48 protein-coding genes and 6 pseudogenes (1 of these 54 running past the window's edge) are annotated in these 57,671 nt (G+C 60.0%); 14 read left to right on the top strand and 40 right to left on the bottom strand.

All coding sequences use genetic code 11. From position 1 onward, the window contains the following. From HU811_RS03565 to HU811_RS03530, 8 genes and pseudogenes are all read right to left on the bottom strand, one after another. Positions 1-838, bottom strand: the 5' portion of a protein-coding gene (locus HU811_RS03565; RefSeq protein WP_186653982.1) for an OprD family porin. 482 nt of this gene lie to the left of the window's left edge; 838 of the gene's 1,320 nt are visible here — the first part of the coding sequence; its start codon is at positions 836-838; the stop codon falls past the left edge of the window. A 178-nt stretch (positions 839-1,016) separates the two neighbouring features. Further along, complete coding sequence (locus HU811_RS03560; protein ID WP_186653981.1) at positions 1,017-1,847, bottom strand: phosphodiesterase; 831 nt, start codon at positions 1,845-1,847, stop codon at positions 1,017-1,019. Positions 1,848-1,872: 25 nt separating this feature from the next. Then, entirely contained in the window at positions 1,873-2,904 is a 1,032-nt protein-coding gene (locus tag HU811_RS03555; protein ID WP_186653980.1) for an ABC transporter ATP-binding protein, read from the bottom strand. Next, on the bottom strand, positions 2,901-3,695 hold the full coding sequence (locus HU811_RS03550) for an ABC transporter permease (protein ID WP_092398270.1): 795 nt from the start codon (positions 3,693-3,695) through the stop codon (positions 2,901-2,903). Before HU811_RS03550 ends, HU811_RS03555 begins: the two co-directional genes overlap by 4 nt. Beyond that, the gene (locus tag HU811_RS03545; RefSeq protein WP_186653994.1) at positions 3,692-4,513 is read right to left on the bottom strand and encodes an ABC transporter permease; all 822 of its coding nucleotides are present in this window, start codon (positions 4,511-4,513) and stop codon (positions 3,692-3,694) included. Before HU811_RS03545 ends, HU811_RS03550 begins: the two co-directional genes overlap by 4 nt. Positions 4,514-4,561: 48 nt before the next feature. After that, entirely contained in the window at positions 4,562-5,566 is a 1,005-nt protein-coding gene (locus HU811_RS03540) for an ABC transporter substrate-binding protein (RefSeq protein WP_186653979.1), read from the bottom strand. After that, positions 5,550-6,569, bottom strand: a complete 1,020-nt coding sequence (locus HU811_RS03535; protein WP_092453556.1) for a LacI family DNA-binding transcriptional regulator — start codon at positions 6,567-6,569, stop codon at positions 5,550-5,552. Before HU811_RS03535 ends, HU811_RS03540 begins: the two co-directional genes overlap by 17 nt. Before the next feature lie 130 nt (positions 6,570-6,699). Then, a pseudogene (locus tag HU811_RS03530) lies at positions 6,700-7,907 on the bottom strand (MFS transporter). A 152-nt stretch (positions 7,908-8,059) separates the two neighbouring features. On the opposite strand from HU811_RS03530, the gene HU811_RS03525 reads away from it, so the two are divergent. Continuing rightward, the gene (locus tag HU811_RS03525; RefSeq protein ID WP_186653978.1) at positions 8,060-8,941 is read left to right on the top strand and encodes a LysR family transcriptional regulator; all 882 of its coding nucleotides are present in this window, start codon (positions 8,060-8,062) and stop codon (positions 8,939-8,941) included. A 42-nt stretch (positions 8,942-8,983) separates the two neighbouring features. On the opposite strand, the gene HU811_RS03520 is transcribed toward HU811_RS03525, so the two are convergent. The 14 genes and pseudogenes from HU811_RS03520 to HU811_RS03455 all read right to left on the bottom strand — a co-directional run bounded on the left by HU811_RS03520 (position 8,984) and on the right by HU811_RS03455 (position 25,501). Then, on the bottom strand, positions 8,984-9,763 hold the full coding sequence (locus HU811_RS03520; RefSeq protein ID WP_186653977.1) for an SDR family NAD(P)-dependent oxidoreductase: 780 nt from the start codon (positions 9,761-9,763) through the stop codon (positions 8,984-8,986). Between the two features lie 75 nt (positions 9,764-9,838). Further along, positions 9,839-11,101, bottom strand: coding sequence for a TIGR02270 family protein (locus HU811_RS03515; RefSeq protein WP_186653976.1), 1,263 nt, complete (start codon positions 11,099-11,101; stop codon positions 9,839-9,841). Next, positions 11,101-11,817, bottom strand: coding sequence for a hypothetical protein (locus HU811_RS03510; protein WP_092398286.1), 717 nt, complete (start codon positions 11,815-11,817; stop codon positions 11,101-11,103). The genes HU811_RS03515 and HU811_RS03510 overlap by 1 nt, the downstream gene beginning before the upstream one ends. A gap of 560 nt (positions 11,818-12,377) precedes the next feature. Beyond that, positions 12,378-12,798, bottom strand: a pseudogene (locus tag HU811_RS03505) (DUF4150 domain-containing protein); the annotation flags it as partial. Further along, positions 12,798-13,838 (bottom strand): hypothetical protein, encoded by a 1,041-nt coding sequence (locus tag HU811_RS03500; RefSeq protein WP_186653973.1) that lies wholly within the window; start codon positions 13,836-13,838, stop codon positions 12,798-12,800. The pseudogene HU811_RS03505 and the gene HU811_RS03500, both read right to left, overlap by 1 nt. Continuing rightward, positions 13,835-14,947: a DUF2169 family type VI secretion system accessory protein gene (locus HU811_RS03495; protein ID WP_186653970.1), complete on the bottom strand. Its 1,113-nt coding sequence runs from the start codon at positions 14,945-14,947 to the stop codon at positions 13,835-13,837. The genes HU811_RS03500 and HU811_RS03495 overlap by 4 nt, the downstream gene beginning before the upstream one ends. 15 nt (positions 14,948-14,962) lie before the next feature. After that, positions 14,963-15,409 carry a DUF6484 domain-containing protein gene (locus HU811_RS03490; protein WP_092453568.1) on the bottom strand — a complete coding sequence of 149 codons (447 nt, stop codon included), beginning with the start codon at positions 15,407-15,409 and terminating at the stop codon, positions 14,963-14,965. Between the two features lie 18 nt (positions 15,410-15,427). Beyond that, positions 15,428-17,653 carry a type VI secretion system Vgr family protein gene (locus HU811_RS03485; protein WP_186653968.1) on the bottom strand — a complete coding sequence of 742 codons (2,226 nt, stop codon included), beginning with the start codon at positions 17,651-17,653 and terminating at the stop codon, positions 15,428-15,430. 297 nt (positions 17,654-17,950) lie between these two features. Continuing rightward, on the bottom strand, positions 17,951-21,046 hold the full coding sequence (locus tag HU811_RS03480; RefSeq protein WP_186653966.1) for an efflux RND transporter permease subunit: 3,096 nt from the start codon (positions 21,044-21,046) through the stop codon (positions 17,951-17,953). Further along, a complete protein-coding gene (locus HU811_RS03475; RefSeq protein WP_367616225.1) occupies positions 21,046-22,290 on the bottom strand; it encodes an efflux RND transporter periplasmic adaptor subunit in 1,245 nt (414 codons plus the stop codon). The genes HU811_RS03480 and HU811_RS03475 overlap by 1 nt, the downstream gene beginning before the upstream one ends. Positions 22,291-22,355: 65 nt before the next feature. Next, on the bottom strand, positions 22,356-23,594 hold the full coding sequence (locus tag HU811_RS03470; protein ID WP_225248375.1) for an alpha/beta fold hydrolase: 1,239 nt from the start codon (positions 23,592-23,594) through the stop codon (positions 22,356-22,358). A gap of 64 nt (positions 23,595-23,658) precedes the next feature. After that, positions 23,659-24,417: a molybdopterin cofactor-binding domain-containing protein gene (locus tag HU811_RS03465; RefSeq protein ID WP_186653964.1), complete on the bottom strand. Its 759-nt coding sequence runs from the start codon at positions 24,415-24,417 to the stop codon at positions 23,659-23,661. A gap of 260 nt (positions 24,418-24,677) precedes the next feature. After that, positions 24,678-24,821 (bottom strand): annotated as a pseudogene (locus HU811_RS03460) (two-component sensor histidine kinase); the annotation flags it as partial. A gap of 2 nt (positions 24,822-24,823) precedes the next feature. Continuing rightward, positions 24,824-25,501 carry a heavy metal response regulator transcription factor gene (locus HU811_RS03455; protein WP_186653962.1) on the bottom strand — a complete coding sequence of 226 codons (678 nt, stop codon included), beginning with the start codon at positions 25,499-25,501 and terminating at the stop codon, positions 24,824-24,826. Positions 25,502-25,708: 207 nt separating this feature from the next. On the opposite strand from HU811_RS03455, the gene HU811_RS03450 reads away from it, so the two are divergent. The 4 genes from HU811_RS03450 to HU811_RS03435 all read left to right on the top strand — a co-directional run bounded on the left by HU811_RS03450 (position 25,709) and on the right by HU811_RS03435 (position 29,182). Continuing rightward, positions 25,709-26,068 carry a co-regulatory protein PtrA N-terminal domain-containing protein gene (locus HU811_RS03450; RefSeq protein WP_186653959.1) on the top strand — a complete coding sequence of 120 codons (360 nt, stop codon included), beginning with the start codon at positions 25,709-25,711 and terminating at the stop codon, positions 26,066-26,068. Between the two features lie 84 nt (positions 26,069-26,152). Continuing rightward, complete coding sequence (locus tag HU811_RS03445) at positions 26,153-26,401, top strand: DUF2933 domain-containing protein (RefSeq protein ID WP_092398306.1); 249 nt, start codon at positions 26,153-26,155, stop codon at positions 26,399-26,401. A gap of 5 nt (positions 26,402-26,406) precedes the next feature. After that, complete coding sequence (locus HU811_RS03440; RefSeq protein WP_186653956.1) at positions 26,407-28,770, top strand: heavy metal translocating P-type ATPase; 2,364 nt, start codon at positions 26,407-26,409, stop codon at positions 28,768-28,770. Between the two features lie 205 nt (positions 28,771-28,975). After that, positions 28,976-29,182, top strand: coding sequence for a co-regulatory protein PtrA N-terminal domain-containing protein (locus tag HU811_RS03435; protein WP_092453580.1), 207 nt, complete (start codon positions 28,976-28,978; stop codon positions 29,180-29,182). A 643-nt stretch (positions 29,183-29,825) separates the two neighbouring features. Here the strand turns inward: HU811_RS03435 and HU811_RS03430 are convergent. The 11 genes and pseudogenes from HU811_RS03430 to HU811_RS03385 all read right to left on the bottom strand — a co-directional run. Beyond that, positions 29,826-29,933: pseudogene (locus HU811_RS03430) on the bottom strand (transposase domain-containing protein); the annotation flags it as partial. Further along, positions 29,932-30,129 (bottom strand): annotated as a pseudogene (locus HU811_RS03425) (IS66 family transposase); the annotation flags it as partial. The pseudogenes HU811_RS03425 and HU811_RS03430, both read right to left, overlap by 2 nt. Positions 30,130-30,190: 61 nt before the next feature. After that, positions 30,191-30,526, bottom strand: coding sequence for an IS66 family insertion sequence element accessory protein TnpB (gene tnpB / locus HU811_RS27340; RefSeq protein WP_186653953.1), 336 nt, complete (start codon positions 30,524-30,526; stop codon positions 30,191-30,193). After that, positions 30,523-30,855: an IS66-like element accessory protein TnpA gene (gene tnpA, locus HU811_RS03415; RefSeq protein ID WP_189673969.1), complete on the bottom strand. Its 333-nt coding sequence runs from the start codon at positions 30,853-30,855 to the stop codon at positions 30,523-30,525. Before tnpA ends, tnpB begins: the two co-directional genes overlap by 4 nt. Positions 30,856-31,058: 203 nt before the next feature. After that, the gene (locus tag HU811_RS03410) at positions 31,059-31,391 is read right to left on the bottom strand and encodes a DUF2790 domain-containing protein (RefSeq protein WP_186653949.1); all 333 of its coding nucleotides are present in this window, start codon (positions 31,389-31,391) and stop codon (positions 31,059-31,061) included. A gap of 146 nt (positions 31,392-31,537) precedes the next feature. Then, the gene (locus HU811_RS03405) at positions 31,538-34,687 is read right to left on the bottom strand and encodes an efflux RND transporter permease subunit (RefSeq protein ID WP_186653948.1); all 3,150 of its coding nucleotides are present in this window, start codon (positions 34,685-34,687) and stop codon (positions 31,538-31,540) included. Further along, positions 34,684-35,943, bottom strand: a complete 1,260-nt coding sequence (locus tag HU811_RS03400) for an efflux RND transporter periplasmic adaptor subunit (RefSeq protein ID WP_092398316.1) — start codon at positions 35,941-35,943, stop codon at positions 34,684-34,686. Before HU811_RS03400 ends, HU811_RS03405 begins: the two co-directional genes overlap by 4 nt. Then, a complete protein-coding gene (locus HU811_RS03395) occupies positions 35,940-37,202 on the bottom strand; it encodes a TolC family protein (RefSeq protein ID WP_186653947.1) in 1,263 nt (420 codons plus the stop codon). The genes HU811_RS03400 and HU811_RS03395 overlap by 4 nt, the downstream gene beginning before the upstream one ends. Before the next feature lie 651 nt (positions 37,203-37,853). Continuing rightward, the gene (locus tag HU811_RS03390; RefSeq protein WP_186653946.1) at positions 37,854-39,155 is read right to left on the bottom strand and encodes an OprD family porin; all 1,302 of its coding nucleotides are present in this window, start codon (positions 39,153-39,155) and stop codon (positions 37,854-37,856) included. A gap of 20 nt (positions 39,156-39,175) precedes the next feature. Next, positions 39,176-39,313 (bottom strand): annotated as a pseudogene (locus HU811_RS27335) (helix-turn-helix domain-containing protein); the annotation flags it as partial. Between the two features lie 329 nt (positions 39,314-39,642). Beyond that, positions 39,643-40,392, bottom strand: coding sequence for an SDR family NAD(P)-dependent oxidoreductase (locus HU811_RS03385; protein WP_092398324.1), 750 nt, complete (start codon positions 40,390-40,392; stop codon positions 39,643-39,645). A 98-nt stretch (positions 40,393-40,490) separates the two neighbouring features. On the opposite strand from HU811_RS03385, the gene HU811_RS03380 reads away from it, so the two are divergent. Beyond that, on the top strand, positions 40,491-40,850 hold the full coding sequence (locus tag HU811_RS03380; protein WP_186653945.1) for a winged helix-turn-helix transcriptional regulator: 360 nt from the start codon (positions 40,491-40,493) through the stop codon (positions 40,848-40,850). 58 nt (positions 40,851-40,908) lie between these two features. On the opposite strand, the gene HU811_RS03375 is transcribed toward HU811_RS03380, so the two are convergent. Next, on the bottom strand, positions 40,909-43,278 hold the full coding sequence (locus tag HU811_RS03375; RefSeq protein WP_186653944.1) for a TonB-dependent receptor: 2,370 nt from the start codon (positions 43,276-43,278) through the stop codon (positions 40,909-40,911). Positions 43,279-43,585: 307 nt separating this feature from the next. Here HU811_RS03375 and HU811_RS03370 point away from each other — a divergent pair, with 307 nt between their 5' ends. The 4 genes from HU811_RS03370 to phnE are packed head-to-tail and all read left to right on the top strand — an operon-like array spanning position 43,586 to position 46,816. Further along, positions 43,586-44,437 carry a putative selenate ABC transporter substrate-binding protein gene (locus tag HU811_RS03370; RefSeq protein ID WP_092453598.1) on the top strand — a complete coding sequence of 284 codons (852 nt, stop codon included), beginning with the start codon at positions 43,586-43,588 and terminating at the stop codon, positions 44,435-44,437. Next, positions 44,434-45,231, top strand: a complete 798-nt coding sequence (locus tag HU811_RS03365; RefSeq protein WP_186653942.1) for a phosphonate ABC transporter ATP-binding protein — start codon at positions 44,434-44,436, stop codon at positions 45,229-45,231. Before HU811_RS03370 ends, HU811_RS03365 begins: the two co-directional genes overlap by 4 nt. Further along, entirely contained in the window at positions 45,225-46,052 is an 828-nt protein-coding gene (locus HU811_RS03360) for a PhnE/PtxC family ABC transporter permease (protein ID WP_092398333.1), read from the top strand. The genes HU811_RS03365 and HU811_RS03360 overlap by 7 nt, the downstream gene beginning before the upstream one ends. Then, positions 46,049-46,816 (top strand): phosphonate ABC transporter, permease protein PhnE, encoded by a 768-nt coding sequence (gene phnE / locus HU811_RS03355; RefSeq protein WP_092398335.1) that lies wholly within the window; start codon positions 46,049-46,051, stop codon positions 46,814-46,816. Before HU811_RS03360 ends, phnE begins: the two co-directional genes overlap by 4 nt. A gap of 149 nt (positions 46,817-46,965) precedes the next feature. Here phnE and HU811_RS03350 read toward each other — a convergent pair whose 3' ends face one another. The 6 genes from HU811_RS03350 to HU811_RS03325 are packed head-to-tail and all read right to left on the bottom strand — an operon-like array spanning position 46,966 to position 52,528. Beyond that, complete coding sequence (locus HU811_RS03350; RefSeq protein WP_186653940.1) at positions 46,966-49,032, bottom strand: hypothetical protein; 2,067 nt, start codon at positions 49,030-49,032, stop codon at positions 46,966-46,968. Between the two features lie 16 nt (positions 49,033-49,048). Continuing rightward, complete coding sequence (locus HU811_RS03345) at positions 49,049-50,077, bottom strand: carboxypeptidase-like regulatory domain-containing protein (RefSeq protein WP_186653939.1); 1,029 nt, start codon at positions 50,075-50,077, stop codon at positions 49,049-49,051. Between the two features lie 22 nt (positions 50,078-50,099). Next, on the bottom strand, positions 50,100-50,510 hold the full coding sequence (locus HU811_RS03340; protein ID WP_186653938.1) for a hypothetical protein: 411 nt from the start codon (positions 50,508-50,510) through the stop codon (positions 50,100-50,102). An 11-nt stretch (positions 50,511-50,521) separates the two neighbouring features. Further along, positions 50,522-51,298 (bottom strand): GNAT family N-acetyltransferase, encoded by a 777-nt coding sequence (locus tag HU811_RS03335; RefSeq protein WP_186653937.1) that lies wholly within the window; start codon positions 51,296-51,298, stop codon positions 50,522-50,524. Between the two features lie 49 nt (positions 51,299-51,347). After that, positions 51,348-51,866: a DUF4123 domain-containing protein gene (locus HU811_RS03330; protein ID WP_177193349.1), complete on the bottom strand. Its 519-nt coding sequence runs from the start codon at positions 51,864-51,866 to the stop codon at positions 51,348-51,350. A gap of 23 nt (positions 51,867-51,889) precedes the next feature. Next, complete coding sequence (locus tag HU811_RS03325; RefSeq protein ID WP_186653936.1) at positions 51,890-52,528, bottom strand: hypothetical protein; 639 nt, start codon at positions 52,526-52,528, stop codon at positions 51,890-51,892. Positions 52,529-52,843: 315 nt separating this feature from the next. Between HU811_RS03325 and HU811_RS03320 the strand changes: the two genes are divergently transcribed. The 4 genes from HU811_RS03320 (at position 52,844) to HU811_RS03305 (ending at position 57,499) form a co-directional block, all read left to right on the top strand. Next, the gene (locus tag HU811_RS03320) at positions 52,844-54,223 is read left to right on the top strand and encodes a UDP-glucose dehydrogenase family protein (protein ID WP_186653934.1); all 1,380 of its coding nucleotides are present in this window, start codon (positions 52,844-52,846) and stop codon (positions 54,221-54,223) included. Between the two features lie 172 nt (positions 54,224-54,395). After that, on the top strand, positions 54,396-55,103 hold the full coding sequence (locus HU811_RS03315; protein ID WP_186653932.1) for an HPP family protein: 708 nt from the start codon (positions 54,396-54,398) through the stop codon (positions 55,101-55,103). A 134-nt stretch (positions 55,104-55,237) separates the two neighbouring features. Beyond that, on the top strand, positions 55,238-56,344 hold the full coding sequence (locus HU811_RS03310) for an enoyl-CoA hydratase/isomerase family protein (protein ID WP_186653929.1): 1,107 nt from the start codon (positions 55,238-55,240) through the stop codon (positions 56,342-56,344). 3 nt (positions 56,345-56,347) lie between these two features. Further along, the gene (locus HU811_RS03305) at positions 56,348-57,499 is read left to right on the top strand and encodes an acyl-CoA dehydrogenase family protein (protein WP_092398355.1); all 1,152 of its coding nucleotides are present in this window, start codon (positions 56,348-56,350) and stop codon (positions 57,497-57,499) included. Positions 57,500-57,671: the final 172 nt, after the last annotated feature.

Here is a 57,671-nt window from a genome sequence, read left to right as displayed (position 1 = left end):
TACCGTCCTTGGTGTAACCGCCCAGTTTGTAACCACTGGCGCGACCGGCGGCGCTGCTGTTCTTGCCGTCGGAGGTGGTCTTGAAGTAGCGCAAGTCGGTTTTCAGCGAGCCGTATTCGCCCAGCGGCAACACATGCAACAAACCGGCGAAGTGCTGCTGGTAATAGTCTTCGAGATTGGCGTAGTAATACTGCGCGGTCAGGTCCTTGGTCAGTTTGTAATCGCCACCGGCAAAGGTGAATTTATTGCTTTCCTGGCTGCCGCCCGCCACCGCCAGCCCGGCGCGGTCACTCGATGCACGCCCGGTGGCGTGTTCCAGTTGGCCGGCGGTGAACGTCAGGTTGTCGATTTCATTGCTGGTGACTTGGCCACCTTCGAACGTTTGTGGCAGCAGGCGGCCATCGTTGGACACCAGGATCGGCAGCTTCGGTTGCAAGGTGCCGTAGCGCAGTTCGGTCTTGGAGACGCGCATCTTCGCCGTTGCGCCGAGACGAGCCCATTGGTCGGCAGCCTTGTCACCGTCGTTGGGAAACATCGAGCTGCCCACATGGCGACCTGCGCCACTGTCGAGTTTCAAACCCAGCAGGCCGATGGCATCCAGACCAAACCCCACCGTGCCGTCGGTAAACCCGGACTGATAATTGAGCATGAAGGCCTGGCCCCATTCCTCAGTCTTCGAGGGCGCGGCGGAACCGTCACGGTTATCGTTGTTGAAGTAGAAATTGCGCAAGTTCAAGTTGGCCTTACTGTCGCTGAAAAAATCAGCAGACGCCAACGGACTCAGGACAATACTCACGCCGCCGGTTAATAAACTCAGTACGTTGAATAGCGTTTTCATCAGGACGAACTCCAGCGCGGAACCTCTGTTCCGGGCACAGTGAAAAGGCAGCAGGAAGCCCTCGGCCGATCAAATGATTGGCCGATGCGTTCAATAACTCGTTAGAAAATCTTCAATGAATAGAGTGGGGTAGGGATTAAATCTCCAAAGCAAGCCGTCAGTGAAAGTCCCTGGGTTATCAGTCGATCAATCCATGAGCGTCATAAAACGGATACGGTCCGGGATACTCGCCAAATACGCCGTTATGGGTCACCAGTGCCTGCCCCTGCCAGTGGTGCAGCAGATACCCCGGCGGTTCCAGATTGAAATGCGCGGGAGCGGTTGGCTGTAGATCCAGGACGATCTGATGCGAGGTGCCGGGGCACACGCAGCTCAGGCTGCCGCCGAAACGCCGTTGCATCGGCCGATGCAAATGCCCGCACAGCAAGCGCTCCACCTGCGGGTGTCGGGCGATGACCTGCTCCAGTGCCGCCGCGTTGATGAAGGGTTCACGGTCCATATGGCCAATACCGCTTACAAACGGCGGGTGATGCAGCACCAATAGCGTCGGCGCATAGGGGCGGCAGGCCAGTTGTTCATCGAGCCAGCGCAACTGGCTGTCCAGAAGCTGACCGCCATGGGCGCCGGGAATGGTGGTGTCCAGGCCGATAAGACGTAACGGATGCTCCTCCACCACCCAGTCCAGGGGGGCGTCAGCCCGTATCGGCAGGTAGCGGTGGTCGGCAAATGCCGCCCGCAAATGCTCGCGAGTGTCGTGGTTACCAGGCACCAGGTAGCAAGGCATGTGCAGGCGCGCCAGTTCAGGGTGCAGCGCGGCATATTCATCAGGGCGGCCGAAGTCCACCAGGTCGCCACTGACCACCACGATGTCGGGACGCGGCACCAGGGTGTTCAAATGATCAACCGCACGACGCAATGCTGCGAGGGTATCGACAACGCCGTAAGTCAGTTTTTGCCCGGCTTTAAGGTGCAGATCACTGATCTGCGCGATGAGAAACGGATGATTCAAAATAAGCCCTCTGAAAACACAAAGATCACGATGACAGGGTGAACAGCACTTGTGGCTCGACGGCCAGGGCAATCAGGGAACCGGGGGCGTGGATAGCGCTATCGGTGCTGTCCACCAGCAAAGGTTGAGCCGCCCCCACATCCACCAGCAGACGGCTTTGAGCCCCCTGGAAAAACTGGCCCACCAGACGCCCGTGCAGATGGCCTTCGCTGTCCATCACCCGCAAATGCTCGGGGCGGCAATAGACCGTGGCGGGCAGGTCGGCGCCATTCCATGGCAACTCACCGCCACTGACCTTCAAGCCATGGGGCGTGTGCTCGATCACCGAAAAAGCATTGAGATTGCCGACAAAACGAGCGACGAAAGCGTTGGCAGGCTGCTGATAGATGTCCCGCGGGCTGGCCAGTTGCGCGACGCGGCCGTGCTCCATGACCAGGATGCTATCTCCCAGCGCCATGGCTTCGCCCTGATCGTGGGTGACGAACACAGCGGTAATGCCCAGGCCGCGTAGCAACTGGGCCAACTCGCTGCGCAGGCGTTCACGTAACTGCGCATCCAGCGCCGCCAACGGCTCGTCGAGCAACAACACCCGGGGCCTGGGTGCCAGGGCGCGGGCGAGGGCGACCCGTTGGCGCTGGCCGCCGGACAATTCGTGAATACTGCGCTTGCCGTGATCCTGCAAGCCGACAAGTTCCAGCAACTCCGAACAGCGCTTGGTGCGCTCGGCGGGGGACACACCGCGAACTTTCAGGCCGTAAACAATGTTGCCGGCCACATCCAGGTTGGGAAACAGCGCATAGTTCTGGAACACCATGCCCACGTCGCGACGTTCGATGGGGAGGCGGGTGACGTCACTGTCGCCAAAAAATACCTGGCCCACGTCCGGACGCTCAAGGCCTGCGATCAGGCGCAGGGTGGTGGTCTTACCGCAACCGGACGGGCCGAGGATCGCCAGGGTTTCTCCAGCCTCAATGGTCAGGTCCAGGTCATGTACGGCAACGGTGCCGTCAGAGAACGCCTTGCGACAACCCTTCAGGCGAATAGTGGTTCCGCTCATCGATTTGCTCCACGAGAAAGGCGCGCGCTGATGGCCTGCAATGCAACAAGCAGCGGCACAATCATCAACAGGAATATAAGGGTGTAGGCGCTGGCGACTTCCAGTCTGGCCGAGGCATAGCTGTCGGCCAGGCCCACCGGCAAGGTTTTGGTCATCGGGGTGTGGAGCATCCAGGTCAGGTTGAACTCACCCAACGACAGGGTGACGACCATCAAGACCCCGGCGAGAATCCCCGCCCGACAGTTGGGCACCACCACGCTGAAGAAGCGCCGGATCGGCCCGGCGCCCAGGCTGGCGGCGGCTTCTTCCAGGACCGGCAGGTGCTGGCGTTGCATCACCGCCATCACCGGGCGCACCAGAAAGGGCAGGGTGAACAGCACATGGCCGACGAGAATGAATAACCAACTGCTGCGAAACCCGCCGAACTGACCATAGGTGAGCAGCAATGCCAAGGCACTGGCCAGGCCGGGCATCGCCACCGGCAACACCATCAGTTCCTCGAACGCGCGACTGAAGCGGTTGTTCATCCGTACCAATGCGTATGCCGCCGGCACCCCCACTACACAGACACACAGCGCACAGGCGACGGCCAACTGCAGGGACAGCCAGACCGTCGGCGAATACGCCTGCCAGACTTGCACCAGCCAGTCGAACGTCAGGCCGCTGGACAGCCCCTGGAAGTAATTTCGCGTTAGCCCGGCCAGCAGTGACATCACCACCGGCACCAACATGAATGCGCACACCAGCAGGGTAAACGCCAGTTGCCCGACAAACAGCGTTGAACGTCTCACAAGACTGTCCTCGAATCCTTGGCCAGTCGCCGGGCCAGCAACAAGACCGCCCAGGTCACCAGCCCCAACACCACCGACAGCGCAGCGGCCACGGCGAAATTGGCGTAGTTGGTAAACACGTTGTAGATCGCCACCGGCGTCACGTTGAGCCGGGTACCCAGGGTGAAGGCGGTACCGAACGCGCCCATGGAGGTGGCAAAGCAGATCGCCCCGCAGGAGACCAATGCCGGCGCCAGGCCGGGGACAATGACGTCACAGAGCACACGCCAATGATTGGCCCCCAGTGAACGAGCGGCCTCTTCCAGGCTGCGATCCAGGCTTTCACAAGCAGCCATCACCGTAAGGATCACCCGCGGAATCGAGAAGTACAGGTAGCCGATGCACAAGCCCATCAACGAGTAGGCGAAAATCCAGCGCTCACCCACCAGGGCCAGCCCCAGGGTGGCGAACAAGCCTCGGCGGCCGGCCAGCAGGATCACCAGGAAGCCAACGACCACGCCGGGAAATGCCAGCGGGAAGGTCAACAAAGCGACAAGTACCGAGCGGCCGAAGAAACGCTGGCGACTGAGAAAAAAACCACTGAAGCCGCCCACCAACAGCGCCGCGAGGGTCGTTGCCAGGGCCAGCAGGCAGGTCTGCGCCAGACTGCCCAGGTATTGCGCGCTGCTCAGCCCCTGCCAATAGCCGCTGTCGCTGCCATCGCGACTTTGCCCACCGAGCAAGACCAGGTGCGCCAGCGGCAACAACCAGAAGGCGAACAGCACCGCCGCCGCGGGCGCAAGCGCCCAGGCAGCGGTCGGCCGTAAGCGCGGCACCATGGCCCAGCCCGACAGTACGTTCCGGGCTTTTACTGCCGAGACGGTCACTTACTTGACCTCGCTCAGATAACGTGCGGAAAAGGCTTCCTGCGCCGCGGCCATCTGCTCGTAGTTGACCACGCCAGCCCGGGCGTAATCGCTGTCGGGCAGGAACTGCGCGGCGACGTCGGCCGGCATTTTCATTGCCCGCACCGGCCGCAGGTACGCCTTGGCCCAGAGCGCCTGGCCTTGCTCGGACAAAACAAAATCCAGGACCTTCTCGGCGTTGGCCCGATGGGGGGCGTTGTCGACAATGCTCATCACGTAAGGCACGCTGATGCTGCCTTCCTTGGGAATCACAAAGGCGACGTTGGCGTTGTCTTTGTAACGAGCCCGATAGGCGTTGAAGTCGTAGTCCACCAGAATCGGCAACTCACCGGACAGCACCCGCGCATAAGCCGTTTGCTTGGGCACGATCGGCGAGTTTTTCGCCAGTTTTTTGAAGTAGTCGATGGCGGGGGCGAAGTTATCCAGATTGCCGCCCATGGCCTGGTTGATCGCTACCGCCGAGACGTAACCGACAAAAGCACTGGACGGGTCAAGGTAGCCAATCATGCCTTTGTACTCAGGCTTGAGCAGGTCGGCCCAGCTTTGCGGCACGGGCAGGCCGCCCAGCGCATCGACGTTGACCATGATGCCCAGGGTGCCGGAGTGAATGGCAAACCAATGCCCCTCGGGATCCTTCAAACCCGCCGGGATCTGCTCCCAACCCTTGGGTTTGTACGTGCCGACCACCCCGGCTTTTTGCGCCTGCAAACCGAACGTCACGCCGTAATACACCACGTCCGCCACCGGTGCGGCCTTCTCGGCGACCAGTTGCGCCAATGACTGTCCGGAGTTCTTGTTGTCCAGCGGAACCTGCACGCCAGTGGTATCGGCAATCGCCTTGAGCTGCGTACCCCAGTCGGCCCATTCGGGTGGACAGTTGTAGCAAATCGCCGTTTCGCCGGCCTGGGCCAGGCTGGCCGCGCCGCATAACAGCAGTGTCGCCAGGGTTTTACGCAAGTGGATCATCAAGCGTCTCCTCGTAGGGTTGAGTGCTTTCGCCCGGCCGGATATGACAAGGCAGGCAATGGGAAACCGGGGTGGCGCCAGCAATCTGCGCCAACAATTGATCAATCACGGTGCAGGCCAGTGCCTCGATGGGCTGAACAACACTGCACAGCGTCGGGTGCATTTGGGTGCCGAGGGCGATGCCGTCAAAGCCGATGACCGAGAGTTGCCGGGGCACTTGCCAGCCGTTGCGGCGCAGTTCGGCGATCAAGCTGATGGCCAGCAAATCGTTGGAACAGACCAGTGCACTGAGCGCCTGGGGGCCATGCAATAACGGCTCGATGGCGGCGAAGTCAGCCTGGGTATGGGCGGGCATTTCAATCACCGGCAGGCTGGCGAGGGCGGCTCCACGCATTGCCTCGCAATAACCGGCATAACGCAGGCGAGCACGGTCGGACTGCAGGGCAGGGCCGGCGACCATGCCGATTCGAGTGTGTCCAGCCTCCAGCAGATAACGGGTGGCGAGCGCCATGCCTGCGCGGTTGTCCACCGACACCGCGCTGTAATCCGGATTACCCGGCTGGTGATAAGCCAGCACAAAGGGCGTGTCCTCACTGTCCAGGCTTTGCAGCACCCGGTTGCTCTCGGCGTCGGTCACCGTGAGGACCAGCCCATCGACGCGCTGGCGTAACAACTCCTCGACGACCGCGCTTTCGCGCTCGCTGTTGTAGTCGGTGGTTGCTAACAACAGGTTATATCCGTGGGCACGCGCAGCGCGCTCCATCGCCTGAAACTGCTCGGCGAACACCGGATTGAGCAGGTTGGGCACCACGACACCGATCAGCTTGGTCACTTGCAGGCGCAGTTGGCGACCAAGACGGTTAGGCCGGAAACCCAACTGGCGCGCTGCGGCGAAGACCTGTTCCCGGGTGGTCGGACGCACCACTTCAGGGGAGGCAAAGGCTCGCGCCGCAGTCGCCCGCGAAACCCCTGCCAGCCGTGCAACTTCTTTCAAATCAGTCATTGTCACTCACTTGAGATCGATCTCATTGGCGAGGACATTACTCAGGGTGTATGGCGTTTCGGCGACGCAATGATGACGATTTGATGTCAGTTGCAGAGGTCTTTCGTTGAGGATTATCCAGGGCGCATGCTCAACGCATGTTTGCGGTAAACCCGTACTGCCTGGCGGACCACACCACTGCCAACGTCAGCAGCAAGAGCGCGACCAGCACAGGCGCAAACGCAACGACACCCAGATGATCGAGCAGGATGCCCCCCACGATCCCGCCGCCGGCAATGGCGACGTTCCAGGCCGTGACCAGCATCGACTGGGCGAGATCCGCCGCGTCTCCGGCCGTTTTGGCGATTGCCGTTTGGAACAACGTCCCGGCCCCGCCAAAAGCGACTCCCCAGGCCGCCGCTGCGATGTAGATCGCAGCAGGGCTGTCGCTCATGGCGCCCAGTGTCAGGGCCGAGATGGCGAACAGTGCCGCGCTGGCAAGGGTCAATACCCGTAGATGCCGATCGATCAGCACGCCGACGACCCAGATGCCCAGCAACGAGGCGACCCCAAAGACCAGCAGCACCAGGTCGATCCGCTCGCCCAGGCCCGCCGCCATCAGGAACGGCGCGATATAGGTAAAGAGAATGTTGTGCGCCAAGACAAAGGCCAACACCACAAACAGCACCGAGCGAACGCCTGGCAGGGTGAAGACGTGGCGCAAGGCAACGCGTTTGTCGGTGGTTTGCCCGGGAAAGTCAGGCACTTTGAGTCTCACCCAGACCATCAAGGCGACGGCGAACAAACTCATGATGGCGAAGCTCATCCGCCACCCGATCAAATTACCGAGCAAGGTGCCGGCCGGTACGCCCAGGGATAACGCCAAGGGTGCGCCAACCATGGCAATCGCAATCGCCCGACCTTTCTGGCTCTCGGGCACCATGCGGGCGGCATAACCGGCCAACAAGGCCCAGAGCAGCCCGGCCGATACGCCACCCAGCAAGCGGGCAACGATCGTCAAGCCATAGTGGGACGAAAGCGTCGTGACCGTATTGGCAACGGCAAAACCGGCGATGGCCAGCAGCAACAGCGACCGGCGCCGCATGCCTTGGGTCGCGGCCGTCAAGGGAATGGCCGCCAGCAAGGAACCTATCGCATAGACCGTGACCAACTGGCCGGCGAGGGCTTCGGAGATCGCCAGCCCTTCGCTGATCTGTGAGAGAAGGCCGGCGGCAAGGCTTCGGTGAGAATGGTCACGAACGCCGCCAGCGCGAGGGCGAACAGTGATCCGATGGGGAGCGGCGCAGCGTGTTGAACGACCTCGGCATCGTCGTCGATATGGGTATTGGCAATCGTCATGTGTCACCTGCTTGGTGCGCTTCTGACCCGCCGGATAGCGGCGTCAAGCGCAGATTGATAGGTGTCCACTACGGTAAGTGTCGCTCTCTAGCGAGACAAGAATGCTAGAGTGCGCAACACATCGGAAAAAATGTCCGCAATGGGAGCCTGGCGTGGAATCACTGAGCGGGATTGATTTTTTTGTTCGCGCGGCCGAAACCCGCAGCTTTTCAGAGGCGGGCAGGGCGCTAGGCATTTCGTCTTCGGCGGTGGGCAAAAGCGTGGCCCGGCTCGAGGAAAGGCTGGGGGTGCGGCTGTTTCATCGCAGCACGCGCAGTATCACGCTGACGGCAGAAGGGACGCTTTTCCTCGAACGTTGCCGACGCATTCTCTGCGAAATCGAAGCGGCCGAACTGGAACTGTCGGAAACCCGCAAAGCGCCGCGGGGCAAACTGCGCGTGAGCTTGCCTCTGGTTGCAGATTTGGTCATGCCGACGCTGATGGCCTTCATGCGCCGCTACCCCAGTATCGAACTGGACCTGGATTTCTCCGACAGGCTGGTGGACATCATTGAGGAAGGTTTTGATGCCGTCATTCGGACCGGAGAGCCAAACGACTCCCGGCTGATGTCCCGCCCGTTAGGCGCGTTCAAGCTCGTCGTGGTCGGTTCGCCCCGGTACTTCGCCGAACACGGCACACCGCAGCTGCCGGCGGATCTGCTGCGCCATGCCTGCCTGCTGTACAAATTCCCCAGCACGGGCAGGCTGCAGGTCTGGCCGGTGAACGGGGAAGGGCAGTCCGATCTCAACCTGCCGGCCACCCTGGTCTGCAACACCACCGAAGCGTTGCTGTACGTCGTGCGCGATGCATTGGGGATTGCCTGCGTGCCGGATTTCACCGTGCGCGCTGCCATCGCCGCCGGTGAGCTGGTTACCGTCCTCGACGAGTTCAATCGGCATCAGAGCACCTTCCGCATGCTCTGGCCTTCAAGCAAGCACCTGGCGCCGAAACTGCGGGTGTTCATTGATTTCATGAGCAGCGAATTGTTCAAGTGACTCTCTGGCGATATGTCCCAACCCTGCGGGAGCCTGTTCAGCTCAAGGGGCTTTGTTCTCGACCAAACAGTTTCCGCCATCCACCACGATGACTTCGCCAGTGAGGTAGCTCGCCTCTGAGGACGCAAGGAAAGCAACCACTGCGGCCACCTCTTCGGGACGTCCGGCCCGGCCCATCGGTGTGTAACCGGCCGCCTTGGCTTCCTCGGCAGTGGTCGACCCTGTGGTGATCCAGCCGGGAGCGACGCTGTTTACGGTGATCCCTTGCTGGGCGACTTCAAGCGCCAGGCTCATGCTCATTCCAACCATCGCCGCCTTTGCGGCGCTGTAAGCCGCTTCACCGGGGTTACTGCAGCGGGTGCCGGTAGTGGAGCTGATGTTTACGATGCGCCCGTAACGACGCGCCCGCATGCCGGGCAGAACGCCCTGCGTAAGCAGAAAAGCCGTGGTCAGATTTCGCGCCAGTGTAAGGTTCCAGGTGTGCAGATCCATGGTTTCCAAGTCGGAAAAAAACTCCGGGCTTCCTTGCATGGCCATGCCCGCGTTGTTGACCAGAATATCGATCTGCCCCCAGAGAGACTCTGCCCATAGAATAAACTCACGCACCTGATGCTCATCGGTAAGATCGACGGCCCGCCCTTGAACTTCGAATCCTTCGGCACGCAGTTCTGCGACTCGATCATTGATTCGCGCACTGCTGGCGGTGACGATCAGTCTGGCACCTGCAGTACCCAGCCTGCGCGCGATGGCCATGCCGATCCCAATCTCACTTCCAACCCCACTGACAAGGGCCACAGGGTTCTGTCCGGTTGCGTTTGGCATGGAGCCTCCAGAGGGGGATAAGTAATGATCAGGTGTCGGAGCCTGAGTTGCGTTTGAGCTATATAAACACCCTGATCAACGCCCGAACACCCCTGTCCTCCCCAACAACTGCTTTTGCCGCCAGGCCGGTGCGCTGGTGGGGAAAAGCACTTCGGTTGGTCGATAGCGGGCGATACCGCAGGCGGCGGCGATGCGCTGGCGTTGCTGGCCCTGGGCAAGGGCGTGCCGAAAACTGCCTTCACTCTGCATGTGTCCCAGCACATAACCGACGCCCGCCTGGAAATCGCCGCCATGGGCCTGCCACCAAGCGGTGATTGACTGCGGGTCGGGCCAGGGTAGATTTTCGTCGGGGTCCATCGCCACGTTGGTGTCTTGCGGGTCATCGTTCGGGCCTGCGTCGAAATCGGGCAGGTTCTGCAGTTCCAGATCGAGCAACGCCAGGTCAGCGCCGGTGATCAGACTGAAGGCTTCACCGGCGACCCGGGCATAGGGCAGGTCGCTCATCTGCTGGATCAACCACGGTACACAGACCGGATCGCCCAGCAGCCCAAGGGCTTGGATGCCGATACGCCGATCCCGGGGATCCTGGACCAACTGGCGTATCCAGGCGATGCTGGGTTCGCGTTCCTGCCAGGCGATCAATACGCAGAGCGCGCGGTACTGGAACTCGCCCGGTTGTTCGGCGAATTGTCGCAATGGCTCCAGGGCTTGCGCGTCGCCCATCTGTGCGGTGGCCCAGTTGGCCCAGAAGCGCGTGGCCGCATTCTCATGCAGACGATGGGTACGAATCGTCGGCAGCAGGTCACGCCGGCGCAGTTCGCCGGCCGTACGGGTCGCCCGTGCCAGCACGCTGGGGTCGGCATCGGAAAGTCCGGCAAGCAGGGCGGCGCCAGGGTCGTGGCGATGCATGCCGCAGGCGGCCAGACCGAGGTGGCGGAACAGCGGGGAGGGAGAGGCGAGCATACGGTCGATCCAGGGCGATACCCGCTCCCAGTCGAGCCACCCCAAGGCCATCAAATAACCGCGTTCTGTTTCCGGCGCCTGTCGTAAGTGTTCGCTAAGGCACGACAACATTTTCCCATCGGCCGACTCGAAGGCCAGCACCACGCAGGCAAACATCTCGCCGACAGCGTCTGGTCCAATCTGGGCCAGCAAGGTGTCGTAGCCCGCCTGGCCAGCGATGGCCAGGCCGTCGATGTGCGCCTCGATGCGCAGGTCGAGTTTGCGCAGCTCTTGCAGGTCGTAGTGCGAGGCGCGTACGGCGTAGCCGCGAAGCATGCTGAGAAAAGAGACTTCCTCGGCGTGAAGGGCGACCGTCTGAGCCACCACGCCGTCCATCAATCCTTCCACACGAACCGCTGGATCATGTCCAGCACGGTATAGCCGGCCGCATTGAAACAGCGCGGATCATCTTCGGGCAATTCCCACAGCTCACGCATCCGTTGCGCGGACAAATAGCGCTCGCGCACCCCGGTGATCGATCCCGGTCTGCGTCCGTGAAGACTCATTTGCGGCGCGGTGAGGCGCTGCATGATTTCATCCAGCGAGACGCTGTGAAACTTGCCCTGATCCGCAAGCAGGATGAATGCTTCGGCATCCACCTGCCGCACGACCGTCATGCACACGGCCAGGAAGTCGCGCTTGACCTCGGCATCGAACTGACCGTCCGTACCGTCCTCGAACTCAAAGATTGCCGGAAACGCACGGTCGCTGAAATTGAACTGGAGCCCGCCGCGATCCGTTCCTTCGCCATCAGGAAAACTGCACAGCGTCGCGAAATACCGTCCCTGTCCGAGCCTGAGTTCTACCTCCAGGCTCAGCCAGCGATACCGCTGCAGACATTGTTCCAGAGACACACAGTCGGTCGCGATCGAGGCAGTATCGAGCCACTCGCCGGAAACAGGGTCTACCACCAACTCTGACACACAGTCCGGCAATTTCGCGGCCATGATGTGTCGGGTCTTCAACGCAGTGATCACGGCCAGCAACTTCCCTCTCAGACTGTCCTGAGGTAGCGAAGGGAAGTGGATCGATATCGGATACGAAAACGCCATACGCTAGTGCTCCTGAATCTTTCCCGACATGTGTGGCTTGTTTTCCTTCCCGAACTTTTTTTCCAGGTTACTCCGCTGGCCTTTCGGGACGGCGACGTGCACGACGGTTCCCGGGCCAAACACATCCGGTCGCTGTGCCAACTGTTCTTCCCGCTTGAACTGTGAGAGCCCGACCTGGCCCCAGCTCGCCTTGCACTCCTTGACCACACCCTCACGCGTCACCACGTCGAACTCCTGGATCACCAGGCCGCAGTCCCGGCAGGTTATTTTTACCGCGACCTCCTTCGCTTGGGTCTGCTCAGCCACTTTTACCTCGAAGCGCTCACCCTTGATCAGGGTGTCGTATTTCAGCGCCGCCTCGAACAGCTCCTGCTTCTCACTGGGGCTATTGGCCTTGTTGGCCTTGTCCACCATTCGATCCAGCTTTTGCTCCCTGCGCTGCTGCAATTTTTTCTGTCGACTGATGCGCACCTGCTGGTTGATCTCGTGTTCGTCCTTGGGTGGGTCACGCTTGAGGTTGGTATGAGGGCAGGACGAATCCTGGGCGACGCCGTCAGTGGTCGGGCCCGGGGGCGTCTGCGCTGGCATCGACGCATGATTGTGTGTGGTCAGGTCCAGGTGCCGGTCGACGTTCTGCCCCTCGAACTTGACGTCCATCGACCATGAAACGAAATACACCTTACCCTTGATCTTGCTGGTGACTATACCTTTCTTGGGCGCGTTGCCGGCCTCGTCGCCGGTGCTGGTTTTGAAGTAGCTCTGGTCTTTGAGCATGACTTCTTTGCCACTGATCCTGACCGTTCGGCTGCCGCGCGACGTGTCTTTTGCATAACCGGTATTCGGATAGGGGATGGGTACACCCAGCGGGGTAGGCGGCGCTTGAGGTGGGGTGAAGCAGACATCCGGAAACCTGGCGATCGATACTCCGTCTCCCGCCTTGCAGGAAATCTCCCGATTGTTGGCAAAAACCTCATTGGCCATCAGGCAGCCCTCGCGGTCTGATAACTGAGTAGCGCGACCGCGCGCTGGCCGGCGTCGTTGCCCAGGTGGCAGAAGATGTTCGGCCCTTCGCCGTAGCCCTTGCGAGAGGCGGCCAGTGCCACGGCGAGTATCACCGGGCCGATGGCGGCGCCGACTTCGCCGATGCAGTCGGCCGGATGCCAGAGATGGAAGAACTCTTTGCGTACCCGCAGGCTGCGGCTCAGGGCCAGAGAGGCTTCCTTGAAGTAGTACTGTTCGCCGCAAATATCAGTCAGACGATAATCCATCTGCTCCAACCCGCAGCCTGCTTCGTTCAGCGCAGCGCGTATGGCCTGGGTCAGGCCTTCAGCGCGCAACGGGATATCTTCGGCCTCCACCGTGGCTGGCTCCATGCCAAAACCCAGGCCGATGCAGGCCAATTGCGGCTGATCGCTGGCAAAGGGGGCGGCGATCACCACGGCGGCGGCCCCCTCGCCGGGAATAAAACCGTTGGAGTTCTGACTGGTGAGCAGGCGTTCGCGTTCTTCGAAGGCGGCCAGGGTCGCTCCCTCAAGAAACGAGTCGACGCCGGCAATCAGCACGTGGCGATGGCCGCCCTGATGAATCAGCGTGCGCGCATTGAGCAGGGCCACGGCGGCACTGACCCGGCCACGGGCGATGATGGAAGAATCGGGATGAAAACGCAGGCCCAGCTCGGCTTCGATGGCGTGCAGCAACCCCTGATCGAGACCGGCGAGGCGGCCGGGGCGCTCGGCTTCCGCGACACCCAGCAACAGCGGCGTTTTGTGTGGATCGACCCCGGGGGTGCTCTGCAGTGCCTCGGCGATTGCTCGGCTGGCCATCTTGATCAGCTTGGTGCGGTCGAGCCACGGTTGTTCCAAGGGCACGCTGGCGGCGATCAGCCATTCGCCGCCGCTGTCGATAAAGCGGGTTTCCTGAAAGTTGTCGATGGCGCAGCGGATCGCCGCGCAGCTTGCCGGTGCGCTGAGGCCGACAGCGCTGACCATGCCGGAGCCAATGATCCAAAGAGCGCTCATCACGGCGTTTCCTCGGGGGCACGCGTGGCGTTGACCAGCGCACCGAGCGACGGGTAATACTCCTTGCCCAGCTCACGGGCGCGCCACCAGCCCGTGGACACAGTGCCGACCAGCACTTGGGCAATCTCGAACATGTTGCGTCGAAGCGCACGAGAGACACGCCAGGTCAATTGCACCTGGCGAGCGTCTGTGTCGATCAACAGAGTATCGATCACCGCGTGCACCGTCTCATGACCGCCTTTTTTCAGGAAAAAGGTCACCGGAACGTCCATTTTGGGAATGCGAAAGCCAGCGCGCTCCTGGGCGGTGAGGTTTAGCAGCAGCACCTCTTCGCCGCCGCGCAAGTAATCGAGCTGCTGATCCTCAGGCGTTGCCTGAAAATAGCGGTTGTCGAAATCCTCTGGCAAAAACGGAAAGCAGTCGGCCAGCCACGCATCGTCATAAGTACCGGCGTAGCGGACACGTTGCGGCCAGCTACGCCCGAGTGGGCCGAGGGCCATGGGGCGGAAGTCGCCAAAGGGGCTGTCGATCGGCTTGCCCAGTTCCTCGGTGTTCGGCATGGGCATGCCGACGATGTTGGAGCTACTAATGCGGCGTGAGTACCAGCCGCAACCGTTTGGGTTATCCGGGTAGCAGTCACGCATTTGCGGTGCATTCGCCACGGGATGAGAGCCACCATAGGCCTGGGCGTAGGAGATGCTTTGTTCGGTAAAAGGTTGCGGCAAGCCGGGAGAGACGCCCAGGAGCCCTTGTTGCCATTGTCGGGGGCCGAGGACGGAAAAAGCCTTGCTCACCCGACCGACGCGAATGCCGACGGCCAACTGCGTCACCGGCCGTCCACCGGGTGCATAGGCCTTGCCACACACCAGCACATCGCAGCATGGTTTGACCGGGGCGAAATCCATTTCCTGCAACGGGGGGCTCAGACCAGGCTCGCCGAGGAAGGTGTCGGCCATCAGCAGCGGTTGCTGGGTCTCTGCGAGGGTCGCGGCGCGGCCGTCCAGCGGTAGACTGAACGTGCCTTTGGCCACCACGACCAAGGATTCGCGACCATCGGACCCCAGGCCCAGGGTATAGGCAGCAAGCAGTTTGCTGGCGTTGAGCAGTTCCATAGGCCGCTGACCTGTCTAGTTGATTTGCACCGAACCACCCTTTATGCGGTTGACCCCGCTGGAACGGCTGGACAGGTAGGCGCCCTGGATGATCACTTTGCCCGCGCGGGTCAGGGTGATGCTGGCTTTGCCGCAACGCAGGACGATCTCGCGCTCGGCGCTCAGTTCAATACGTTGCTCATCCAGGCGCACGCTGGCGAAGGGCGCTGGTGAGACCGGCGCGCCGAGCAGAAGACCGATCACCAGCGGACGGGCCGGGTCGCCTCCTTCGAACATCAACGCCACCTGACAACCGATGTCCCCAGGGCTTAGCAGCGCAGTGTTACGTGCAACGATGCCACTGCTGTTCGCGCAACCTGGGTAAGTGACCGTGGGCGCGCTGGCGTCCGGCAGATCGAGCAGGGTGCCGATGACGACTGTGTCTATGCGGGCCTGGGTGGGGAGGGGCTGTTGAACCGTCATAGAGATATCTCCACTGTTCTAGTTCTGCAAAATCTTCTGTCCCTTGATCACCACGTTCCTGTTGGCCTTGACGTTGATGGCGCCGGAGCCGTCGATGGTGATGTTCTTGCCACGAATCATGATGGTGCCGTCTTTTTTCAAAGTGATGCTCGCATCGCCCGTGGTCAGGCTGATGGAGTCGCCGGCGTTGAGGACAAAGTTCTTGCCAACGTCCAGGCTGTCGTTCTGCTTGATGTTGGTGGTGCGGTTACGGGCGACGTCGCGGGATTCGTTCTGGCCGATCTGGGTACTCTGGTTGCCATTGATCTCGATACCTTCGTTGCCTTTGACCGTTTCGTTGCGGTTGCCGGTGATGCCGATGGTCTCGTTACCGCCCACGTCTTCGGTGCGGTTGCTGACGATGGTGATATTTTCGTTGGCACCGACCTTTTCCGTGCGGTCCGCGCCGATGGTGATGGTCTCGTTGTTGCGCACGTTTTCAGTGCGGTTGGCGCCGATGGTGATTTTCTCGTCGCTGCCCACATCTTCGGTGCGGTTCACGCCGATGGAGATGGTTTCGTTGTTGCCGACGGTTTCCTTGCGGTCGACGCCGATTTTGATGGTTTCGTTGTTGTCCACCGTCTCAGTGCGGTCGTGTTTGACGTGCACGGTTTCGTCGTTGTCGATGGTCTTGGTGCGGTCATGGCCGACCCAATGGGTCTCGTCATTCTCGACTTCGATGTCCTGATTCTTCTCGGCGTGGATAAACAGTTGCTCCGCACCTTTCTTGTCCTCCATGCGGATCTCATTGAAGTTGGCCTGTGAGCCGTCCTTGCTTGAGCGACTTTTCACGCCACTCTGAGTGGCATTGGCCGGCAGCTTGTAGGGCACGGTCTGTTCGGCGTTGTAGACGCGACCGGTGATGATCGGCCGGTCCGGGTCGCCTTCGAGGAAGCTGACGATCACTTCCTGACCGATCCGCGGGATCTGTACCGCCCCCCAGTTCTTGCCAGCCCAGGCTTGGGACACGCGAATCCAGCAGGAACTGTTTTCGTTGGATTGGTCATGGCGATCCCAGTGGAAATGCACCTTGACCCGGCCATACTGGTCGGTCCAGATCTCCTCGCCACTGGGGCCAACCACCACGGCGGTCTGCGGCCCACGGACAATGGGCATGGGCGTCAGAGGGAGAGGGCGGAAGGCCTGGCTGGCATCCATGCAGTCCAGCTCGCTGACGAACTGTTCAGCTGAGTCTGACTGCCCGCTTTCATAGACTTCCTGACGGATCTGATAGCGCGCGACCACCACCAGGTATTCGCGATTCTGGTCCGCACGGTCATAACCCGTCAGCGTGAACAAATGACCAGAGCCCAGCCCGCGGGCTCGGCCGCGCAACTGCACGCGCTCGAACTGGCTGTGGATGGCTTCGATGCGGGTACGCGCGTAGTGATCGCCATCGTTGCTCTGCAGGTACTCGCCTGGGTAGTCATAAAGCGGGTGGTCAGCGTTGCTGTGGTTGCGTACCACACTGGAGCGCACCTCAAGGCTGGCGCGCGGGCGCAGGAAGTCATAGTCGTTCAGCGCCAGCGAACCAGGCTGGACTTCCCGTGCCAGTTGCCAGTCATAGAAATGATCGCGCTCGCGCATTTGCCGATCGGGTGGATAGAAGGGGACAGCGTCGTAGTCCGCCGGCGTGGAGTGAGCGCCATAGGCGTCGGCCAGCACCAGAACATGACGCTCCTTTTCATGGCGGAAGTAGTAATAGATGCCTTCCTGTTCCATCAGCCGGCTGACGAAATCGAAGCTGCTTTCGCGGTACTGAACGCAATATTCCCACTCACGGTAGCTGGCGCTGAGACTGTCTTCAAAATCAGAAAAACCGAGGTCGCGAAACACCTGCTTGATGATGTCCGGCACGGTCTTGTTCTGGAAAATCCGACAGTCCGAGGTCCGCGTGAGCAGCCAGAACCACGGTCGCAGACTGACCCGATAACCCGCGAACTGGCCGTGGCCGGTCAGTTGCCGGCAGCTGCTGATAATGCCGTGGAAATAGCGTTTGCCTCCGTTGTACAACTCCAGGGTCAGCCCCATCGGCTTGCCCAGCAATTGATCGAACTTGATCGCCCGGTCTTCGGAGGTAAGGTCCAGTTCGTAGTGAAACAACCGCCCCAACTCTTCGCTGCCATCCATGCTCTGCAGCACCAGGACATCGCCGCCGAGGGGGCTGTCGACCTGTACCAAACGGTTGTTTTGAGTGATTGCCATCGACGGCTTCCTTGGCTCGTGTTCGGGCGTCAGTGGGCCGTAAGGAAGACGGCGTACTCAAGGTCGTCGCCATAGGGGGGAGCAGGGGGCGTTGTGTCGAACAATCTTGTGTCGAACAATCGGTGTACATTCACCACAGAGGTGATCTCCATATCGGCCCTGCGATCTGCACTGAGTCAGAGCAGACGTACGATTAGATCCGTCTCTCTGACAATAGCACATGTGTCGGGGGGCAATCGCCGGAGGGCGGGCGGTGAGTGTCGAAGCCTTCCTTGGCAAGGCGTGACGGTCTGCAAATCACACGGAGTGCTCCCGGTTGGCGACAGGCTGGGCTTTTTTCCGGTGGCACAGGTGATCGAGTGTCACGAACACCACCGGCGTCGTCAGCAATGTCAGCACCTGGCTGAGCATCAAGCCACCGACAATTGCGACCCCGAGCGGTTCGCGCAACTCGGCACCCGTGCCGAAGGCCATCATCAAGGGCACGGCACCGAGCAGGGCGGCCAGCGTGGTCATGAGAATCGGCCGAAAACGCGCCAGGCACGCCTGATGGATGGCGTCGCGAGCGGACAGGTGGCGTTCGCGCTGCGCGTGGATGGCGAAGTCGATCAGCAGAATACCGTTTTTCTTGACGATGCCGATCAGCAGGATCAGGCCGATCAGTGCCATGATCGAAAAGTCCAATTGCCAGGCCCACAGCAACACAATCGCGCCAATGCAGGCTGACGGCAGGGTTGAAAGGATGGTCAGTGGATGCACCAGGCTTTCATAAAGCACACCCAGGATGATGTAGACGGCCACCAACGCGGCCAGGATCAAAAACGGTTGGCTGGCCAGGGACGACTGGAACGCCTGGGCAGAGCCCTGGAAGGTGCCGTTCATTGACGTCGGCATGCCGATCTCGCGTTCGATGTCCTGAAGTGCCGCCACCGCCTGCCCGAGTGCAACTCCAGGGGCGAGGTTGAAAGACAGATTGGCGGCCGGCAGCATGCCGTTGTGGTTGATGACCACAGGGCCGCTCGCCGGCGGCTCGATCCGCGCAAACGTGAGGAGTGGCACCATCTGCCCGGTCAGCGGCGAACGCAGGTGGAAGTAACTGAGGCTTTCGGCATTGCCGCGCTGTGCCGTGCTCAGCTCGAGTATCACTTGGTATTGGTTGACCTCGGTCTGGTACTCGCTTATCTGCCGTTGCCCGAAGGCATCGTACAGCGCGTTGTCAAGGTCTTGGGCGGTGAAGCCATAGCGTGCGGCCTCGTCGCGATCCAGGGTGATACGGGTGATGTTGGCATCCAGTTGCAAGTCATGGGAAGCATCACGGAACAGCGGGTTGGCCCGCAGCCGATCGGTCAGCGCGGTGGCCCAGGTCGCCAGCTCGGCACTGCTCTGCGCACGCAACACGTATTGATACTGCGCACGGGGCTGGCCGGCACTGAGGTTGATGTCCTGCACGGCGCGCAGAAACACCTGGATGCCAGGCACCTGCGCCAGTTGCGGGCGTAGCCGGTCGATGACCTGACTGACCGTCTCGTCCCGCTCCCCGGGGTCGTTCAACACCAGCCAGACCCGACCATTGCCGATCGAGTCGGTGATGGTGCCACCGACGGCGTGGTTATAACTGATGACCGCCGGATCCTTGCTGAAAATCGCTTCCAGTTGTTTGTGTTTCTCGACCATCTCCTCATAGGGGATGTCGGCCGAGGCCTGGGTAAATCCTAGGATGAAGGCTGTGTCCTGCAACGGAAAGAAGCCTTTGGGAATCACGATGAAACTGGCCACGCTGAGGGCCACGGTTCCAAAAAACACGCCTAGCATGATTCGCTGATGACCCAGGGTCCAAGTCAATGTGCGGTCGTAGAGTTTTAGCAAAGCGGCGAAGAAGTCTTTGTCCGACTTCACTCGATGGCTGGGCGCCTTCATGAAAAGGGAGGCGAGCGTCGGGGCCAGGGTCAGGCAGACCACTGCCGAAATCATGATGGCGGCCACGGAGGTCAGGGCAAACTCGCGGAACAATCGACCGATCACCCCGCCCATGAAGAGCAGGGGGATGAAGGCGGCAATCAGCGACACACTGATGGACACCACCGTAAAGCCGATTTCACTGATGCCCTTGAGCGCCGCTGTGCGTTTGTCCGCCCCCAGCTCCAGGTGTCGATGGATGTTTTCGATCACAACGATCGCATCATCGACGATGAAACCGACCGCGATGACAATCGCCACCAGCGTCAGGTTGTTCAGGCTGAAACCGGCCAGGTACATCGCCGCGCATGTCGACACCAACGATACGCCCAGTACAGTGGTGACGATCAGCGTGGCTGACAGTTGTCGCAGGAACAACGCCATGACGCCGATTACCAGAACGATCGCGATGCCCAGCGTCAACTCCACCTCATGCAAGGAGGAGCGGATGGTGCGGGTCCGGTCGTTCAACACTTCGACCGTCATGTCTGCTGGCAAGGACGCCTTGAGTTGGGGGAGGGCTGCCTGAATCCGATCGACGGTGGCGACGATGTTGGCCCCCGGCTGTCTCCGGATCACGAGTACGACGCCCGATTGGCCATTGGGCCAGCTTTGCGTGTAGTCATCCTCCGAGCCCAGCGTGACGCGTGCCAGATCCCGTACCCGCACCGCCGAGCCGTTGCGGTAGGTGACAATCACATTGTCATATTCATGGGGTTCGAAGAGCTGATCGTTGACTTCCAGATTGGAGACTCGGTGTTTACCGAACAAAGCCCCCTTGGGCAGATTGACGCTGGTCCTCTGCACTGCGGTGCGGATGTCTGCCAATGTCACGCCGGCAGCGGCGAGAACCTCGGGACGGGCCTGGATACGGATCGCCGGGCGGCGCTCGCCAATTACGTTGATCAGGCCAACCCCCGCCAGTTGACTGAGTTGGCGAGAGAGCACGGTATTGGCCAGGTCACTGACTTCCATCAGCGACAAGTTAGCGGAGTAAGCGCTGAGAATCAGGATCGGACTGTCGGCAGGATTGACCTTGCGCCATACCGGCAGGCTAGGCATGTCGCTGGGCAAACGCGCCGACGCATTATTGATTGCCGCCTGGACTTCCTGAGCGGCGGCGTCGATATTTTTGTCCAGCGTGAACTGCAGCGTCAGCGTCAGCATGCTCAACGAACTGGCCGAGGTCATCTCGGTAATGCCGGGTATCGAGCTCAGTTCGACTTCCAGCGGCGTCGCTACCGAGGAGGCCATGGTCTGGGCACTGGCTCCCGGCAGTGTCGCGGTGATCTGGATCGTCGGAAAATCGGCTTCCGGCAGCGGTGCGATGGACAAACGGGGGTAGGCGATCACCCCGAGCAATACCAGAGCAAAACTCAACAAAATAGTGCCGATGGGGTGATCCATACACCAGGCGTAGACACTGCGAGCGGCCATCAGAAAGCACTTCCGCTGGCGACCGAGGAGGGTGCTGCATCGCGTCCCTCAAGAATATGCACCTGCGTGCCCGGACGCAGTCGGGAGTGGCCGTCGTCAACGATCCGGTCGCCGGCTTCAACGCCTTCGACCACCGCAATGTCAGCGTCGGCGTAGGTGACCGTCACTGGCTGAGGAGCGGCCTTGCCGTCTCTGACGCGCCAGACGAATGTATTTTGCGCGCCCTGTCGCAGAGCACGCTGCGGCACCACCATGGCCTCGCGCAGTATCGCGGCCTGCACAGTGATCACCACCGATTGATCCGGCCATAGGCGTCCGTGGACGTTAGCAAAGTCGCCTTTGATTCGCACCGTCCCAGTGGCGTCGGAAACCCGGTTATCGATCAGGCTCAGGCTTCCCTCGCTCAAAAGTTCACCGCCGTCGCCCGAGTACGCGCGAAGGGTCACCGGCGCTTGCCCTGAGCCGGCAACCAGCGTACGCAACTGCGGCAGGAGCGCCTGGGGAAGGGCGGCCTCGATGCTGATCGGGTCCAGCTGAACCACTGAAAACAAGGCTTGCGTGTCACTGGCCCGGACATAACTGCCTTCATGAACGTTACGGATGCCGATCCGACCATCAGTAGGGGACAGGATCCGGGTGTGGGACAACTGCACCTGATTGGCGGTGACGGTCGCTTGCTGGCTCTGCACCGTTGCGCGCAATTGAGCAACCATCGCTTCTTGCTGGTCGAGGGTTTGCGCCGATATAGCCTGGGTCTTGGCCAGTACCCGGTAACGCTTGAGATCAAGGCTCGCCGAAGCCAACTGAGCTTGAGCCACAGCCGTTTGTGCCTTGGCGTGCTCCAGAGCGGCAATGATGGCGCGATCATCGATACGTGCCAGGAGATCTCCGCGCTTGACGACCTGACCTTCTTTGACCGGCAATTCCAGCAGAAAGCCGTCAAGCTGGGAGCGGATTTCGACGCTGTGCAGAGAGCGCACATTACCTATCGCGTGGATGAGTACAGGGACGTCGCGGTGGCGCATTTCGATTGTACTGACCGGAACCGAAGGCGGGGCGGTTGTCACAGCAGCCACCGACTCTCGCGACCACAGCCACCAGGTTGCGCCACCCATGATCAACAAGCTGCCAAGTGTCAGCGACACACTGAAAAAGGTACTGGGAATCTTCGATTGCAACATGACGACAACTTCCCTGCGGAATTTAAAGTTCACGAACAACGAAACGGTCCAGCGAATAGCCACCGGCCCCTCTGAAGGCGATGTAAATGAAAAGAATCGTCATCAACACCGGGTATTCGATATCGCAATCAATCCATGGCCAGTTCGGACCGAGGATTTAAGCGATCGCTGGCATTTGCAGTGTCATCAGCGCCACCGCCAATGCCCGGGGCGCCGGGATGCCCTTGAGCCCCGGCCTCCAGCACCTGCGCCATCACCTCGGATTGCCAGGCGAAATACGGGTTGTAGGTCAACCGTGCGTGGACTTTGCCGGGCTCTCGATAACCCCAGTCCGAATACCAGACAGGGCCACCGGCCTGGCATTGCTGGTACGCCATGTCGCTCTGGCCGTTCCAGCACAGGCGCTGGTTACCTTGGCGACCGTATTGCGGATTGTCGGGGGAGAACAGCACGCCCATATGGGAAAACTGACTGATGTGTTCGGCCGGCATCTGGTCGCTGCGCACCAGCAGGCGTGGACTTCGCAATTCGTTGGCGAGGTTGCCGTACCAGATCATCCGCGACGCCGGGTTGGGGAAGCGTCGATGGAAGGCGTCCCGGACAAACTCCACATCCACCACCGAGTCATGGGCCGCACTGACCACCAGGACCGGGCGGTCGAACTCCTGCGCTGCCAGCTTGCTGCGCACGGCGGTACTGCTCAGGTAAAACTGGGCGAAGCCATTGGTCGGCACATTCTGGTAGCGCAATGACGTCTGTTGCGGGGCCGTGCTGGACGGCTGCCGTAGCCACGGCTTGACCTTCGCCAGCCACGGCAACACCCAATCAAACGCAACATTGGACTTGAACGCCGGGGAAAACAGCAGCAGCCCGGCGATCGACTGATCGTCCATGGCGTAAGCCACAACCAGGTTGGCACCGGTGGAGAAACCGCCCAGATAAACCTGGCCGACATCCTTGCGCAGCAGCGTCACCTGTTGTTCCACGGTGCGACGCCAATCATTGATGTCAACGTCGAGCATATCGGCCGGCCGCGTGCCGTGTCCGGGCAGCAGCACGGTGCGTACCCGATACCCTTGGCTGGCCAGTTGTGTCGCGATATCTACGAACGAGCCGGGCGAATCGCCAAGGCCGTGAACCAGAAGAACGCCTCTAGCATTGGGCTGCGCGGGCACCCACTCACGGGGAGCATTCCAGGCCAGTTCCAAAGTGTGGTCGGGATTCTGGAACTGTCGATTGCGCTCAATCTGTGCCAGGGTTTGCAGGCGGTAGTCACCGAAGCTGACCGGCATCGGCGGGGCGGCCTCGACCGGCGCGCGCGCGCAGCCGGCAAGGCCGATCATCAAGAGCGCGTAGAGTGCTTTCATCGGTTTTCCTGTGTGTCCATGTTGATATTCCATCAAAAACGAAAGATGTACCCCGCAGGCGGTGTCATCGATATACCGTTCTTTCGAGCAATTGGCTTCTGAACGGCAAGTGGATGGCGCGGGCGCCCGCGGCGTTGCAAATCCCATTGCACAAAGCCCGGACGACAGGCACGTAAACCAGCTGGCTGGGTTGGCGGGCCTCAAGGGTCTGAGTGGGGTTGATCAGGTACACCGCGATTTGCCTTGGCAGCAACGAGAGGAGTGGCCAGTTGGTGCGATTGTCATCTATCGGGCTCGGACTAGCCGTGGTGGGGCCATTATCACCGGACGTCACGAACGCCACCCCCATCAGGCAGGCGCCTTTAAGCTGCGAGCGCAGGCGACCAGGGTTTTCTGCAAGCCCCAAGTCCGCGACAACCACCACGTCATGAACGCTCACGTGACCCTCGTCACTCACCTCGACGTCGAGCACGACTGCCACGCAGGTCTGCGAGTCATAGTGGGCGGCGATGCCCTGCGCTCGGCCATGTCCTGAGGGTTTGCCCCAATGCCCCTTGGTGGCCGCTTCGGCGATGACGTTGCGCATGCGATTGGCATCGAAACCTGATGGCGGCCCAGTGCAGTCGCTCACCGTGGACGCCGAATCAACCAGGGACAGCAGGTACTCCTTTTGATCCAGCTTGCAGGCTCGGACCTGCGCGGCCACGAATCGCTGCTCGGCGAACACGCAGAGCAGCAGGTCTTTTCTATCCAGATTGCTGTCAAGCGTCGATGGCCAGGTGAATTGATTAAGAGCGCTGTCGTGGGCATCAGGGTGGCTCATTTGCGTTTCTCCTTCCAGCTGACATCGCAAGACCAGTCATGGCGTTACTTTAGGCGGGCGGAGCTGACGTCAGGGTGACGGGTGCCTGACAGGAACATGTCAAACGCGGATCCCACTCAATGTGAAGGTCAGTCGCTAGAGGCTGGTCAGAACGACGTTTTGAGCGCAGGAACAGTGTGTGGTCACTCATAGCGCTCTGAGCGGATGGCTGCTACCAGCTGCTGAAGTTCCTGTGGCACCGGCTCAAGTGGAATCCGCTCCTTTTCCACCAGGGCCTGTCGGTCCAGCATCTTGAAGTGGTGCTGGCTGAGCATGTTGAAACTCAGCCCCGCTACCGTCAGGACGGCAATCACCGCGGTCATGAACATCAAGCTCATGCGGGCGGTCAGCGAGAGGTGCTTCATATTCACTCCGGCGCATCCATCATGTACCCCATGCCGCGGGCGGTATGGATCAGCTTGAGATCGAAATCGTCATCGATCTTGGCGCGCAGCCGACGTACAGCGACCTCAATCACGTTGGTGTCGCTGTCGAAGTTCATATCCCAAACCTGCGAAGCAATGAGAGACTTGGGGAGCACCTCGCCGCGCCGGCGCAGTAGCAGTTCCAGCAATGAAAACTCCTTCGCCGTCAGGTCAATTCTTTTCCCAACCCGGACCGCGCGCCGCTTCATCAGATCGACTTCCAGATCGGCAATTTTCAGGGTGGTTTGCGTGGGTGAGCCATTGCCTCTGCGCAGCAGCGTTCTGACCCTGGCCAGAAACTCTGAGAAAGCAAATGGCTTGATCAAGTAGCCATCCGCGCCCAGTTCCAACCCTTTAACGCGATCCTCTACACCATCGCGTGCGGTCAGGAACAGCACTGGAATGTCTTTTCCGGCTGCGCGCACCCTGCGCAGTACTTCCCATCCGTCCAGCCCCGGCATCATCACATCCAGGATCAGCAGGTCATAGGGCTCGCTCAGCGCGTGCTGCAGGGCATCCGTACCTGTCATAACCCGGTCGACATTGAATCCCGCTTCGGTGAGGCCTTGCTGCAGATATGCACCGGTTTTGGGTTCATCTTCAGCTACCAGTAGTTTCATGCGAGCAGACTCCAAAAAACGGGTGGCCTGAGTTTGTAGGCAAACAGCGGCCCCAACCAGAAGCTTACGGAAATGTAATTCTGACTTCAGGTCACTGACAGGGTGGTTTGTCTAGGGTGCAAGCATGAGCACTAGGTTGTGCTTTCGGCCCTCGATAGACCAAAAGCAGAGGTGCCGGTCATAGTTTGCACTGATGGAGACTGCCCCATGAAATCGCTGAAACCTTTGCTTCTGGTTGGTTCGTTACTGCTGTCTTCTATGGCTTGGGCCGAAGGGGGCAGCGACCGTGTATTCGAACGCATCCAGCAGATGCGCGACAAAGCAGAAGCCGTGCTGATCCAAGCGGAGAAGGCCCCGGTCGGCAAGCGGCATGTGCACATAAAGGAGCATATGAACATGCTCGAAGAGATCATGAGCCAGCTGCACAACGAACATCCTGCCCCAGGCATGTCCGCCGAAGAGCATCTGGCCTGGATGGAGAAGCACGACAAGTTGGTAGACGACGTGCTGGGTCAAATGAGTCGCGAGCACAAGCTGATGATGGCCGACAAGGAATGCCATCCGTAAAGATTCCCCCATCTTCCAGGCCTTCCGTGATTGCTCCTTTGGCCTAGCGGCGCCTCTTATGGTCATTGAATCGAGGCTATTGTCATGGACCACACGCACGACACCGGCACTACTGAACCAGCTTTTTGGAAGAGCAAGATTGGCATCGCACTGATCATGCTGGCCGTAATCGGCATCTTCTATGTTGCGCGCGAGCACTACGGTCATCTTTCGCAGGCTTTGCCATACCTCATCTTGCTGCTATGCCCGCTGATGCATTTGTTTGGCCACAATCATGGCGGGCACTCCCACTCCAGCGGAGCCGCGGTTTCCAAGGACGAGGATAGGAAGTAAATCGAATGCAAAAGACCTCCTGCCATCATGACCAGGGCCATGCACATCATTCGCACGGCCACTCTGAGAGCCAGCGCGATCCGGTATGTGGCATGGAGGTGAAACCTGACAGCCCTTACCGCGAGATCGTTGAAGGGACGACCTATCGCTTCTGTAGTGCGAAGTGCCTGGAGAAATTCCAAGCACACCCTCATCAGTACATGAGCCATCAGTCTCATGGGGGGCATCACCAGCACGCGGCTCCAGCACCTACATCGGTGTCAGTAGGTGCTGAATACACCTGTCCGATGCATCCAGAGATCCGTCAACCGTCTCCCGGAAACTGCCCGATCTGTGGGATGACGCTGGAACCTGTCATCCCGGAGCTGGAAGAGGAGGAAAACCCAGAGCTGAAGGACTTCTCACGACGGTTCTGGTGGACCCTGCCATTGACCGTCATCGTGACCGTGCTGGCGATGGCTGGTCATTCCTTGCAGCTGTTTCATGGAACATCCCAGAACTGGGTTGAGTTGGTTCTGGCAACACCCGTGACGCTTTGGGGGGGCTGGGTATTTTTCACTCGTGGAATAGACTCCATCCGGCACCGCAGCCCCAACATGTGGACCCTGATCGGATTGGGAACTGCAGCTGCCTACCTCTACAGTGTGGCAGCTACCTTGGCCCCGCAGTGGTTCCCGGCGGCCTTCGTTCAGGATGGACGCATCGGCGTCTACTTCGAGGCCGCTGCGGTGATCATCTCGCTCACGCTGTTGGGCCAGATGCTCGAACTCAAAGCCCGCTCGCAGACCTCTGCCGCCATTAAGTCACTGCTGGGATTGTCCCCCAAGACTGCCCGGCGCATCAGACCTGACGGCCAGGAAGAAGATATTCCGCTGACCCACGTCCATCAGGGTGACCACTTGCGTGTCCGGCCGGGCGAAAAGGTCCCGGTGGATGGCACCGTGCTGGAGGGCGAGAGCGCTGTCGATGAATCGATGCTCACCGGCGAACCGGTGCCCGTCAATAAGCGGGTAGGGGATCCCCTGATCGGTGCGACCCTGAATACCCACGGCAGCCTGGTGATGGAAGCGCAAAAGGTGGGCGCCGAAAGTATGTTGTCGCAGATCGTCCAGATGGTGGCTAGGGCCCAGCGCTCCAAGGCGCCCATGCAGCGTATGGCCGATGCCGTGGCAGGGTATTTCGTGGTGGGGGTGATCCTGATCGCGATCCTGACATTTTTTGGCTGGGGGCTGTTCGGGCCGGAATCAGGTTGGGTATTTGGCCTGATCAACGCCGTGGCCGTACTGATCATTGCCTGCCCATGCGCCCTGGGCTTGGCAACGCCGATGTCGGTCATGGTCGCGACCGGCAAGGCCGCCAGCAGAGGTGTGTTGTTCCGCGATGCCAGCGCTATCGAAAACCTCTGCAAAATCGACACCTTGATCGTCGACAAGACCGGGACACTGACGCTGGGGCGGCCGGCCTTTCATAGTGCAGAGGGAACCGGGTCGTTCGATTCGGTCGAGGTTCTGCGCTTGGCTGCAAGCCTCGACCAGGGCAGCGAGCATCCACTGGCTCATGCCATTGTCGATCATGCGCGTGAACAGGGTCTTGCCTTGGTGAAACCGGAGACCTTCGAATCTGGCTCAGGCATTGGTGTGCGCGGAGAGGTCGATGGCCATCGACTGCAGCTCGGGAACACCGCGCTGATGGAGGAGGCGGGCGTTGACATTACCCCACTGCGTAACCGTGCAGAGCAACTGCGCTTGGAGGGTATCAGCATCATCTATCTGGCAGTCGATGGCCGCCTGGCGGGCCTCCTGGCCGTTTCCGATCCGATCAAGCCAACCTCCCAACTGGCCGTCGCTCAACTCCAGAGCGCGGACGTGAAGGTCATCATGGCCACTGGCGATGGTCTCACCACCGCAAGAGCTGTGGCGAAGCAGTTGGGTATCGAGGAAGTGCATGGCGAGGTGAAGCCGCAGGACAAGGAGAAACTAGTCGCCGACCTGCAGAGCTATGGCCGGCGTGTCGCCATGGCAGGCGACGGCATCAACGATGCGCCGGCCTTGGCCAGGGCCGACGTCGGCATCGCCATGGGCACGGGCACCGACGTGGCGATGAATAGCGCCCAAGTGACCCTGGTCAAGGGAGACCTGATGGGCATCCTGCGAGCGCGCACCTTGTCAGTGGCCACGGTGAAGAACATGAGGCAGAACCTTGCCTTTGCATTTCTCTACAACGCGATGGGAATCCCGCTAGCGGCCGGGCTGCTGTACCCGCTGACGGGGCATCTTCTGTCGCCCTTGATCGCTGCTTTGGCAATGAGTGTCAGTTCAGCCTCGGTGGTTTTCAATGCGCTTAGGTTGAAAACAACGGACGTTGGCTAGTCTGCTAATTAGTAGGCGGGTAATCTCAGGCAGCAAGCTGTCGGACTTGGCGGTTTTGCACAACTCCAGCGTGTTGTACTGCAGTCTGACAGAACCGTAATGTTCGGATCAGGTTGCTGACAGGGCTTCGTGGTTAACGTAGCAGCGAGCTTAACGCTCGCCCCCATTCGTTACGGGGGCTTCTAAACTTACGAGGATTTACGAAATGAAATCGATCAAAACCCTGTTTGTAGTTGCTGCCCTGAGTGTTTCCAGCCTGGCGTTGGCCGAAGGCGGTGCCGATCGCACGTTTGCACGCATGGAACAAGCCCGTCAGGCTTCGCTGGAAGCCTATCAATTGGCCAAGCAGCAGAAGGATGAAGCCCCCGTCGCCGGCAGCCAATCCAAACAGGCTGAACACGCCAACTGCTGAGCCCCTCGACCTTTCAGAAATGTAATCACCCGGATGGCTGAGATATGCCAGTTTCATACTGCTTGGTGTCGGGGAAACTTTATGGCTGGGATCAGGTAGGTGAGTTCGCCGGAGGGTTACAGATTTTCATCGTATTCGTTGTGATATCTCCCATTTGCATGGGACACCTTTATAGTGCGCGTTTAGGCGATCCTCAACGTGGTGGGGCTCCCATACTTCGCATCGATCCAAGCCTTCACACTCTTCTCGGGTAGACGCTGTGATGGTGCCGCTGAGGTATATCTGGAAGCCAATGATTTTCTGGATGAACATGGGCCGCGGAGCCAGCAGGTTCTGTGGTGGGGCAATTTTACCCATCTTCAGCCATCGCCCTTGAGACCAGGCGCTTTTGTGTACTGCGACAGTAAATAGAATAGGTAGATCGAGCAAGGCTCCTAAGTCTGCTATAGGGGCACTGGAGCGCGCATCGAAGAAAGCGAAGTCCGCTTCCGGCAGTGTCAGGGCATAAAGTGTGCATATCATTTTCGAGAGGAACTCGAAGCACCGCTCCGATCGTACGTTGTTGCCTTTTCATGCTGGATGTCTTCCTTGAACTAGACTTGTCTGTTTTATGTTAGCGCATGGTGAGCACACCTTGCGCAGATCAGGTGGGCGTCCATTGATGCGGCAATAGCTGGTCAATGTCACTCGCGCGCTGCGTCGGCAGGCGCGTGAGGACATCTTTTAGATACGCGTACGGATCATGGCCATTGCTTGAGTTGTGCTATCTCCTGGGTGAGCTTCTCGATAACCGTTTGATCGCGGTTGATCTTCTTGCCCATCGTCTCGACCGTCTTACCCAGCGTGTCGACTTGATGGTCGAGCGTCTCGACGCGCTGTAACAACTGCGCCGCTAAAGCGCGCAGTTGTTCAGGGGTAAGGTGGTCGAGATTGGGGAGCGAAGTCATGGCGCCGATTTTGCCAGACCAGACAACTCGCGGCGATAGACCGATAGGCTAATGGCAGCCGTTAAAGCAGGGTGATCGCACCGCCGGAGCCGGCGCGTTGCCATGGCAGACCCAACACCAAAGCCTGGAGTTGTTCGGTATCCAACTCCATTTCAGAGTCTTGGCGAATACCTGGCCAGTGGAACTTGCCTTGGTTCAAACGCCGAGCCGCCAGCCAGATCCCGAAGCCGTCATGCACCAGAACTTTCATGCGCGTGGCGCGGCGGTTGGCGAATAGATAAGCACAGTGCGGCTTCGCCGCACCAAACACCGCGATCACTCTGGCCAATGCCGTCTCGTTACCGGCGCGCATGTCCATCGGCTCGGTGGCGAGCCAGATGGAATCGATGCGGATCATCGCAGCAAGTCTCGTAGAAAGGTCGCGCAGGCAGCAGGACTTTCAGTTGGCCAGTTCACTTTAACGGTACCACGCGGGTGCTGGATCTCAACGCAGATATTCGGCGATGCAGCATGCGAATTTGCACCAGCCAGCTGCATAGGCAACGGAATGAAAGCAGGTTGCAGCGTCGTGCTTTTTTGCGTCTGCACTCGAATCCATTTGTGGACGAGGTTTGCGTTGAGGCTATGGCGGAGCGCGATGCTGGCAATCGAAGCGCCGGGCTCGGCGCACTCTTGAATGACCTGAGCCTTGAAGGACTTGGAATAGGAACGGCGTGTTGGCTGCATGAAATACCCGCTTAAAAGGCTAGAACTGGTGTCCACTTAAATTTAAGTGCACACCATGTCTTGGCTTTGCAGGGCTGGGTAGGTGACTTGGCCGGACGCATACGCTCATCTGAAGGATTGGACGTAACGGCATCAAAGCAGAACCACAAGGCGTACTTTAGGGTGACTTGGAAATTACATTTCAGTCAGCGTGATGTCATTTATTAATTTTGGTTCCGGCAGCCTGTCCCGGTTACCCGGTATTCAAGAATACTCAAATTGCCGTTGGAATCCTCGTATGTCATCTGGGCCGGCATCACACCACAGCTTGAACCCGTAGGGGTGTTGGCTACGACCTTGGCGATGTCAAACTTCATGCCATAGCGGTAGTGAACGACTTCGGGACGATTCTTCCCGTTAGTCGCAGCATACTCTTGTATGGCCTGTTCATTGGCTTGAATCATCCGACCATAAACACGATCAGCGCCACCTTCTGCCATGGTTGCAGAAGAAATAGCCATAATTGTAAGTGCGGCGATAGCGTTGAGGGCTTTCATATTTAATAACTCCTTCCAAGTAGTAATTAAAATATACCCTCGCAACCTGTCACAAAAATGAAGTCGAAGTTACATCGCCGTAATGCTGTTTGTGCTGTTACTCAGGCGAGCCGCACTTGGTGTGCGGCTCACCTGAGCGTCTGGAGTTACAGCGCCTGCGGAGCGCGAACTTTTCCTGTGCGCTGTCTTCGCATCAGCCAGTAGGCTGCCGGCAAGACCAGCATGGACATCAGCGGGGCGGTGATCATGCCGCCAACCATGGGAGCGGCGATGCGTTTCATCACCTCTGAGCCCGCTCCACCGCCCCAGAGAATGGGCAGCAGGCCGGCGATGATCACGGCAACCGTCATCACCTTGGGACGAACGCGCAGCACCGCGCCTTCACGAATGGCCTCAAGCAGGGCTGGATCACCGCTGCGCCCGGCATCCAGCCGAGCATGCCAGGCGTTCTTCAGATACAACAGCATGATCACCCCGAACTCGGCCGAGACGCCGGCCAGGGCGATGAAACCCACCCCAGTGGCCACCGACAAGTTGAAGCCGAACCAGTAGAGCAGCCAGATGCCCCCCGACAGGGCGAAGGGCAGGGTGGCCATGATCAGCAGGGCCTCGCTGAAGCGGTTGAAGGTCAGGTAGAGCAGCACGAAGATAATCAACAAGGTCGCCGGCACCACCCAGGCCAGCCGCGCATTGGCACGCTCCAGGAACTCGAACTGTCCGGAGTAGGAGACGGTCATGCCAGCGTCGAGTTGTACCCGCTCAGCTACGCGTTGCTGCAGCTCGCGCACGGTCGATGCCAGGTCGCGTCCACGGACATCGACATAGACCCAACCGGACAGACGCCCGTTCTCGCTGCGAAGCATCGGCGGCCCTTCGGTCAGACTAACCTGGGCGACGGTGCCCAAGGTGATCTGCTGGCCGACTGGGGTGAGGATCGGCATACGCCGTAGCGCCTGCGGACTGTCTCGCCACTCCTTGGGATAGCGCAGGTTGATCGGGAAGCGGGCGAGCCCCTCAACTGTCTCGCCGATATTGCTGCCGCCGATTGCGCCCGATACCACCGCCTGCACGTCGGCGATGCTCAGGCCATAGCGTGCTGCGGCCAGTCGATCGATCTGGATATCCACATAGCGCCCCCCGGTAAGGCGTTCTGCCAATGCCGAACTCACCCCAAGCACCTCTTTGGCCACCGCCTCGATATCGCGAGTAATGCGTTCGATATCGACCAGGGAGGTTCCGGAGACCTTCACGCCGATGGGACTCTTGATCCCCGTAGCCAGCATGTCGATGCGGTTGCGTATTGGCGGCACCCAGATGTTGGACAGCCCTGGGACTTTCACTGCGCGATCCAGCTCCTCAATCAGCTTCTCCGGCGTCATACCCACGCGCCATTGCTCGCGCGGCTTGAACTGCACGGTGGTCTCAAACATTTCCAGCGGCGCCGGATCGGTAGCCGTCTCCGCTCGCCCGGCCTTGCCGAACACCCGGGCCACCTCCGGCACCGTGAGGATCATGCGGTTGGTTTGCTGCAGCAGTTGGGTTGCCTTGCTCGCCGGCAAGCCGGGCAGTGCCGAAGGCATGTACAACAGATCGCCTTCGTCCATGGGCGGCAGGAACTCTCCTCCGAGTCTGCTGAGGGGCCAGAGACTAGACACAAAGACCAGCACGGCCAGCGCCAGCGTCACCTTGGGCCAGGCCAGCACCCACTCCAGCACCGGCCGGTATGCGCCGATCAGCCAGCGGTTCAAGGGGTTCTGCTGTTCGCTGGGGATATGCCCACGAATCCAGTAGCCCATCAGCACCGGTACGAGGGTGACCGAGAGGCCGGCAGCGGCGGCCATGGCATAGGTCTTGGTAAAGGCCAGTGGGCCAAACAGGCGTCCTTCCTGGGCTTCCAGGGTAAAGACCGGGAGGAACGATAGGGTGATGATCAGCAGGCTGAAGAAGAGTGCCGGTCCGACTTCGGCCGCGGCTTCGCCGATAACTCGCCAGTGTGCCTCACCCTGGAGCGGCTCATTGGGGTGTCGTGCCTTCCAGGCCTCGATGTGCTTGTGTGCATTCTCGATCATCACCACGGCGGCATCGACCATGGCGCCGATGGCAATGGCGATACCGCCGAGCGACATGATGTTGGCGTTGACGCCCTGGTAGCGCATGACGATGAAGGCCATCAGGATACCCAGGGGCAGGGTGATGATCGCGACCAGCGACGAGCGCAGGTGCCAGAGAAAGATCAGGCAAACCAAGGCAACCACCACGAACTCTTCCAGCAGCTTGTAGCTGAGATTGTCGATGGCACGGTCGATCAGTTGCGAACGGTCATAGGTAGTAACCACCTCGACGCCGGTCGGCAGGCTGGATTTTAGGCTGTCCAGCTTGGTCTTCACGGCAGCGATGGTGTCCCGGGCATTCTTGCCGGAGCGCAGGATGACCACGCCACCGACCACTTCCCCTTGGCCGTCCAATTCGGCAATGCCGCGACGCATCTCTGGCCCCAGTTGAATGGTGGCCACCTGGCCTAGCAGAACCGGAATTCCGCTTGCCGAAGCCCGCAGCGGCACATTGCGAAAATCATCCAGGCTCTCCAAATAGCCCGAAGCCCTCACCATATACTCGCGCTCTGCCAGTTCCATTATGGCGCCGCCGGTTTCCTGGTTGGCGCTCTTCAGCGCCGCCTCGACCTCCTGCTGAGTGACCCCATAAGCCACCAACTTTTGCGGGTCGAGCAGCACTTGGTATTGCTTGACCATGCCGCCGAGGGTGGCCACTTCGGCTACGTTGGGCAGGCTCTTGAGTTCGTATTTGAGGAACCAGTCCTGCAGTGCCCGTAGCTGGGCAAGATCATGCTGGCCGCTGCGGTCGACCAGGGCGTACTGGTAGATCCAGCCTACGCCGGTGGCATCCGGGCCCAGAGTGGTGGTGACACCCTCCGGCAGGCGTTCCTGGGCCTGATTGAGGTACTCCAGCACGCGCGAGCGCGCCCAGTAGAGATCGGTATCGTCTTCAAACAGCACATAGACGAAGGAGTCGCCGAAGAAGGAGTAGCCGCGCACCGTCTTCGCCCCCGGGACCGATAGCATGGTGGTGGCCAGTGGATAGGTCACCTGGTTCTCGACGATCTGCGGTGCCTGGCCGGGAAAGCTGGTTCTGATAATGACCTGGGTGTCTGAGAGATCCGGCAACGCGTCCACCGGCGGGTTGCGCAACGACCAGATCCCTAAAGCGGTGATGAACAGGGTCGCCAGCAGTACCAGGAAGCGGTTGCCTATAGACCAGTGGATCAGGCGCGCGATCATGGCTGCTCTCCTTGCTTGTCGAGCCGCTCTGCATTGTTCTGCTCGACATGGCGGGCCATGACCCCCTGAAGGCTGGCCTCCGAGTCGATCAGGAACTGGCCGGAGGTAACGACCGACTGCCCTTCCTCAAGACCGGACAAAACCTCCAGACGCCCATCGGCCTCGCGGCCCAAGGTTATTTCCAGGGGGCGGTAGCGTCCATCGGCTTCGGCCAGCATCACCAGCGCACGCTTTCCGGTGCGAATCACGGCTTCACTCGGGACTAGTAGCGCGGGATGCCCGGCTTCGCTGCTCAGGTGCACGGCGGCGAACATGCCGGGGCGCAATTTACCGGCGGGATTGGGTAACTCGCTGCGTACCGTGAGCGTACGCGTCTGCGGGTCGGCACTCGGTAGCAAGGCAACGACACGACCTTGCAGAGGCTGTTCCGGGAAGGCGGTCAGGGTGGCGGCGACGCTAGCGCCAAGCTGAACCGCCCCAGCTTGGTCTTCGGGGATTGCTGCATCGAGCCAGACCGTGGACAGCCCGTTGATCCGCGCCAGATCCTGGCCGGCTGCAACGGTCATCCCGGCACGCACGTCCAAGGCCTGCAGCTCACCGGCGATAGGCGTGGTGATGGTCTGAACCGCCCGTGGCTGGCCGCTGCGACGAACCTGCTCGACCAACGCTTGAGGCATGCCCAGCAGGCGCAGGCGCTCCTGGGCTGCACTTATCAAGCGCGTGTCAGCAGTACGCAACACCGCCAGGAACTCCAACTGGGCGGCAGACCATTCGGGAATCAGCAGGTCGACGAGGGGCGTACCGGCGGGCAGTACATCGCCAGGGGCATGTCCGTAAGCCCGTTCGACGAACCCACCAGATCGGGCCTGCAGCTTCGCCACCTCGCGCTGGTTGTAGGCCAGGGAACCGACGGCCTCGATACCCGAAGGCAGCACACCGCGAATCACTGGTGCGGTGCGCATTCCGAGGTTTTGCACGGCTTGAGCGGGCACGCTCAGGGTCGAGGAGTCCTGCTCAGCACCTGCGTACTTGGGGACAAGCTCCATATCCATGAAGGGTGACTTGCCCGGTTTATCGAAGCGCTGGTCAGGTTGCATCGGGTCATACCAGTAGAGCACTTTGCGCTCATCCGTCGGTGCGGGAGTTGACATGACCTCATGTTTGGCCGGCCTCTCGGCCAGCCAGTAGCCACCGCCTGCCGCGGCAATGCCCATGGCCAGCAAGGCCGCGGAAAAACCTAATGCTGAAATCTTCATTGCAGGCCCTCCACATAGGCGTAGTACAAGCTCGCGGAGAGCTGACTCAGCTTGCGCTGCTGTTCGATCTGTCGCAGCTGAGCCTCGATCAGCTCGCGCTGAGCGGTGATGACGGATGCCAGCTGACTGTTGCCGGCCTGATAGGCGGCCAGTTCGAGATCGGCACGTTTGCTCGCCAGAGGGATCAAGGTTTTCTCGGTACGCGCCAGCGCTCTGCGTAGTTGCTCCAACTCGGCAAGGCCGCTTTCCAGCTCAGCCTGATGGACGCGCAGCAGCACTTCCTGCTCGGCTTCCATCTGCGACACACTCTGTTGCTTGGCGTTGATCTTGGGGCCCTGACGTGTTCCGACGAACAACGGTAGGTCGAAGGTAAACTGCACCATCACCATGTCGCCAAACTGGTTGTCGCGGTTGTTGTAGGCAAACTCTACGCCCCAGTCGGGAGTTTTCTCGGCTACAGCCTCATTCAACTCTGCGCTGGCCTCGCCAACCCGGGCAGATGCCGCACGCAAGTCGGGATGCTGAGCCAAACGATGCTGCAGATGCGGGACGTCCATGCTCAGGCTGGGTGTGTCTCCCGCCAGAAGCTGATCAGCTTCGTTGCCTATCCAGCGGCGTAGCTTGGCCCGAGCAATCGCCACGTCGCGATTCAGTTCGTCCCGCCGATCCTGCAAAGCCAAAGCTTCCTGGTCGGCCTGCAGCAGTTCGCCAGGCTGAGCGCTGCCGCCGGCGATCAGCGATTGCACCGTCGAGCGGAGCATCTCGATCTGCCGGTCCAGTTGATCGAAGAGGCCAACACTGTGCTCGGCGTAGTACACATCCAGCCAGCTCAATGCCGTCTGGCGTTTGACCTCAAGCTGCATGGCGCGCTGCTCGGCCTCGGCCCGGACAACGGAGGCCTCGGCCAACTGGCGACGGGCCTGGCGTTTGTCGCCATTAGGAACCTCTTGCATGAGTCCAATGCGGCGCATGGTCATCGAGTCCCGATTCAGGGCGTAACGATCAGGCCCCTCGATGGGCAGGTTGTCGATGCCGAGAATCAGCTTGGGATCGGGCAGGGCGTCCGCGGGCCCTACGGCCTGCTGTGCCGAGGCGACCCGTGCTTGTCGTGCAAGGTTCTCAGGTGCGCGCTGTTCGGCGAGTGCCTGCGCTCGTTCGAAGGTCAGGGGCTGCGCCTGCGCGGCAACCCAAGGTACTGCCCAGAATGCGGCAGCTAACACACCGAGATAGCCTCGGCGTGGGAAAAGGAAAGCGGACATGCTTTCGCCTCCAATGCGATTGATCGGGGTCGCTACCACGAAACTTGGCCGCGACGATGCGCCTGACTTTAAGGCGCGGGATGATCACTGCATTAGACGAAACGAGGAGGGCGCCAGAGTCCTGCGGGCTCTCGCTTAATCACCGACTGGGTCAGCAATATCTCGGGGCGTGAGGGGAGAGGGGATATGCTCTTGATCACGGTGGTCTGGAGAAGTCCTCCGGTCTTGCATTCCTGGCCGGATTTGCAGGGGGACTTACTGGCCACCCCATCAGACTTGTCCATTTGTTCGCAGCACGGAGCATCGGCCGTTGCATGGCCCTGATGATCGGCGCTCTGCATCGGGCAAGGTGGTGCTGGCATGCTGAAAGCCATACCGCCGAAGGTCGGCAGCACGAGGCTAGCAATCATTACCAGGATCAATCCAATCCGACGCACAGCAATTCACCAGGAGGGGCGATAGGGCGACGATAGCAGATTGCTCCGAGGCATGAACGCTCCTTTTGACGATAACAGCACTTCGTTGATTTGGATCACATAGACCGTCTAATTTCGCAGCGCGATTCTATGAGAATCACACCTTCACGCTTCGCTAGTGGATGAGATATCCAGTTGCCTATAGAGATCCGTCGTTTCTTCAACGGGTGAGGAATCACAGCAGTTTGAAGTTGTACTCAAGGACAAAGTAAATGCGGTCGATGTCCGGCCCGCCTTGTGCTTCGTTCGCCCGATGAGAAACGTGGGTGAAATGCACTAAAAGATCTTTCGCCGGCCCGGACTGGACGGTGTAGCTTAGATCAATGTCGCGCTCCCAGTGCTTCCCGCCTTTGCCTTGCTGAGGGCCATACTCCTGTTCGCTAGGATCAAAAGGGAAGTAAGCCCCTCCTTGCGGTGCATGAGTACCGTCGATATCACGTCCAGTCACATATCGTGACATGAACTTGAGCCCAGGAAATCCCATGGATGCGAAATCCAGGTCGTAGCGGGCTTGGTAGGAACGCTCATGGGGGCCATTGAAATCGGCGAACTTGATGGCGTTGGCTAGGTATATGGAGTCGCCCCCTACGAAATCGAAAGGCGTGTCACCATGATTTTTTTGGACCGCCAGGGTAAAGGCTTGGTTGCCAATATTGTGTTTGGCAGAAAGGCTATAAGCTGTTGTGTTAATGCCTCCCGCAACTGAGCGCCCGTAGTCAATCGTATGGTAGATGTTGAAATCTACAAACGTATCCCAGCGACGGGCATACACGTTCGCGTAATACTGTCTCCAAGTGTCTGTTAGCTGGGATGAATACAGCCTGGCGCCTAGGTTCTTGTTGGACGTGAAGTCAGCCCCAACGAAGCTGATTGAGCCCACATCGGTGTTAACGCCATACCCGGAAAAATCCCCTTTAGAAGAGGAGGAATCCTGGTTTTTGAATGCCGTGAATTTGCCACCGACCAGGTGTATGCCCGTAAGCTCGTCACTTTCTAAGAGCCATCCCGTTGCGTATTCGGGTTGCAGACGTTTGTCGGAAGTGTCGAAGACTGGGGTTTCTACTTCCATCTCGCCGAACTTGATAAAGGTCTGCGAGAGGCGAGTCTTGATCACGCCGCCGCCGTCGCTGAAGTTTTGTGCGGACTCTCCACCACTGTCGACGGGTAAAAGCCCGGTTCCTGAGTGTCTCTTACCGCCATCGAGTTTTTGCCCGACAAAAGCATGCACATCTACACCAAAACCAAATGTTCCGGGCGTGAAGCCTGACTCAAACGTCGTGATGAAGCCCTGTGCCCATTCTCGCTGGTAATTTTTTGCGGCGTTTTCGGAGCGGTTATCATTGTTTAAGAAGAAATTTCGGCTGATAACGTTGAGCGTTGCGTCCTCTAGAAAGCCCGAGGTTCTGGGCTCTGTCGAGTCTGCTGCCATAACCTTTCCAACACACAACAGGCACCAGCAAAGCACCGGGTTCTTCATGGTGTACCTCCGAATAGAGGTAACCTCAGGGGCTCGCTTAGGCGGTCGAGGATCAGTTGCTTGACCAGGTTTTCCCGCCAAGGCGTGAGGCCACTTGTAGTGGTCTTTCGCGTTTGTGTGGCTAACGCGCGGGCGACGTTGTGCTGAACGTGGGCCATAAGAATGTCCTTGAAACGACGGGAATGCGCCAGCGCGACACGAAGGGTCAGCACCACCTCCTTTGGATAAACAGGTATGCGCAGAGGGATTCATTCTTGGTTGCAGGGCTGTGGCTTGCGAGTTAAATGTTGTTAATTCCACTCATCCAAGGCGATAGACACCATCTCGGGAGCAGTCAGCAGTGTCCAGGGGGCGAGGGGTGCAGGTGACACTATGAGTAAACACCTCTACACACGCTGTTTAACATAATATACATTATGCGTATCATTGCAGCGCGTAATCAGAGGCAGTGCCCATCAGATTTCAATGGGCAAAACCCCTCTCAATATCAGACCTGGGCAAAACCGCCATCCACGAACATTTCGCTGCCGGTCATGAAGCTGCTTTCATCCGACGCCAGGAACAACGCCGCTGCTGCGACTTCTTCGGGCTGACCAATTCGACTCAGCGGCAACTGTGCGGTCATGTCTTCAATGATCGCGTCTTTCTGGCCGGTGCCGGCAAGCGCCATGTCCAGCCCCGGTGTCGAGATCGGCCCGGGTGAAAGTACGTTGACGCGAATACCGGTACCTTTCAGATCCAGCGCCCAGCTCCTGGCGAAGTTACGCAGCGCGGCCTTTGTGGCGCTATACACACTGAATGCCGGCGTGCCCATGCTGCCTGTGGTCGAGCCGGTGACGATTATCGAGCTGCCTGCGTGCATCAGTGGCAGCGCTTTTTGCACGGTGAACAGTGTGCCTTTGACGTTGATGCCGAATGTGCGATCAAACGACTCTTCGGTGATTGATCCGATGGGTTGGAAATCGCCAAGGCCGGCATTGGCAAACAGCACATCTATGCGGCCTTTGGCAGCTTTGACCTGGGTGAAGATACGATCCAGATCGTCCAGATTCGAAATGTCACCCTGGATGGCAATAGCCTCAGGGCCGATCTGGTGTAACGCCTTGTCCAGTTCTTCCTGCCGGCGTCCCACGATAACCACCTGCGCGCCTTCCGCTGCAAAACGAATGGCACTGGCCAGGCCGATGCCGCTGTTGCCGCCGGTAATCACTGCAATTTTTCCGTTAAGCCTGCTCATGGTTAACTCCCAAGAATGTTGAGGCCCAACTCTAGATCCAGGCTATTCTTTTGAATAGTATGCACCTTTTAGTAAGTACCCCCTTGGAACTTCAGACCATGGTCAACAACAGCTTTAATTGCGGACTCGAAGCCGCCCTGTCCGTCATTGGCGGCAAATGGAAACCCTTGGTCTTGTATAACCTGGCGAAAAATGTTCACCGGTACGGCGAACTGAGACGTGCGATCGGCGGCGTGACCGATAAGGTGCTGATCCAACAGCTCAAGGAGCTGGAACGCGATGAAATAATTGCACGCATCGACTTCCATGAAATACCACCCAAGGTCGAGTATTCCCTCACGCCTTTCGGGCAATCCCTGGCGACTGCGCTGAGCGGGCTGTGCACATGGGGCACGGAACATATGCAGACGGTCGAGCGCATCAGCGCACGTCGCGCGTCTGCCCTCGCCCATTCTTGAACCCCTGCTCATGAACCTAACTAAACCAAATAGTCATTTAGTTTAGTTAGGTCGAGAACTACCAGCGCGTTCGCAAAGTCATGCCGACGCTGCGCGGGTCGCCTGTAAGCACTCCGTAATCACCTGCGCCAAGCCGGGCGTAAACCGCGGTGATGTAGTTCTTGTCGAACAGATTGCGCGCCCACAGTTCGGCTTCCCAACGCCTGTTGCTGCGGCGCAGTCCAAGACGCAGGTTGGTCAGCCCGTAGGATGGCTGATAGCTGCCCGGGCCACCTTCGAGCGTGCCGTAGTAACCGCTGCGGAATTTGTAGTCCAGGGCGCTGAACAGCTCCAGGCCATGCTCCAGTGGGTAGCGATAGTCGATTCCGGTATTGGCGTTCCACTCTGGGGCGTTGAACACGCGTTGACCTCCCAAGTCGCAGGACCACTGCGCGCTGGTTGGCGAGCACGGCGCGTTGGGAAAATCACGGTAGCGTGCGTCACTCCAGGCGATCCCCAGCCTCAAGTCAACCCGTTCGCTGGCACGTAGCTGCGCGTCCAGTTCGATCCCGCGCAGGCGCACTTTGCCGACATTGATCAGGTTGTCGCGGATCGGCGGCGAAAACTGGTTCGCCGGCGCACGGTTGGTCAATGCCTGGTAGTCGTCGACATCGGCCTGGTACACAGCCAGATCGAGCATGCCGCGTTCGTTCCAGAAGCTGCGCTTGAGACCCACTTCGACCGAAGTGACCCGCTCCGCATCGAATGTCGATGAGACATTGGGGCCGATTACGTCGAGATTGATCCCACCGGCCTTGTAACCGCGCGACCAACTGGCATAACCGAGCAGGTCATCGGCAAACTGGTAGCTGAACGTCAATTGCCCGGAAAGGTTGCTCTCCTCAATCGCATCACGTCGGTAGTACTCGCCGCCGAGTGCGACGCTGCGCAGCAACGGGCCCGCCAACTGCGAGATCAGGTCCGGACCCAGTGGCGACAACCCCGAAACGCTGCGCGACAGCCAACCCTGCTTGCGCTCGCGGGTGTAACGCAGCCCTGGTGTGATCGCCAGACGGTCCGTGGCATGCCAGGTGAGTTGACCGAACACGGCGCGGCTGTCGGTGCGCTGCTGACCGTCGAAGTCCTGCTGCGCGCCATCGAGCAACGACGGGGCAATCATTCCGGGCGTAATGCCCAGCCAGTCGATTTCCGGTCGATCCCCCAGAAAATAAGCGGCCGCGTCCTCGCCGAAACGCACGCCCACATCGCGGTTCAACTTCTGCCGCAAATAATAAAGGCCCACCACGTAGTCGAAGTGTTCGTTGGGTGAATCGGCCAGGCGCAACTCCTGGCTGAATTGATGCTGATCGAGTTTCACGGCGGCGCTTTCGGCCACCGACAGCGGCATGCCATCGCCGTCCTGGTCAGCATCATAGGTCCAGTCCCGGTAACCGCTGATGCTGGTCAGCGTGGCGCCGCTGTCGAGCAGCCAGTTCAACTCCAGCGTTGTGCCGGTCTGCAGCGTCTTCACCGTGCTCGGTTCGTCTTGCTGCACGCGACGCGCATAAGGGTCTACAGGCAGTTGGCGGTAGCCAACGAAGGCAGCTCGATCGATGCTCGTCTGGCTGTAGTTGCTGGCCGCAAAGGCGTTGCCCTGCTCGTCCTGCCAACCATACTCACCGATCAGCCGCGCGCTGAACGTTTCGCTCGGCGTCCACAGCAACTGACCCCGTACGCCCTGGCGGTTCTGGTCACCCAGGTGGCTGCCGTCGTAAGTGTTCTCGATGAGGCCATCGCGCTCTACGTCGTAGCCGGTCAGGCGCCCTGCCAACACACCGTCGATCAGCGCGCCTGAAACCGTACCGCGATACTGACGCAGGCCATCACTGCCCACCGACACCTCGCCATTGCCCTGCGGCTCGAAGGTGGGCGCGCGGCTGCTGATGTTGATCGCACCCGCCGTGGTGTTCTTGCCATACAAGGTGCCCTGTGGCCCCCGCAACACCTCGACCCGCTCGATGTCGACCAGGTCGACCAGCGACATGCCCTGGCGCCCGAGGTAAACCCCATCGAGAAACACCCCGACACTGCCGTCCAGACCATCGTTGTAGGAGCTCGAACCGAGTCCGCGAATACCGTAGCTGGCATAGCGCGCACTGGGCACGGCTACCAACAGACTCGGCACGCGCTGCTGCAGGTCCTCGGTACGATAGATGCCGGCATCGTTCAATTGCTCGCCATTGAGCACGTTCATGGCAATCGGCACTGCCTGCACGCGCTCCTCGCGGTGGCGGGCAGTGACCTTCACCTCGTCGAGCACCAAGACCGAAGGCCGGCCAGGCTCAGCCTGTTCAGCACCAGGATCCTGATCATCAGCCTGTGCCCCACTCAGATAGAACCAACATACAACATGAAACAGGCATCCATAACGCACTCTGGGTTCAATCATCCTGGACACAGCAAACCTCTGATAGCGAACTGACATGTATCATCTGCGAGGCTACATCATCCAGACTATGGAAAAAATCGTAAACGCTCGGGACAATCCAGCCCCAGGGTGCGGTAACAGCCAAGAACTGCTTGCATCGCGCGTTTGAGCTTGTAGGATCCGCGCATTGTGACTGGATGGCCGAGATTCACAGCGGCCAAATACGACCGTTAGCACACTCATTCGTCTACCCTCACAAAGCGCCAGGCGGTTGTTCGCGAGTGCCTGGCGCTTCAATATTCTTGCGTTAACGTACCGGAGATTTTCCATGCTCAAGCGTTCCCTGGCATTGGCCGTCGGCTTGACCCTGTCTGTCAGCGCCCTGCTGGCCCAGGCTGCCGACACCTTGAAAGTCAGTGCGATTCCCGATGAAGCCCCTACCGAACTGCTGCGCAAGTTCAAGCCTTTGGGGGCGTATCTGGAACAACAGACCGGCATGAAAGTCGAGTTCATTCCCGTGAGCGACTACCCGGCTGTGGTCGAGGCGCTGGCGACCGACCGCATCGACCTGGCCTGGCTGGGTGGCTTCACGTTCGTGCAGGCGCGCTTGAAAACCGGTAATGCGATCCCGCTCGTGCAACGCGAGCAGGACGCCCAATTCACCAGTAAATTCATCAGCGCCGACCCGGCGGTCAAATCCCTCGCCGACCTCAAGGGCAAGAGCTTTGCATTCGGTTCGGTGTCTTCCACCTCTGGCAGCCTGATGCCGCGCTATTTCATGCTCCAGGACGGTATCAAGCCGGAAAGCTACTTCAGCCGCGTAGGTTACTCCGGCGCCCATGACGCCACCGTCGCCTGGGTCCAGGCCGGTAAAGTGGACGCTGGGGTACTGAACGCCAGCGTCTGGGAAAAACTGGTCGCCGCCGGCAAGGTCGACACCGCCAAGGTCAAGGTGTTTGCCACCACCCCGGCCTACTTCGACTACAACTGGACGGTGCGCGGAACGCTCGACCCGGCGCTGGCAGCCAAAATCAAGGCAGCCTTCCTGGCACTCGACCCGGCAAATCCGAAGGATAAGGAAATCCTCGATCTGCAGGCTGCCAGCCGCTTCATCGAAACCAAGCCTGAGAACTACAAGGGCATCGAAGAAGCCGCACGCGCCGCCGAACTGCTCAAATGACATTAGATCTGACCCAGGTCAGCGTTACCCACGCCAACGGCGTCCAGGCGCTACGTGGCGTGGAGCTGCACATCGGTGCCGGCGAACAGGTCGCCATCATCGGTCCGTCTGGCGCGGGTAAATCGAGCCTGCTCAATCTGCTGGGCACGGCCCTGCCACCGGCGAGCGGTGAAATGCAGGTGCTCGGTGAACGAGTCTGGCAGTTGTCTGCCCGCCAACGGCAGCGCCTGCGCGCGCGCATCGGCCTGATTCACCAAGCGCCGCCCCTGCCACCGCGCCAGCGCGTGGTCACGGCGGTGCTCGCTGGCAAACTGGGGCAATGGGGCATGGGCAAGAGCCTGCTGAATCTGCTGCACCCGCTGGATGTTTCCGGCGCACGGGCGGCATTGACCAGGCTGGATCTGAGCGACAAGCTGTTCGCGCAATGCCAGCAACTCTCCGGCGGCCAGCTACAGCGCGTGGGTATTGCCCGGGTGCTGTATCAGGCACCCGAGGTGTTGCTGGCCGATGAACCGGTTTCAGCCATGGATCCGGTGCTGGCCGAGCACACCCTTTCAGTGCTCTGTCGCCATGCCCGGGAGCACAACGTCACCCTGGTCGCCAGCCTGCATGCGGTGGACCTGGCCCTGGCGCACTTTTCGCGGATCATCGGCCTGCGTGACGGACAGATCCTGTTCGACCTGCCGACCGATGCTGTCGACCGTGAACGGCTTGACAAACTTTACGCCAATGAGCAGTTGCAACCCTCGCCTGCACCACCCTCCCCCTTGAGTGTGCAGATCCCCCGATGCTGACACGCGATACCCGAGACCCCGCCAGCGGCCCTCGCCTGCTGCTCTGCCTGTTGGCGTTTGTCCTTCTGTGGCCAGGCATCCACTTCAGCGAGCTGGACCTTGGCGTGTTGCTGGCGAGCGACAGTCAAAGCGAGATGGGCCGGTTTGTCGCCGCCTTCTGGCCACCAGCCCATGGCGATGCGTTCATTGAGCTGCTCTTGCAAGCCACCTTGCAGACCCTGGCCATCGCCACAGCCGGCATGGCCCTGGCATTGCTGTTCGCCGTTCCCGCCAGCCTGCTGGCCAGCCGTGCCCTGTCGCTGTCGGCGGCCTCCCGTGGCGGCCAACCGGGCTATTGGGGGCAACTGCTGCGTTGGCCGGTACGCGGCCTGCTGATTTTCCTGCGCAGCGTGCCGGAAATCGTCTGGGCGCTGCTGTTCGTACGCGCGGTCGGCCTTGGTCCGACGGCCGGGGTGCTGGCCATCGCCATCACCTACAGCGGCATGTTGGGCAAGGTCTACGCGGAAATCTACGAGTCGGTCGACCAGCGTCCGGCCCATGCGCTGTTGCAGGCCGGCAGCGGCCGACTGACAGCCTTCTGCTACGGGATCCTACCCAATGTCGCGGCGGAGCTGCTGTCCTACACGGTGTACCGCTGGGAGTGCGCCATCCGCGCCTCGGTGGTGATGGGCTTCGTCGGTGCCGGTGGCCTGGGCCAGCAAATGGACCTGTCGTTGCGCATGTTCGCCGGTGGTGAAGTGGCCAGCATGCTGTTGACGTTCCTCGTCCTAGTCCTGCTGGCCGATCAACTCAGTCGCCTGCTGCGCTGGAGGCTGGCATGAACCGCCTGATCAACGCGCTATTGTTCCTGTGCATCGGCGCAGCTGTCGTCGCCTCGTTCGCCTATCTGGGCATCGACCTCGGCCAGCTTGGCGACAGCGGCAACCTGAACCGGATGGGCGCTTATGCCCAACGTTTTCTCAGCCCGGACCTGAGCCCCAGCCATCTGAAAGCAATCGGCCACGGAGCCCTGGAAACCATTGCCATGTCCGCCCTTGGCACCCTGCTTGCGGCAGTGTTCGGCCTGGTATTGGCCTTGCCCGCCGCTGGGCGCTTCGGTTGGCCGATGCAAAGCGCCTCGCGCCTGATACTCAACGCCTTGCGCGCGGTTCCTGAACTGGTGTGGGCGGCGCTGATGGTCCTGGCTGCAGGGCTGGGCCCCAATGCCGGCACCCTGGCATTGGCCCTGCACACCACCGGCGTGCTCGGTCGGCTGTTTGCCGAAGCGCTGGAAAACACCCCACCAGAACCGGCCGAAGCCATTCGCCTGCAAGGCGGCAATGCCGTGTGGGCGTTCTGTTACGGCACCCTGCCCAACCTGATGCCGCAGCTGTTGGCCTACAGCCTGTACCGCTGGGAGAACAACATCCGCATGGCCAGCGTGCTCGGCTTCGTCGGCGCCGGCGGATTGGGGCAAATGCTTTATGTCAGCCTCAGCCTGTTCCAGGAGGCGCAGGCCAGCACGGTGATTCTGGCGATGCTGTTGCTGGTCCTTGCGGTCGATACGCTGAGCAGTTGGAGTCGTCAGCGCTGGGTCAAGGCCTGACGGCTACGGATTCGCGCAATCATCTGCCGCTCAAGGACCCAATAAAACCCGATGCCAGCGATCTGGCGTCGGATTCTCCAGGCAGGAGCAAGCAGTCTTATGAAGAGGATAATTCAGCTGCCGCCATTACCAAGCGACAACTTTCGATCTTACCTTCGCCTTCTCTTCCTCCTCGACTCGTTCTCGTCATCCTCGTCCCCCTCATCATCCTCCTCTTCGTCTAGGTCGTCCTCGTCACCCTCATCATCGTCATCGTCATCGTCATATCCGTAGTAGTACATCTCCCGCTGCTGCCGTGTGCGTTCGTCACCCAGATCATCATCCTGGGCGGGATACAAGAGAGGAGAAAAATAGGGATCCTCTTCATCTTCATCTTCATCGTGATCTTCATCGTTATCGGAAGAAGAGCTTTCATGTCCGTCTTGGATATTCGAAGCAAAGACAACGGGAAGCGCTGGCTGAACCGGTACCGTGGAAGGGGCAATACTGTCCTCGTCATCGCCCTCCTCTTCTTCCTCAAAATCCCCGTCGTCATCGTCATCGTCCTCGTCATCGTCGTCATATCCGTAGTAGTACATCTCCCGCTGCTGCCGTGTGCGTCCGTCACCCAAATCATCATCCTGGGAGGGATATGGGAGAGGAGACAAGTCCGGGTCTTCCTCCTCGTCTAACCAAGGAATGCTGGATACCTCCATGTCATCAAAATCCGGGTCCACATCACCCAAGGTCGACGGCAAGACCGTGCCCAGAACGCCACGGGGATGTGGCAACACGGCACGCGGAAAAGCGATGACATGAAAGATATGGTCGAGGGCCTCTCCTACTCTGTCGGGCGCCGCTCGCCTGGAGCGTCCCTGTTGCGCGGCGAGATAGTAAGCACGCCGATTGTCGCCATTCTCCCCCTCACACTCCGCAATGATATCGAGGGCTCGCTTGATCAAGTCTTCGTCTGTCTCGGCAACAGCGACGCCCCTATAGAATGCTTTCTCCTCCGCACTCCGTCGAGAGAACAGCAGGAACCCCGCACGAATCACATTGATCATGGCCGAAGCGTTATCCCGATAGCCATCCGTGTCGAAGGAAATTGCATACTTCACACAAGCGAGACGATCGAGGGTGTCGATCGCGTTGATAATCGAGATATTGGTTAATCGTTCTTCTTCAATCAGTGACTTGAAAGAGGCCATCAACCCCTTGTTTTTCGGGTTTCCGGCAATCACGACTTTGAACTGACCGTCAAATACTTTGGGTCTTTTTCTAATGGCCAACGCCAGCGCCCGCAACGTTGCCGCTGTGACATGCCTGCCACAAATAGTCCCGAAAATCAGAATACCCTTCAGTCTGCTATGCGGGTTTGGGGGCAAACGGCTGATAGCTGTCGATGACGATGACGATGACGATGGGGGAGCGTGTCGGGTGGTTTCTTTCAATCGTGCTATCCAGTGGCCAATCACTACATCGTAGTCAAATCCCGTTGCAGGCAGTTTCGTCGTGCTTTCGGAACTCGAACTGGAACTGGAACTACCTCCTCCGATGCTCAAACTTGAACTTGAACTTGAACTTGAGGCCCCGCCGCCTGAACGAGGGAATATTTCAGGACCGAGTGCCAGGCCTCTTCGCAAGGCATCCGCGGCCTCGCCACTCTGTGTGCGCATGAAGTTGGGCACCTGGGACAGATGAATCACCTGGGCGGCGCCTCCCAGCAAATGGACAAGTTCAAGGCGGACAGTGGGGTTCAGTGCGATTATGCCGTCCAGGTGGGGGCTGAGTTCTTCAAGCATGCCCTGGCCGCGGAACTCATGCACCGTCAGGATAAACCGGCACTCCTTACCGTACTTTTTGCATAGAGCTTTGATGCTTTCCACCAGTCCCTTATGAATACCGCGTCCCGTGTGGGCGTTTGCCTGACCGGTGAACCTCATATGCCAGTTCACCACTAGAACGGGGACGTCCGGTGAATGCCTGATCAGATCATCCACGGCCTCCAGCGTCACTTGATTGAATTTCTCCTGGTTCTCCGGTTGAGTAACGGTTTGCGAGGCCATCGCATGAAACCCTCTGACACACGCGGCCTGGGAGCTGCTCGCCGAACGGAAGAAATCCAACATCCAGTTGTAATAGGCGCCATCGCCGTTGCGGATGTCGATGTTGACCGCGGCCCCGAACGAGATCAGCAGTGCATAACGTTGTCTGTCCGGGACCGGCGCCAGTTCCATAGGGGGCTCCCGCGCTTTAGCTGCGATAAAGGGCCGCGAGGCGACGTTTCAAGACCTCGTTCAGATCATCGAGCGACTCCTCGCCTAGTACCTGACACATCCAGGCGAGTTCCTCTGGTTGTAGTGCACGGTCGTGACGTTGGCTGAATCCCAGCGCCTGGGCACGTCCGGCGAAACCGCTGTCCGAGTCCGAGGGATCGATGTGTCCGAGCTGGAAAACGTAGGGCTCGACGAGAAACCCAGTCTGCAAGAGCACCTCCACCGTTACCGCATCCGGGGCAATGGAGTGCTTCAATACGCCATCGCCATCCAGCCGACCAGGGCGATCGGGCAGTGGTTTTCCGTCGGCCGAGAGGGTCCGCACAATACAGGGCAAATCTCGCCTGGGTTCACCTCGCCAGTCGAGGAATCGCACCTGAAACGTCTCAGGGACATCCTTGCGTTTCACGATATGGCGCGTGTCCAGCGTGGCCAGCATCGAGTTCTGCCTACGCTCGGGAATATGCACTGACTCACCGGGCTGCAACAGATAGGGACTGCGCCCTGCCTCTCGCAGCGCCACGTTGGGCAGTGCTTCCCATAGCGTACGCAACGCGAAACCGTGCCGGAACGCCAGGTCGGCGAGGCATTCGCCCGCTAGAACCGTGTGTTCGATTACATTTGTAACCACGTCCCTCCTCGGTTCCCAGGTAATGGGTGCCAGGGGCCCTTGGATGGAAGGGACGATGCTCTCCTGACGAAGTGCAATCCAGGCGTCACGGTCCCAGTCCGGAAAGGTCAACGTGAAGTTGCCGGGCGAAAGCCCCTCAAATCGCACCTGCCCCGAGTGTCTTGTCACGCTGTACCGCGCGCGCGTCGGCCCGTCGTGAAGTGCCACCGCGACATCGACGAGAGGTTGCTCATCCTCGCCCACCACCAAGACTTCAATGGCATGCGAAGACGTCTGGCGACAGCCCATCACAGGCCCGCTCGTTTCAGCAGGCCGGTTCGAGGCGTCGCTGGCGCGTTCGGCGTCATCCAGTTGGGCAAGCAGGCGTGGGTCCATAGAGCTCCAATAAAACGCAACGTCATTCGTGTGCAGGGCGGGTGTCAACGCTGCCTTGCACCAGCGCCTCGTTGGCAACTTGCGTGGCTACGCGATAACGAAGCTCATCGAAGGCCCGATCCAGGCGGTCCGAAGCGCTGCTTACACGAGGGTCGGTGAGAATCTGCATGACCCACTGCAGCTGCGGTCGTTTGATAAAATCCCAGTCCATGACGGCGGACAGATGAAGAAACCGCCATTGCAGATGAGCACTGTGAAGCCCCAGCGCGGCCGCCTGCGTCAGAGCCCGCTCCACGCGCCCTGGCCAGAGATCCCCACGTTCAGCATCAACATCCGGAAAGTGCCGCCGCAGATGTTCGCAGGCTAACGCGACAAAGGCCTGTCGTGTCACGGTGGCCAGGGCGGACAGTTGCTCGTCTCGAATGAAAAACATAAAACGCCCCCTCAAGGTTCTTCAGACGTTTTTCCTTGGAAAAAGCGCCTGAACACCGCGCTCGCCGTGTCGCACACTGGCCTGCCGATATCCTCCCTGGGACCGGCGCACCACAGTTCAAGAATGCGATCCATGGCAAGTACGGTGGCGATGGTGTTGAATCCGGCCTTGGCCAGTGCGGCCCGCGACTGAAAGTTGGCTGGCTGCGTGACCGCGAAAATATGCTGTATGCCGCGAAGACTCGCCAACGTCCGCGTCAGCTCCAAAGCACCCGTGCCAAAGCCATGCCCCTGTTGTCGGGGCGTGATCCAGTAGGTCATCAGCGCGGCTCGTCCAGCGAGGCACAAGCGTATCGAGCCGACAAAACCTGAAGTGCGGCAGAAAACTGCTATCGCCAACAGTTCGTCGGGGCGCATTCCCGCTTCGTGGATATAGCGTTGAGCCTCCGCCAGGCAATGAAGTCGAGGCACCCCCGCCGATGCCGCCAAGTCGGCCTGCCGCTGCGCCTCGTAGAGCCAGGCCGCGTGCTGCACTCCTAGCACGCTCAGGTACATGCTCTTCGCCGATAAAGTCGGATCACTCACCACGTCACCGCCAATCAGGCGCTGGCAGTTTTGCCGCCACCGAGCCAGCTCGCCCTGCTGGACACGGTATTGTGCGTTCTCCGGCACCAGTTGTGCGGCAGTGGCAAAACACTCCGCAGCGCGGTCCTGAAGGCCCAGCCGCCACCATCGCAATCCCTGCCGCATCCGCCTTTGCGCGACGCTCCGTTCAGCCTGCGTGCTCATGCCGGTCGTCCCTGCCTCCACTGTCTTGTCCTGTTGGGTGATGACGTGATCAGAACGCCCCTGACAACACGCGCATGGTCTGAGCCTGGCTGTCAAACGATGTCCAGCGCGCGCCCTCCTCCGATTCGACGAGCAGTCGCTTCAACGGCCCGAGAAATTTCGTGAACTCCTCATGGGTACAGGTCGGCAGGAAGATCGACAGCACCCGTGGGTCGTAATAACGAAATACCAGCCGTTTTCCCTCCCGTGTTTGAACGTGAAGGAGTTTTTTACAATGTAACCGTATGTGGAACATATCCACTGAGGCCGGCGCGACAATGAATATCCCCCAGGCTCGTCCCCAGCCGTTGCCAAGCATCGCCATCGTCGCGGGTGACCCAGGTGTTAGCTTTACAAGATAGGGTGCCGCTGCCCGTAGGCGCGGGGTCAGCCAGCCGGAGTATAAGCACCAGAATGTGAGTTCGCCGTAACGAACCATTTTTGAAATCCGGGGATCGCGCGCTCCGTCGAGCAACCAATAGACCTGTTGGCCAGAATAATCACCTTCGTCTGGCCACAGCAGTGTCATCAGTCGGTCTAGCGCGCAGGCGTTCATGGGGTGGGGCAAACCTCAAGGAGCGGGATTGCTTCCCTCGCCGCGGCCTCAAGCCTGGCCGCCTCAAGGTCCTGCTGGGCGTGAGTTTCCTCAACTGCGGCTGGGGCGATGACCTGAAGTTGCTCTCTGGTCACCACCGGCTTCACGGCTCTTGCAGGCTCAGCGCCCCGAACCGCACTATCTACCCCTCCCCCCGGCAGCCTGATGGGCTTCGTCGGCTCGTGCTTATAAAAATAGGCACAAAAATTCCCGTTCTGGAGGTGGTTTGCAACCTGTCGCAGAACCTCTTCATCACCCAGAAGCTGGATCAGGGAAACCTGGCTGGATAATAAAGCGCGTAGCCGGTGTATATGACCAGCACCGCGCAAATACCGACGAACAAAGCTTTCCACCTGCCAGCTCTCATGCAGGCTCAGCTTGACTGCAAGACCATCGTAGCTTTCGCGGCCCCTATTTGATTCGGGCTGCCTGTCACCAAAACTGCCTCGCTCACCCACTTCGATGCGGTCCAACCCGCTGAATAAACACAACCGCATCGTCTGACAATCCCTTTGACGGAAATGAACTGATCCCTGTTTCTCTTCCCTTCCAGATCTTTCGCTATCGGCCCGCCAGAACGCCTCGACACGTGCCATGTGGAGGACATTGTGCGTTGAGCACCCGCAAACTTTGTATAGCAGCATCGCTCAAGCTGCTCCAGAACTAAATTCCGCTGTAATGAAAGTGACCGGACTTGCATCGGCGCCCGCCCACGCGCCGGTGCAGGACGAGCGGGCCCGGAGTTCGTCACAGGGCTGCCTGCCGGATACCGGCTCGAAGCGCTACCTCCCACGCGGTTGCAGCCTGTCAGCGAACTGAAATATCCCCGACTTATTCTGCAGATGCGCGCATTGCGGCGATGTGCGGGTTGTACGTGCCTGCCCGTTCGGAAATGATCCAGGGAGTCCGCCATGAAAATCAGTGTATTCGGTAGTGGTTACGTGGGATTGGTGCAAGCGGCCGTGTTGGCCGAGGTGGGCCATGACGTGGTGTGCATGGACATAGACGAACAGAAAGTCGAAAGCCTGCGCCAGGGCCAGGTGAGTATCTTCGAACCCGGTCTGGCCGCGCTGGTGCGTGAGGGGCTGGAGGCAGGACGCCTGCATTTCACCCACGATGACCAGCTTGCCGTGCAGCACGGCCAGGTGCTGTTCATCGCCGTGGGTACACCTTCCAGGGAAGATGGCTCGGCCGATTTGAGTCAGGTCCTGGCCGTCGGTGAGGCGGTCGCTCGTTACCGCGAACAGCCAGTCCTTGTCGTGGAGAAATCCACCGTACCGGTGGGCACCGGCGATGCCTTGCGGGCGCACATCGACAAATGCCTGCTCAAGGCTGGCCGTTTGTTGCAGTTCGATATCGTGTCCAACCCCGAGTTTCTCAAGGAAGGCTCGGCGGTGGCCGATTGTCGACGTCCGGATCGCATCGTGATCGGCTGCGAACGCGATGAAGTGCGCGACACCATGCGCGACTTGTATGCGCCCTTCAATCGCAACCATGACCGGATTCTGTTCATGGACCTGCGCAGCGCCGAGCTGACCAAGTACGCAGCCAACGGCATGCTGGCGACGAAGATCAGCTTCATCAACCAGATCGCGGAGCTGGCGGAACACCTGGGTGCTGACATCGAGTCCGTGCGCCTGGGCATCGGTGCGGACTCGCGCATCGGTTATCACTTCATTTACCCAGGCTGCGGCTACGGGGGCTCGTGTTTTCCCAAGGACATGCGTGCGCTGATCCACACGGCCGAGCAAGCCCACTGCTCCAGCGATCTGTTGCAAGCAGTGGAAACCATCAACCAACGGCAGAAACACAAGCTGTTCGAACGCATCCAGGCGTTCTACCAAGGCGATTTGCGCGGTAGAACGTTTGCAGTGTGGGGCTTGGCCTTCAAGCCCAACACCGACGACATGCGCGACGCGCCGAGTCGTACCCTTCTGGAGGCGTTGTGGGGTGCCGGCGCCAGTGTCCGCGCCTTTGACCCGGAGGCCATGCAGCAGACCCAGCAACTTTATCCCGACGAATCGAAGCTGATGTTGATGGGCACGCCGGAATCGGTTTTGCCGGGGGCCGATGCACTGGTGATCTGCACTGAATGGCAACCGTTCAAGGCGCCGGATTTCGATCTGATCCAGCAACGACTCAAGGCTGCGGTGATTTTCGATGGCCGTAACCTGTATGACCCGGACCGCATGACAGACAAGGGCTTTACCTATTTCCCCATAGGGCGTGGGCAATCGTGCAACCTGCCGATTGCTCAGCAAACCTGGTTTCAAGCTTCCAAAAGCGCATGATTCCTTTACTTCAAAATAAGTGCACTCAAACAGCATTAATATGAATTTGTAAGCAAGGGCGGCGAACGGCACACTGTGCATCGTTCCTCCCCCAACTGTTGGAACACTTAAAGGGCTTTCAGGGATTCTCCCGTAAGCCCCTTTTTTTGTTCGTTTTTTGGATTTTCGCTGAATGCTTTCGCGCTGGTTCCCCGCTGCTATCAATACCCGCCCCACCGAATGGAGCCGGGCCGCCATCGGCATGGCGCTGGGGACGATGTTCAGTGTGTGGCTGTGTGGCCAGGTCTTCGGCCTTGAAGTAGCGCAACACCTGATTGGCCCGCTTGGCGCCTCGGCGGTGCTGTTGTTTGCCGTCTCTTCAGGTTCCCTCGCCCAGCCCTGGTCGATTTTCGGCGGTTACTTGTGCGCCTCGGTCGTGGCATTGCTGGTGGCCCATGTGCTGGGCCGTACCCTGGGGAGCGCCTGCCTGGCGGCCGGCATGGCGCTGGTGTTGATGTGCTGGTTGCGTTGCCTGCACCCTCCGGCGGGCGCCTTGGCAGCGACGATGGTATTGGCCGATCCGTCGATCATCGCCTTGGACTGGCAGGCCGTCGGCGCCGCCATGCTGGCCGGTTCCACCCTGCTCTTGAGTGCATTGGCCTACAACAACCTGACGCGCGTGCGCTATCCCAAGCGAGCCAGCGAGCCGACGCCGGTCATTCCCGCCGACCAGTCCCCCGTCGACAGTCAGGCCATTACGGCTGAGGACTTGAAGCTCGCTCTTGAGCAAATGGAAGCATTCTTTGACGTAACCCCCGAAGATCTCGAGCAATTGATCCACGCCAGCGAACGCAATGCCAGGCGTCGCAGCATCACGCAAGTGCTCTCGGGTCGCGGCTGAACCTGTGGCTGCTATAAATATGCAGACAGGACCTGCACGTATCCCGGTTGTGCAAGGCAAATTTGCACTGGTACGATCCTGACCGGGTACGCGCGACACAATTCATAAAGAACAATAAAAGCAGGGAGTTAGCGATGACAGCTCAGGTTTCATCACAAGCCTCGGGACCCATCGAAGCCGTGGCTCATGAAGTGCTGGTCGAAGTGCGCAACCACATCGGCCACTTGACCCTGAACCGCCCCGCCGGTCTCAACGCCCTGACGCTGGGCATGGTGCGCAGCTTGCAGCAACAGCTCGATACCTGGGCTCTGGACCCACAGATCCGCGCCGTGGTACTGCGCGGTGCCGGTGACAAGGCGTTTTGCGCCGGCGGCGATATCCGCTCGCTGTATGACAGCCACAAGCAGGGCGACAACCTGCACCAAGACTTCTTCGTCGAGGAATACGCCCTCGACCTGACGATTCATCACTATCGCAAACCGATCCTCGCCTTGATGGATGGTTTCGTCCTGGGCGGCGGCATGGGCTTGGCACAAGGCGCCGACCTGCGGGTGGTGACCGAACGTAGCCGCCTGGGCATGCCGGAAGTCGCCATCGGGTACTTCCCCGACGTCGGGGGCAGCTATTTCCTGCCGCGCATTTCTGGCGAACTGGGCATCTACCTGGGGGTCAGTGGCGTACAGATCGGTGCTGCCGACGCGCTGTATTGCGGGCTGGCCGATTGGTATCTGGACAGCGACAAGCTCGATCGGCTCGATGAGCGCCTCGACCACCTGGAATGGCACGACGCCCCCCTCAAAGATCTGCAAGGCCTGCTGGCGAAACTCGGCATGCAGCAGTTGCCTGCCCCGCCTCTGGCGGACCTGCGCCCGGCCATCGATCACTTCTTTGCCCTTGCGGACGTGCCAAGCATGGTGGAGCAGTTGCGTCAGGTCACCGTCGCCAACAGCCATGAGTGGGCGCTGAAAACCGCCGACCTGCTGGAGACCCGCTCGCCCCTGGCCATGGCCGTAACCCTGGAAATGCTGCGGCGCGGCCGGCATTTGAGCCTGGAAGACTGTTTTACCCTGGAACTGCACCTGGACCGCCAATGGTTCGAGCGCGGCGATCTGATCGAAGGCGTGCGCGCCTTGCTCATCGACAAAGACAAGAACCCGCGCTGGAACCCGCCGACCCTGGAGGCGCTGGACAAGCGCCACGTGGCGAGTTTCTTCGACGGCTTCGACGACCACGGGAACTGAACCATGCACGACCTTGAGCTGACCGAAGAGCAAGTGATGATCCGCGACATGGCCCGGGATTTTGCCCGCGGCGAGATCGCCCCTCATGCCCAGGCCTGGGAAAAAGCCGGCTGGATCGACGACGCCCTGGTGGCGAAGATGGGTGAACTGGGTCTGCTGGGCATGGTAGTGCCCGAGGAATGGGGCGGCACCTACGTCGATTACGTGGCCTATGCCCTCGCGGTGGAAGAAATCTCCGCGGGCGATGGCGCCACCGGGGCGCTGATGAGCATTCACAACTCGGTGGGTTGCGGGCCGGTCCTCAATTACGGCACTGAAGAGCAGAAGCAGACTTGGTTGGCCGATCTGGCCAGCGGCCAGTCCATTGGCTGCTTCTGCCTCACCGAACCCCAGGCCGGGTCCGAAGCCCACAACCTGCGCACCCGCGCCGAACTGCGGGACGGCCAATGGGTCATCAATGGCGCCAAGCAATTCGTCAGCAACGGCAAGCGCGCGAAGCTGGCGATTGTCTTTGCGGTGACGGACCCGGAGCTCGGCAAGAAAGGCATTTCCGCGTTTCTGGTGCCCACCGATACGCCGGGGTTCATCGTCGATCGCACCGAACACAAGATGGGCATTCGCGCCTCGGACACCTGCGCCGTCACCTTGAGCAACTGCAGCGTCCCCGAAGCAAACCTGTTGGGAGCACGAGGCAAAGGCCTGGCAATCGCCTTGTCCAACCTCGAAGGCGGCCGCATCGGCATTGCGGCGCAGGCCCTGGGCATCGCCCGTGCGGCGTTTGAAGCGGCCCTGGCTTACTCGCGGGACCGGGTGCAGTTCGACAAGCCGATCATCGAACACCAGAGCATCGCCAACCTGCTGGCCGACATGCACACCCGGCTGAACGCCGCCCGCTTGCTGATCCTCCATGCCGCCCGCCTGCGCAGCGCCGGCAAACCATGCCTGTCGGAGGCCTCCCAGGCCAAGCTGTTCGCCTCGGAAATGGCCGAGAAGGTCTGTTCCTCGGCGATACAGATTCATGGCGGGTACGGCTATCTAGAGGACTATCCGGTGGAGCGCTACTACCGCGATGCGCGGATTACCCAGATCTATGAAGGGTCGAGCGAGATCCAGCGAATGGTCATCGCCCGGGAGTTGAAACACTACCTGGTGTGATGGCTGCAAAAGCATCGCGAGCAGGCTCGCTCCCACAAGGTCCGGTGGCGAACGCAAATGCTGCGTACACCAGAGACCCAGTGTGGGAGCGGGCTTGCTTGCGAAAGCGGTGGATCAGTCACTTCTATGCTGGATGTGCTGGCGTCTTCGCGAGCAGGCTCGCTCCCACAGG

The organism is Pseudomonas tehranensis (assembly GCF_014268615.1).
GTDB lineage: Bacteria > Pseudomonadota > Gammaproteobacteria > Pseudomonadales > Pseudomonadaceae > Aquipseudomonas > Aquipseudomonas tehranensis.
This window is presented reverse-complemented; position numbering and strand designations above follow the sequence as displayed.

Excerpts from the sequence above, each read along its gene's own strand:
- HU811_RS03555 (WP_186653980.1), bottom strand. The coding sequence starts at position 2,904 with ATGAGCGGAACCACTATTCGCCTGAAGGGTTGTCGCAAGGCGTTCTCT.
- HU811_RS03545 (WP_186653994.1), bottom strand. The coding sequence starts at position 4,513 with ATGGTGCCGCGCTTACGGCCGACCGCTGCCTGGGCGCTTGCGCCCGCG.
- HU811_RS03540 (WP_186653979.1), bottom strand. The coding sequence starts at position 5,566 with ATGATCCACTTGCGTAAAACCCTGGCGACACTGCTGTTATGCGGCGCG.
- HU811_RS03535 (WP_092453556.1), bottom strand. The coding sequence starts at position 6,569 with ATGACTGATTTGAAAGAAGTTGCACGGCTGGCAGGGGTTTCGCGGGCG.
- HU811_RS03520 (WP_186653977.1), bottom strand. The coding sequence starts at position 9,763 with ATGCCAAACGCAACCGGACAGAACCCTGTGGCCCTTGTCAGTGGGGTT.
- HU811_RS03515 (WP_186653976.1), bottom strand. The coding sequence starts at position 11,101 with ATGGACGGCGTGGTGGCTCAGACGGTCGCCCTTCACGCCGAGGAAGTC.
- HU811_RS03510 (WP_092398286.1), bottom strand. The coding sequence starts at position 11,817 with ATGGCGTTTTCGTATCCGATATCGATCCACTTCCCTTCGCTACCTCAG.
- HU811_RS03495 (WP_186653970.1), bottom strand. The coding sequence starts at position 14,947 with ATGGAACTGCTCAACGCCAGCAAACTGCTTGCTGCCTATACCCTGGGC.
- HU811_RS03490 (WP_092453568.1), bottom strand. The coding sequence starts at position 15,409 with ATGACGGTTCAACAGCCCCTCCCCACCCAGGCCCGCATAGACACAGTC.
- HU811_RS03485 (WP_186653968.1), bottom strand. The coding sequence starts at position 17,653 with ATGGCAATCACTCAAAACAACCGTTTGGTACAGGTCGACAGCCCCCTC.
- HU811_RS03480 (WP_186653966.1), bottom strand. The coding sequence starts at position 21,046 with ATGGCCGCTCGCAGTGTCTACGCCTGGTGTATGGATCACCCCATCGGC.
- HU811_RS03470 (WP_225248375.1), bottom strand. The coding sequence starts at position 23,594 with ATGAAAGCACTCTACGCGCTCTTGATGATCGGCCTTGCCGGCTGCGCG.
- HU811_RS03465 (WP_186653964.1), bottom strand. The coding sequence starts at position 24,417 with ATGAGCCACCCTGATGCCCACGACAGCGCTCTTAATCAATTCACCTGG.
- HU811_RS03455 (WP_186653962.1), bottom strand. The coding sequence starts at position 25,501 with ATGAAACTACTGGTAGCTGAAGATGAACCCAAAACCGGTGCATATCTG.
- HU811_RS03450 (WP_186653959.1), top strand. The coding sequence starts at position 25,709 with ATGAAATCGCTGAAACCTTTGCTTCTGGTTGGTTCGTTACTGCTGTCT.
- HU811_RS03445 (WP_092398306.1), top strand. The coding sequence starts at position 26,153 with ATGGACCACACGCACGACACCGGCACTACTGAACCAGCTTTTTGGAAG.
- HU811_RS03440 (WP_186653956.1), top strand. The coding sequence starts at position 26,407 with ATGCAAAAGACCTCCTGCCATCATGACCAGGGCCATGCACATCATTCG.
- HU811_RS03435 (WP_092453580.1), top strand. The coding sequence starts at position 28,976 with ATGAAATCGATCAAAACCCTGTTTGTAGTTGCTGCCCTGAGTGTTTCC.
- tnpB (WP_186653953.1), bottom strand. The coding sequence starts at position 30,526 with ATGATCCGCATCGATTCCATCTGGCTCGCCACCGAGCCGATGGACATG.
- tnpA (WP_189673969.1), bottom strand. The coding sequence starts at position 30,855 with ATGCAGCCAACACGCCGTTCCTATTCCAAGTCCTTCAAGGCTCAGGTC.
- HU811_RS03410 (WP_186653949.1), bottom strand. The coding sequence starts at position 31,391 with ATGAAAGCCCTCAACGCTATCGCCGCACTTACAATTATGGCTATTTCT.
- HU811_RS03405 (WP_186653948.1), bottom strand. The coding sequence starts at position 34,687 with ATGATCGCGCGCCTGATCCACTGGTCTATAGGCAACCGCTTCCTGGTA.
- HU811_RS03400 (WP_092398316.1), bottom strand. The coding sequence starts at position 35,943 with ATGAAGATTTCAGCATTAGGTTTTTCCGCGGCCTTGCTGGCCATGGGC.
- HU811_RS03395 (WP_186653947.1), bottom strand. The coding sequence starts at position 37,202 with ATGTCCGCTTTCCTTTTCCCACGCCGAGGCTATCTCGGTGTGTTAGCT.
- HU811_RS03390 (WP_186653946.1), bottom strand. The coding sequence starts at position 39,155 with ATGAAGAACCCGGTGCTTTGCTGGTGCCTGTTGTGTGTTGGAAAGGTT.
- HU811_RS03385 (WP_092398324.1), bottom strand. The coding sequence starts at position 40,392 with ATGAGCAGGCTTAACGGAAAAATTGCAGTGATTACCGGCGGCAACAGC.
- HU811_RS03380 (WP_186653945.1), top strand. The coding sequence starts at position 40,491 with ATGGTCAACAACAGCTTTAATTGCGGACTCGAAGCCGCCCTGTCCGTC.
- HU811_RS03375 (WP_186653944.1), bottom strand. The coding sequence starts at position 43,278 with ATGATTGAACCCAGAGTGCGTTATGGATGCCTGTTTCATGTTGTATGT.
- HU811_RS03370 (WP_092453598.1), top strand. The coding sequence starts at position 43,586 with ATGCTCAAGCGTTCCCTGGCATTGGCCGTCGGCTTGACCCTGTCTGTC.
- HU811_RS03365 (WP_186653942.1), top strand. The coding sequence starts at position 44,434 with ATGACATTAGATCTGACCCAGGTCAGCGTTACCCACGCCAACGGCGTC.
- HU811_RS03360 (WP_092398333.1), top strand. The coding sequence starts at position 45,225 with ATGCTGACACGCGATACCCGAGACCCCGCCAGCGGCCCTCGCCTGCTG.
- phnE (WP_092398335.1), top strand. The coding sequence starts at position 46,049 with ATGAACCGCCTGATCAACGCGCTATTGTTCCTGTGCATCGGCGCAGCT.
- HU811_RS03350 (WP_186653940.1), bottom strand. The coding sequence starts at position 49,032 with ATGGAACTGGCGCCGGTCCCGGACAGACAACGTTATGCACTGCTGATC.
- HU811_RS03345 (WP_186653939.1), bottom strand. The coding sequence starts at position 50,077 with ATGGACCCACGCCTGCTTGCCCAACTGGATGACGCCGAACGCGCCAGC.
- HU811_RS03340 (WP_186653938.1), bottom strand. The coding sequence starts at position 50,510 with ATGTTTTTCATTCGAGACGAGCAACTGTCCGCCCTGGCCACCGTGACA.
- HU811_RS03335 (WP_186653937.1), bottom strand. The coding sequence starts at position 51,298 with ATGAGCACGCAGGCTGAACGGAGCGTCGCGCAAAGGCGGATGCGGCAG.
- HU811_RS03330 (WP_177193349.1), bottom strand. The coding sequence starts at position 51,866 with ATGACACTGCTGTGGCCAGACGAAGGTGATTATTCTGGCCAACAGGTC.
- HU811_RS03325 (WP_186653936.1), bottom strand. The coding sequence starts at position 52,528 with ATGGCACGTGTCGAGGCGTTCTGGCGGGCCGATAGCGAAAGATCTGGA.
- HU811_RS03320 (WP_186653934.1), top strand. The coding sequence starts at position 52,844 with ATGAAAATCAGTGTATTCGGTAGTGGTTACGTGGGATTGGTGCAAGCG.
- HU811_RS03315 (WP_186653932.1), top strand. The coding sequence starts at position 54,396 with ATGCTTTCGCGCTGGTTCCCCGCTGCTATCAATACCCGCCCCACCGAA.
- HU811_RS03310 (WP_186653929.1), top strand. The coding sequence starts at position 55,238 with ATGACAGCTCAGGTTTCATCACAAGCCTCGGGACCCATCGAAGCCGTG.
- HU811_RS03305 (WP_092398355.1), top strand. The coding sequence starts at position 56,348 with ATGCACGACCTTGAGCTGACCGAAGAGCAAGTGATGATCCGCGACATG.